This window comes from Mesorhizobium sp. WSM4806, assembly GCF_055811635.1.
This window is the reverse complement of record NZ_JBVVQZ010000032.1, coordinates 1-50,547: the sequence shown is the minus strand read 5'-3', so window position 1 is coordinate 50,547 and position 50,547 is coordinate 1. Positions and strand designations below refer to the sequence as shown.

At 63.1% G+C, this 50,547-nt stretch carries 49 protein-coding genes; 27 read left to right on the top strand and 22 right to left on the bottom strand.

All coding sequences use genetic code 11. The annotated features are described in order from the left end of the window. Positions 1-291 precede the first annotated feature (291 nt). From AC0L2M_RS32775 to AC0L2M_RS32750, 6 genes are all read right to left on the bottom strand, one after another. On the bottom strand, positions 292-2,178 hold the full coding sequence (locus AC0L2M_RS32775; protein WP_023797820.1) for an adenylate/guanylate cyclase domain-containing protein: 1,887 nt from the start codon (positions 2,176-2,178) through the stop codon (positions 292-294). A gap of 452 nt (positions 2,179-2,630) precedes the next feature. Continuing rightward, positions 2,631-3,383, bottom strand: a complete 753-nt coding sequence (locus AC0L2M_RS32770) for an MOSC domain-containing protein (RefSeq protein ID WP_198032780.1) — start codon at positions 3,381-3,383, stop codon at positions 2,631-2,633. A gap of 7 nt (positions 3,384-3,390) precedes the next feature. Then, positions 3,391-5,022, bottom strand: a complete 1,632-nt coding sequence (locus tag AC0L2M_RS32765; protein ID WP_373420397.1) for an ABC transporter ATP-binding protein — start codon at positions 5,020-5,022, stop codon at positions 3,391-3,393. 41 nt (positions 5,023-5,063) lie between these two features. Then, the gene (locus tag AC0L2M_RS32760) at positions 5,064-5,891 is read right to left on the bottom strand and encodes an ABC transporter permease (protein ID WP_128166589.1); all 828 of its coding nucleotides are present in this window, start codon (positions 5,889-5,891) and stop codon (positions 5,064-5,066) included. Further along, positions 5,888-6,829: an ABC transporter permease gene (locus AC0L2M_RS32755; RefSeq protein ID WP_023797824.1), complete on the bottom strand. Its 942-nt coding sequence runs from the start codon at positions 6,827-6,829 to the stop codon at positions 5,888-5,890. The genes AC0L2M_RS32760 and AC0L2M_RS32755 overlap by 4 nt, the downstream gene beginning before the upstream one ends. Continuing rightward, positions 6,811-8,013, bottom strand: a complete 1,203-nt coding sequence (locus AC0L2M_RS32750; protein ID WP_473537011.1) for a C45 family autoproteolytic acyltransferase/hydolase — start codon at positions 8,011-8,013, stop codon at positions 6,811-6,813. The genes AC0L2M_RS32755 and AC0L2M_RS32750 overlap by 19 nt, the downstream gene beginning before the upstream one ends. A gap of 137 nt (positions 8,014-8,150) precedes the next feature. Here AC0L2M_RS32750 and AC0L2M_RS32745 point away from each other — a divergent pair, with 137 nt between their 5' ends. Then, positions 8,151-9,083, top strand: a complete 933-nt coding sequence (locus tag AC0L2M_RS32745; RefSeq protein ID WP_023797826.1) for a GntR family transcriptional regulator — start codon at positions 8,151-8,153, stop codon at positions 9,081-9,083. Positions 9,084-9,263: 180 nt separating this feature from the next. Here AC0L2M_RS32745 and AC0L2M_RS32740 read toward each other — a convergent pair whose 3' ends face one another. Next, entirely contained in the window at positions 9,264-9,443 is a 180-nt protein-coding gene (locus AC0L2M_RS32740) for a hypothetical protein (RefSeq protein WP_473537010.1), read from the bottom strand. Positions 9,444-9,740: 297 nt separating this feature from the next. On the opposite strand from AC0L2M_RS32740, the gene AC0L2M_RS32735 reads away from it, so the two are divergent. Beyond that, complete coding sequence (locus tag AC0L2M_RS32735; RefSeq protein ID WP_084646611.1) at positions 9,741-10,175, top strand: hypothetical protein; 435 nt, start codon at positions 9,741-9,743, stop codon at positions 10,173-10,175. Positions 10,176-10,373: 198 nt separating this feature from the next. On the opposite strand, the gene AC0L2M_RS32730 is transcribed toward AC0L2M_RS32735, so the two are convergent. Both AC0L2M_RS32730 and AC0L2M_RS32725 read right to left on the bottom strand, forming a co-directional pair. Then, complete coding sequence (locus AC0L2M_RS32730) at positions 10,374-10,538, bottom strand: hypothetical protein (protein ID WP_023797828.1); 165 nt, start codon at positions 10,536-10,538, stop codon at positions 10,374-10,376. A gap of 42 nt (positions 10,539-10,580) precedes the next feature. Beyond that, complete coding sequence (locus tag AC0L2M_RS32725) at positions 10,581-10,865, bottom strand: acylphosphatase (RefSeq protein WP_023797829.1); 285 nt, start codon at positions 10,863-10,865, stop codon at positions 10,581-10,583. A 164-nt stretch (positions 10,866-11,029) separates the two neighbouring features. Between AC0L2M_RS32725 and AC0L2M_RS32720 the strand changes: the two genes are divergently transcribed. Both AC0L2M_RS32720 and AC0L2M_RS32715 read left to right on the top strand, forming a co-directional pair. Beyond that, positions 11,030-11,842 (top strand): nucleotidyltransferase family protein, encoded by an 813-nt coding sequence (locus AC0L2M_RS32720; RefSeq protein WP_023797830.1) that lies wholly within the window; start codon positions 11,030-11,032, stop codon positions 11,840-11,842. Beyond that, a complete protein-coding gene (locus tag AC0L2M_RS32715) occupies positions 11,835-12,587 on the top strand; it encodes a metallophosphoesterase family protein (protein WP_023797831.1) in 753 nt (250 codons plus the stop codon). Before AC0L2M_RS32720 ends, AC0L2M_RS32715 begins: the two co-directional genes overlap by 8 nt. Before the next feature lie 16 nt (positions 12,588-12,603). Here the strand turns inward: AC0L2M_RS32715 and AC0L2M_RS32710 are convergent, their stop codons facing one another. Together AC0L2M_RS32710 and AC0L2M_RS32705 are read right to left on the bottom strand one after the other, a co-directional pair. Next, entirely contained in the window at positions 12,604-13,794 is a 1,191-nt protein-coding gene (locus tag AC0L2M_RS32710) for an NADH-quinone oxidoreductase subunit D (RefSeq protein WP_128166599.1), read from the bottom strand. Positions 13,795-13,895: 101 nt separating this feature from the next. Beyond that, the gene (locus tag AC0L2M_RS32705) at positions 13,896-14,297 is read right to left on the bottom strand and encodes a hypothetical protein (protein WP_287181422.1); all 402 of its coding nucleotides are present in this window, start codon (positions 14,295-14,297) and stop codon (positions 13,896-13,898) included. Positions 14,298-14,554: 257 nt separating this feature from the next. On the opposite strand from AC0L2M_RS32705, the gene AC0L2M_RS32700 reads away from it, so the two are divergent. Continuing rightward, the gene (locus tag AC0L2M_RS32700) at positions 14,555-14,992 is read left to right on the top strand and encodes a CBS domain-containing protein (RefSeq protein WP_023797834.1); all 438 of its coding nucleotides are present in this window, start codon (positions 14,555-14,557) and stop codon (positions 14,990-14,992) included. Positions 14,993-15,174: 182 nt separating this feature from the next. Here the strand turns inward: AC0L2M_RS32700 and AC0L2M_RS32695 are convergent, their stop codons facing one another. The 4 genes from AC0L2M_RS32695 to AC0L2M_RS32680 form a co-directional block, all read right to left on the bottom strand. Further along, the gene (locus AC0L2M_RS32695) at positions 15,175-15,534 is read right to left on the bottom strand and encodes a YybH family protein (protein ID WP_128173110.1); all 360 of its coding nucleotides are present in this window, start codon (positions 15,532-15,534) and stop codon (positions 15,175-15,177) included. Positions 15,535-15,646: 112 nt separating this feature from the next. After that, positions 15,647-15,871 (bottom strand): hypothetical protein, encoded by a 225-nt coding sequence (locus tag AC0L2M_RS32690; RefSeq protein WP_023797836.1) that lies wholly within the window; start codon positions 15,869-15,871, stop codon positions 15,647-15,649. Positions 15,872-15,943: 72 nt separating this feature from the next. Next, complete coding sequence (locus AC0L2M_RS32685; RefSeq protein WP_128166602.1) at positions 15,944-17,107, bottom strand: NAD(P)/FAD-dependent oxidoreductase; 1,164 nt, start codon at positions 17,105-17,107, stop codon at positions 15,944-15,946. 2 nt (positions 17,108-17,109) lie between these two features. Beyond that, positions 17,110-17,235, bottom strand: coding sequence for a hypothetical protein (locus AC0L2M_RS32680; RefSeq protein WP_287171130.1), 126 nt, complete (start codon positions 17,233-17,235; stop codon positions 17,110-17,112). 144 nt (positions 17,236-17,379) lie between these two features. Here AC0L2M_RS32680 and AC0L2M_RS32675 point away from each other — a divergent pair, with 144 nt between their 5' ends. Beyond that, positions 17,380-18,747 carry an aspartate aminotransferase family protein gene (locus tag AC0L2M_RS32675; protein ID WP_128173109.1) on the top strand — a complete coding sequence of 456 codons (1,368 nt, stop codon included), beginning with the start codon at positions 17,380-17,382 and terminating at the stop codon, positions 18,745-18,747. 639 nt (positions 18,748-19,386) lie between these two features. Here the strand turns inward: AC0L2M_RS32675 and AC0L2M_RS32670 are convergent. The 4 genes from AC0L2M_RS32670 to AC0L2M_RS32655 form a co-directional block, all read right to left on the bottom strand. After that, positions 19,387-20,481, bottom strand: a complete 1,095-nt coding sequence (locus tag AC0L2M_RS32670; RefSeq protein WP_473537009.1) for an alcohol dehydrogenase family protein — start codon at positions 20,479-20,481, stop codon at positions 19,387-19,389. A 168-nt stretch (positions 20,482-20,649) separates the two neighbouring features. Further along, a complete protein-coding gene (locus tag AC0L2M_RS32665; protein ID WP_473537008.1) occupies positions 20,650-22,029 on the bottom strand; it encodes an aminotransferase in 1,380 nt (459 codons plus the stop codon). Between the two features lie 177 nt (positions 22,030-22,206). Next, positions 22,207-23,700: an NAD-dependent succinate-semialdehyde dehydrogenase gene (locus tag AC0L2M_RS32660; RefSeq protein WP_473537007.1), complete on the bottom strand. Its 1,494-nt coding sequence runs from the start codon at positions 23,698-23,700 to the stop codon at positions 22,207-22,209. A 331-nt stretch (positions 23,701-24,031) separates the two neighbouring features. Continuing rightward, positions 24,032-24,514, bottom strand: a complete 483-nt coding sequence (locus AC0L2M_RS32655) for an Lrp/AsnC family transcriptional regulator (protein WP_473537012.1) — start codon at positions 24,512-24,514, stop codon at positions 24,032-24,034. Positions 24,515-24,604: 90 nt separating this feature from the next. Here AC0L2M_RS32655 and ehuR point away from each other — a divergent pair, with 90 nt between their 5' ends. The 10 genes from ehuR (at position 24,605) to doeB (ending at position 34,385) form a co-directional block, all read left to right on the top strand. Next, the gene (ehuR, locus tag AC0L2M_RS32650; RefSeq protein ID WP_023797845.1) at positions 24,605-25,990 is read left to right on the top strand and encodes a MocR-like ectoine utilization transcription factor EhuR; all 1,386 of its coding nucleotides are present in this window, start codon (positions 24,605-24,607) and stop codon (positions 25,988-25,990) included. Positions 25,991-26,112: 122 nt separating this feature from the next. Next, positions 26,113-26,898, top strand: coding sequence for an ectoine/hydroxyectoine ABC transporter ATP-binding protein EhuA (ehuA, locus tag AC0L2M_RS32645; protein WP_023797847.1), 786 nt, complete (start codon positions 26,113-26,115; stop codon positions 26,896-26,898). A 94-nt stretch (positions 26,899-26,992) separates the two neighbouring features. Further along, entirely contained in the window at positions 26,993-27,844 is an 852-nt protein-coding gene (gene ehuB, locus AC0L2M_RS32640) for an ectoine/hydroxyectoine ABC transporter substrate-binding protein EhuB (protein WP_473537006.1), read from the top strand. A gap of 169 nt (positions 27,845-28,013) precedes the next feature. Next, positions 28,014-28,673 carry an ectoine/hydroxyectoine ABC transporter permease subunit EhuC gene (gene ehuC / locus AC0L2M_RS32635; RefSeq protein ID WP_023797849.1) on the top strand — a complete coding sequence of 220 codons (660 nt, stop codon included), beginning with the start codon at positions 28,014-28,016 and terminating at the stop codon, positions 28,671-28,673. 16 nt (positions 28,674-28,689) lie between these two features. Then, positions 28,690-29,349, top strand: coding sequence for an ectoine/hydroxyectoine ABC transporter permease subunit EhuD (gene ehuD / locus AC0L2M_RS32630; protein WP_091600368.1), 660 nt, complete (start codon positions 28,690-28,692; stop codon positions 29,347-29,349). 34 nt (positions 29,350-29,383) lie between these two features. After that, positions 29,384-30,163: an ectoine utilization protein EutA gene (gene eutA, locus AC0L2M_RS32625; protein ID WP_473537005.1), complete on the top strand. Its 780-nt coding sequence runs from the start codon at positions 29,384-29,386 to the stop codon at positions 30,161-30,163. Positions 30,164-30,167: 4 nt separating this feature from the next. Further along, the gene (gene eutB / locus AC0L2M_RS32620; RefSeq protein ID WP_473537004.1) at positions 30,168-31,160 is read left to right on the top strand and encodes a hydroxyectoine utilization dehydratase EutB; all 993 of its coding nucleotides are present in this window, start codon (positions 30,168-30,170) and stop codon (positions 31,158-31,160) included. Next, on the top strand, positions 31,157-32,149 hold the full coding sequence (gene eutC / locus AC0L2M_RS32615) for an ectoine utilization protein EutC (protein WP_473537003.1): 993 nt from the start codon (positions 31,157-31,159) through the stop codon (positions 32,147-32,149). Before eutB ends, eutC begins: the two co-directional genes overlap by 4 nt. Positions 32,150-32,187: 38 nt before the next feature. Next, entirely contained in the window at positions 32,188-33,378 is a 1,191-nt protein-coding gene (doeA, locus tag AC0L2M_RS32610; protein WP_128173101.1) for an ectoine hydrolase DoeA, read from the top strand. A 5-nt stretch (positions 33,379-33,383) separates the two neighbouring features. Further along, the gene (doeB, locus tag AC0L2M_RS32605) at positions 33,384-34,385 is read left to right on the top strand and encodes a N(2)-acetyl-L-2,4-diaminobutanoate deacetylase DoeB (RefSeq protein WP_473537002.1); all 1,002 of its coding nucleotides are present in this window, start codon (positions 33,384-33,386) and stop codon (positions 34,383-34,385) included. Between the two features lie 31 nt (positions 34,386-34,416). On the opposite strand, the gene AC0L2M_RS32600 is transcribed toward doeB, so the two are convergent. Next, positions 34,417-35,085, bottom strand: a complete 669-nt coding sequence (locus tag AC0L2M_RS32600) for a phytochelatin synthase family protein (RefSeq protein ID WP_287342162.1) — start codon at positions 35,083-35,085, stop codon at positions 34,417-34,419. Positions 35,086-35,975: 890 nt separating this feature from the next. Here AC0L2M_RS32600 and AC0L2M_RS32595 point away from each other — a divergent pair. From AC0L2M_RS32595 to AC0L2M_RS32585, 3 genes are read left to right on the top strand one after another with little or no spacing between them, the layout of a single operon-like run. Beyond that, complete coding sequence (locus AC0L2M_RS32595) at positions 35,976-37,043, top strand: type III polyketide synthase (RefSeq protein WP_473537001.1); 1,068 nt, start codon at positions 35,976-35,978, stop codon at positions 37,041-37,043. Continuing rightward, complete coding sequence (locus AC0L2M_RS32590; RefSeq protein WP_473537000.1) at positions 37,040-37,753, top strand: methyltransferase domain-containing protein; 714 nt, start codon at positions 37,040-37,042, stop codon at positions 37,751-37,753. The genes AC0L2M_RS32595 and AC0L2M_RS32590 overlap by 4 nt, the downstream gene beginning before the upstream one ends. After that, positions 37,750-38,967, top strand: coding sequence for an NAD(P)/FAD-dependent oxidoreductase (locus AC0L2M_RS32585; RefSeq protein WP_473536999.1), 1,218 nt, complete (start codon positions 37,750-37,752; stop codon positions 38,965-38,967). Before AC0L2M_RS32590 ends, AC0L2M_RS32585 begins: the two co-directional genes overlap by 4 nt. A 46-nt stretch (positions 38,968-39,013) precedes the next feature. On the opposite strand, the gene AC0L2M_RS32580 is transcribed toward AC0L2M_RS32585, so the two are convergent. After that, positions 39,014-39,307 (bottom strand): hypothetical protein, encoded by a 294-nt coding sequence (locus AC0L2M_RS32580; RefSeq protein WP_023797860.1) that lies wholly within the window; start codon positions 39,305-39,307, stop codon positions 39,014-39,016. Positions 39,308-39,650: 343 nt separating this feature from the next. Further along, entirely contained in the window at positions 39,651-39,914 is a 264-nt protein-coding gene (locus AC0L2M_RS32575; RefSeq protein WP_023797862.1) for a hypothetical protein, read from the bottom strand. A gap of 268 nt (positions 39,915-40,182) precedes the next feature. Between AC0L2M_RS32575 and AC0L2M_RS32570 the strand changes: the two genes are divergently transcribed. From AC0L2M_RS32570 to AC0L2M_RS32535, 8 genes are all read left to right on the top strand, one after another. Further along, the gene (locus AC0L2M_RS32570) at positions 40,183-41,622 is read left to right on the top strand and encodes an FAD-binding oxidoreductase (protein WP_473536998.1); all 1,440 of its coding nucleotides are present in this window, start codon (positions 40,183-40,185) and stop codon (positions 41,620-41,622) included. A 435-nt stretch (positions 41,623-42,057) separates the two neighbouring features. Beyond that, positions 42,058-43,578, top strand: coding sequence for a DUF2778 domain-containing protein (locus AC0L2M_RS32565; protein ID WP_473536997.1), 1,521 nt, complete (start codon positions 42,058-42,060; stop codon positions 43,576-43,578). Positions 43,579-43,759: 181 nt separating this feature from the next. Next, on the top strand, positions 43,760-44,545 hold the full coding sequence (locus AC0L2M_RS32560; protein ID WP_128166634.1) for a ThuA domain-containing protein: 786 nt from the start codon (positions 43,760-43,762) through the stop codon (positions 44,543-44,545). A gap of 78 nt (positions 44,546-44,623) precedes the next feature. Next, positions 44,624-45,682: a Gfo/Idh/MocA family protein gene (locus tag AC0L2M_RS32555; RefSeq protein ID WP_473536995.1), complete on the top strand. Its 1,059-nt coding sequence runs from the start codon at positions 44,624-44,626 to the stop codon at positions 45,680-45,682. A 22-nt stretch (positions 45,683-45,704) separates the two neighbouring features. Further along, the gene (locus AC0L2M_RS32550) at positions 45,705-46,106 is read left to right on the top strand and encodes a GFA family protein (RefSeq protein ID WP_473536993.1); all 402 of its coding nucleotides are present in this window, start codon (positions 45,705-45,707) and stop codon (positions 46,104-46,106) included. 129 nt (positions 46,107-46,235) lie between these two features. Next, positions 46,236-47,063, top strand: coding sequence for an N-formylglutamate amidohydrolase (locus tag AC0L2M_RS32545; RefSeq protein ID WP_128246361.1), 828 nt, complete (start codon positions 46,236-46,238; stop codon positions 47,061-47,063). Continuing rightward, on the top strand, positions 47,060-48,928 hold the full coding sequence (locus AC0L2M_RS32540) for a flavohemoglobin expression-modulating QEGLA motif protein (RefSeq protein ID WP_473536992.1): 1,869 nt from the start codon (positions 47,060-47,062) through the stop codon (positions 48,926-48,928). The genes AC0L2M_RS32545 and AC0L2M_RS32540 overlap by 4 nt, the downstream gene beginning before the upstream one ends. Positions 48,929-48,942: 14 nt before the next feature. Next, positions 48,943-49,989 carry a glutathione synthetase gene (locus tag AC0L2M_RS32535; RefSeq protein ID WP_128246140.1) on the top strand — a complete coding sequence of 349 codons (1,047 nt, stop codon included), beginning with the start codon at positions 48,943-48,945 and terminating at the stop codon, positions 49,987-49,989. Positions 49,990-50,547 lie beyond the last annotated feature (558 nt).

Genomic DNA, 50,547 nt, shown 5'->3' with positions numbered 1-50,547 from the left:
GTAAAGGGCTATTCGGTATGGCCCGCGGCAAACCCCCATGTATGGGGTGTCTGGAAAAGCGAATAGGCCGGCGGTTCATCTGTCGCCGAAAGATCGGAGGCGTGTTGCTCTCCGATCGTTCGATTGAAGGTACCTTCGCAATTAGAACGAGCAACCAGCGCCAGAAGCGGCCAATCAGACACACTTCGGACATGACGGCAATGGGCCGGTTGCGGTGTTGAGCAGATACATCTGAAATTTACGCCACTGCGACACGAGCTATTTCGGTCGTCAGGGAAGCTCGCTGAAGGGCTACTTCAGGCACTCGGGAAGACGTTTTGGAACAGTCATCTTAGCCAGTTGCTCGTCGGATGCACACAGCGGGAAACCGGTCAGGACCAAGGTTTCCAAGTAGCGCTCGCGCTCGGTGGGGCTTATCCCCGGCGCGTTGACCATACCTTCGACGGTCATGTCCGGGTAGTGCTTGAGCGCCTCCTTGACTGAGGCTTGCGCTTCTTCCATCCGGCCCGCGCCTGCGAGCGAACCGCTGCGCACCATCCATCTCCACTGGTTGTAGTTGTCAGGTGTCAGGCCTTCCATCATTTTCAGCGCATCGTCGTATCGCCCCACCATAAAGTAAGCGTTAGAGAAGAGGCCGGTGGCCCACATCGGGTAGTTAGGATCGAGCCGGATCACCCGATCGACCAATTCGGCACCTCGTTCTGGTTCACCGAAGGACGCGGCCCAGCCGGCATAGAAGGTCAGGATTTCAGCCGAACCGGGCGCGAGGCTCAGGGCTATTTGCAGCTCAGCTTTCGCGCGCGAAAGCTCGCCCCGCTCGCCTAAGCTCATGCCCAGCGCGGCGTGAGCTTCAGCGTCGCTCGGATCAAGTCGCACGGCGCGTTCGGCTGCATCGGCAGCCGCCTTTGCTTCTGTCTCGGGATTGACGCCGAAGTTCGCCAATAGCGAGTGAGAGTGGTAAAGTTCGACCCAGGCGCGGGCCAAGCCGGGATCCAGCTCGACGGCGCGGTTGAGCAGCACGATGGCCTGCTGAATATCGTCTTTGGTGATCCGCGCAAGCTTCTCGGTGCCAAGCAGATAAAGCTCGTATGCGCTAAGGTTCTCTGGCGGCTTGCGCTTGGCCGCAGCTCGGCCAGCTTTCTGGATCAGCCCCTCGCCGCCGCCTAGCCGGTTGGTGACTTGCTCAGATATCTCAGTCTGGACTGCGAACACATCTTCGGTGGGCCGGTCCCAGCGCTCCGACCACAGATGATTGCCGGATTGGGCATCGATCAGTTGCGCGGTGATCCGGACGCGGCCGCCCTGGTGCTGGATCGAGCCTTCGAGCACGTAGCCGACATGGAGCGCTTTAGCGACTTCGCGCACATCCACCGGCTTGCCCTTGTAGACCTGCGTCGAATTGCGAGCCACCACCTCCAATTCCGGGAAGCGTGCAAGGTCAGTGATGATGTCCTCTGTGAGGCCGTCGGCCAGCCGTCCAGTAGCCTCGTCGCCGCCATAATTTTCAAACGGCAGCACCGCTACCGATGGCCTGGCACTCACCGGCGCCGCCGGCCAGAATTGCCAAGCCGCTGCGGCGGCAAGCAGAAGGGCCACGGCCACCGCCATCCCCTCTAGCGCCCACCGCGGAGGAGACCGTATTGAGCGATGGCGGATGCCCTGTTTTTCAAGCGTTATGCGGAAAACCTGCACGGGTTCGGTGACGTTCTTGACCTTCTTCTCGCCCAAAGGTTCGAAACCGAAGGCAAGCTTTTTCTCGACCTCCTTGGCCACCTTACCGGAGACACAGATGCCGCCGGATTCCGCCAATTGTTGGAGCCGGGCGGCAATATTGACCCCGTCGCCGTAACGGTCGTCACCGTCGATTATCACCTCGCCAAGATTTATTCCGATCCTGACCAAGATCTGCTCGGCCTCGGGAAGCGACGCATTGCGCTCGGTTAGGCCACGCTGCAGCGAGACTGCACATTCCACCGCATCGACCACGCTGGCAAACTCGGCCAGCAAGCCGTCGCCCATGAGCTTGAAAATGCGACCGTGGTGCCGCGCAATCTCTGGTTCGAAAAGCTCTGCGCGACCAGCTTTCAGCCGTGCAAAAGTCCCCGCTTCATCACGCTCCATTTGAGCGGAATAGCCGACCACATCAGCAGCCAGAATGGCAGCAAGCTTGCGGTCCATGTCTAAGACCCTGCCTTCAGCTGAATAGTAGACGGCTTCCGACTAAGCGTAAAGGCGCTCGAAATTGCGCAGGGAGGGGGCAGTTCGCTAGGCTGACGCTGGTCTCTGGTCCGAGCTCATCATGGCAATGCTCCGATGATGGTTAGGCTGATCTTCAAGGCGGTGATTTTGCCAAGGTCCACAATTGGGCACAACCGCGGCTGTCACTGTGGTCGCTGGGACGTCGGCTTCAGGAAGCGGTCAAACCGATCGCAGCGTCCGAGATCGGCGCGAGGCCGACATCTTTTATGGCATCACGACCGTCTGCTTCGGGTCACCACTTCCCCTTCGGACTCTCCTGCGGAAGGGGAGAAAAGTGGTCGTGAGCTGTATTCGCCCCCGGCGCCAAGCGTTGGATGTTCACCTCTAGCGTCACGACGTGCCGCCGCCCGGCGTCGAAAGCTGGACAAAGGTCAGGCTTCGTTCAAGGTGACCTGGTCGCCCAGCCTGATCTTGCCCGGTTCGATGATTTGGCAGAGCGCGCCGAAGCCGCCTTCGCCATGGCGCGCTATGGTTTGCAGCACTGCCGGCTCGAAGGCGAGATCGCCTTGTGCCAGCGCTGTGAAGGTGCAGCGCGCGCACGGTTCCGAGATCACGATCCGCGCCTTGCCGATCGCCAGCACTTTCCCGATGATCTGCTGCTCGACGAAACCTCCCCGCGAAACGTCGGTTTCGATCACGATGTTGGGCCGGAACCGCCTGGAATCCACTTGCGAAGGATCCTCAAGCAGGCCGGCAAGTCTGTTCATCGAGGCTGACGTGACGATGTGGAGGTCGGCGCGCTGATAGCGTGGCGCGATATGATCCTGGGCTTCCGAGCCGAAGCGGACATGTGGGTGCAGCGCCGCCGGGAAATCGAGGAAGGCCGAAACCAGCTCGCCTGCGAGGCTGGAGCCGGCATCGATCCAGGAGCCGTCCAAGCCGATTTCCGGCCGGTCACCCTTCAGCCTTGCAACAAGGTTGGGCAGCGGTCGCCAGTATTTTAGCTTCTCCGGCGCGGCAACAGCGCCGTCGCGCCGGTCGATGATGCCCCAGATCCGATCGCCCGGAATCCCGCCCTCCGCAAGCTCGGTCCCGTCCAGCCGTTCGCCGCCCATCGAACTGATGGGGTATCGCCAGATCTCCGTGATACGGCCAAACGCTGTCATGGTGCGGCGACGAGCCATGCCGTCCTCATCGAGCCACTGCCTTGCGTGCGCCCGCGCCATCGGCGAAATGGCGATCGATCAGCATCGCCGCATCGAGAAGGGCGCGTGTGTAGGCGTGGCGCGGTCGATCGAAGACGTCGTCGCGGTCGCCGATCTCGACAATCCTTCCGTCCTGCATGACGGCGACCCGATCGGCAACCTGCTCCACCGCACCCAGATCATGCGAGACGAACAGGCAGGCGAACCCGTAGCGTTCCTGCAACGACCGGATCAGAAGCAGGATCTGTTTCTGCACCGTCATGTCGAGCGCCGAGACCGGCTCGTCGGCGACGACGAAGGCCGGTCGCCTGACGATCGCCCGGGCGATCGCGACGCGCTGGCGCTGGCCACCCGAAAGCTGATGCGGGAAACGCTTGAGAAGGTCGCGCGTCAGCCCCACTTCCTCGATGACCTCATCCATGCGCGCGGTCCGCCGCTTGCGGTCCAATTCGGTGTCGAGCTTCAGCGGCTCGGTGATGATCTCGGCAATCGACTGGCGAGGGTCGAGCGACGAATAGGGGTCCTGGAAGACGATCTGCATGTCACGACGCTGCGCACGCGCGTCAGCGGATCGATCGTTTGCAATCGCCGTGCCAAGAAACGAGATCGTTCCACTGGCCGGCCTGACGAGACCGACAATGGCGCGCCCGAGGGTCGTCTTGCCGGAGCCCGACGCGCCGACCAGCGCCAGGGTTTCGCCGCGCCGGATGGTCAGGTCGACGCCGTCGACGGCGCGCTTCGGCTGCGCGCGCCCAAACAGCCTGGGACGGCCCGGATAGTCGATGACGACATTGCTGATCTCGACCAGGGGCGGGCCGTCGACGGCTTTTCTCGATCCACCGGCGCTGCGCTTGGGAAGCGCATCCACCAACCGCTTCGTGTAATCGTGCTGCGGTGCGTGAAGCACTTGGGTGCTGCTTCCCTGTTCGACCGCCTTGCCTTCGCACATCACCGTCACGTTGTTCACATAGTGCGACACCATGCCGAGGTCGTGGCTGATCAGCAGGACGGCGGTTCCGTTCTCCCGCGTCAGCTCGACCATCAGGTCAAGCACGTCGCGCTGCACCAGCGTGTCGAGCGCGGTGGTCGGCTCGTCGGCGATCAGCAGGCGCGGCTTGAGCAGCATGACCGATGCGAGCATGATGCGTTGGCGCATGCCGCCGGAGAATTCGTGCGGATAGGCCGCAAGGCATTTGCCGGGATCCTTGATCTGGATTCTCTCCAGCATTGCCAGCGAGCGGTCCTTTATCTCGGCGCGCGACATGGCGCTATGCAGGCGCAGACCCTCCGCCATCTGCTCGCCGATGGTGACGGCGGGATTGAGCGAGACCATCGGCTCCTGGAAAACCATGCCGATCCGCGCACCTCGTATCTGGCGCAGCGCCTTTGGAGCGAGGCCGGTGAGCTCTTGTCCTTCGAAGTGGATGCTGCTGTCCGGCGTCGTGACCAGCGGGGCAGGGAGCAAGCTCACGATCGAGCGGGCCGCCATCGTCTTGCCCGAACCGGATTCGCCGACCAGCGCCAGCATGTCACTGGGGGCGAGGTCGAAATTCAGCCCGTCGACGATCCGCTTTCCCGATGGCCCGACCGAGATCGACAGGTTGCGCACTGAAAGCATCGTGTTGTTGTCCGCGGTCGGCACGAGCATGTTTCCAGGACCTACATTTTCGGGTCGAGCCAGTCTCGCACCGCGTCGCCCAGCATGTTGATGCCGAGCAGCGTGATCGAGATGCAGAGACCCGGCAGGATGATCAGATGCGGCGCCTGGCCGATATAGGGCCGAGCCGTCGACAGCATGTTGCCCCAGCTCGGCGCTGGAGGCGGGACGCCCAGTCCAAGAAAGCTCAGCGCGCTTTCCGACAGGATGATCCAGCCGAACATGGTGGTGGCGAGCACGATGATCGGGGCGACGCAGTTGGGCAGCACGTGCCGCGCCATGGTGATGATCTCGCTGTTGCCCATCACCCGCGAGGCCTCGACATATTCCCGCTCGCGAATGGACATCACCGAGGCCCGCACCACGCGCACCACGATCGGCATGTAGGCAAGGCCGAGCGCAACGATGATACCCTCGCGGCTGGCGCCGATCACCGCCATCAGGCCGAGCGCCAGAAGCAGGCCGGGGAAGGCGAGGAAGGCGTCGTTGACCATCATGACGACGCGATCGACCCAGCCGCGCAGGAAACCGGCGAGAACGCCGAACACGATGCCGAGGATCAAGGCGAAGGCGACTGTCGCAAAAGCGATCCAGGCGCTGGTCCGCGCGCCGCTGGCGAGGCGGCTGAGCACGTCGCGCCCGAACTCGTCGGCACCGAGCAGGTGCTGGGGCGACGGCCCGCTGAGGCGCGACGGCAGATCAAGCTTGAGCGGATCGTAGGGGGCGATCCATGGACCGAACACAGCCAGAAGGATCAATGCCCCGGTGACGGCGATCCCGAAGGTCGCATTGAATTTCAGGCCGGGCCGGCCGAGCGCACGGGCGATCATGCGGCGACCCTCGGATCGAGCAGCGGATAGACGAGGTCGACGAGAAGGTTGACCACGACATAGATGAAGGCGATGAACAGCATCGTTCCCTGAATCACCGGATAGTCGCGGGCATAGATGGCGTCGACCAGCAGCCGGCCGAGGCCGGGAATGGTGAAGACGGTCTCGATGACGACGATGCTGGAAAGCAGGCTGCCGAGCACCAGGCCGATCAGGGTCAAGGTGGGCGCGAAGGCGTTCTTGAAAGCATGGCGCCACATCACAGCGCTTTCGGAAAGTCCCTTTGCCCGCGCATGGGTGATGTATTCCAGCCGCGCCACCTCGATCGTGCTGGCCCTGGCCATGCGCGCGATCGGGCCGGACTCGACGAGCACCAGGGTGACCACGGGCAGGATCACATAGAGAGCGGCTTGCGCGAAGTCGCGGCTGAAGGGCACGTAGCCGACGATCGGCAGCCAGCCGAGATAGAGGCCGAAGATCAGCATCAGCATCAACCCCAGCCAGAAACTGGGGATCGAGAGCAGGATGGTCGAGGTGGCGACGACGGTGATGTCGCCAAGACTGTCCTGTCTCCAGGCGGCCAGCATGCCGGCCGGCACGGCGATGACGGAGGCGACAAGCACGGCCAGGAGGACGATGATCGAGGAGACGGCAAAACGGTCGAGGATCAGCGGCAGCACCTCTTGCCCGCTGCCGATCGAGCGCCCGAAATCGCCTGTAAGGACGTTGCCGGCCCAGATCAGATATTGCACCACCACGGGCTGGTCGAGCCCCATCTGATGCCGCATGGCTTCGACCTGTCCGGGCTGTGCGAGGTCTCCCAGCATCAGCGTCGCAGGATCACCCGGGATGAAGCGCATCATCACGAAGACCGCAACCGACACCAGGATCAGGGTCGGTATGGCGCTGGCGATGCGGGTCAGGACAAAGCGGACCATCGTTTCTCCTGTGCTGATATCGAAGGTCGCCCCCGTGCCAGCATCGCCTTCTCGGCGCGCTCGCGGACCTCGTCGTCGAGAGTGAGTTCGTAGCGGGTGAATTCGCGGTTCTCGGCCGGCAACGGTGCGATCTCCATGACGCCGGCGGCTGGTTCGAAGACGATCATCGCCACCGTCGCCGAGAGATTGCCGCCTTTCTTCCTGATCCGCGGACGACAGACGCTGAACGGCGAAGCGAAATCGTCGAAGAGGGCTTCCTTCAAATCGTCGATCGTGACGTCCCCATGCCGCGCCGACAGGCGACGGCGCACGCGCTGGTCGCGATAGAGACTGTCCGGCACGTCGCGAAGCCCGGTTTCGCGCAGCTTCGACAACGCCACCGGGCTCTGCCAGTGATTGGCGTGGACGATCATGTCGTCGTCCGGATAGATGGCGAAGGCCTCGTCCGGCGCGCATTCGAAATCGACCGCGAAGCCCTCGGCGGTGCTCAGGATCATGTTGTTGGAGCCGGATTTCGGTGTCGTCGCCACCACCTTGATGGCGTCCGCGAAATGCTGCGCTTCAAGCGCCCGGCGCCGGATGAAGGGCAGCGGAATTCCGATCTCGCGATAGTCGCGGTCCGATTCGAGATAGTTCGCGGTGATGCCGATGCCGGCCGCGTTGAAGCCGCTGCGCGCCAGTCCGCCGGCTTCGGTGAAGGTGAGGAGGTCCGGCCCGTCCGTTCGCCGGATGCGCAGCACCACCGAGGTCTCGGCGCATTCGGCCTTCCAGTCCCAGTTCTGGCCATGGATGAGCCTGCCGTTGCGGGTCGCCTCCGGCAAGATCACAGCGCCCGTGCAGCCGTCGGGCTCGTCGTCGGAAATGCCTTTCTCGCGCCGGGCGAGCTGCAGGATTTCGGTACGCGCGTTGACCAGGACGATCGAGGACAGGTCGAGATTGGCGCCTGACGCGATCCCTTCCATTTCCTCGACGAGATCGGGCGCCCGTTGCCGCAAGCGAGGCAGGAAGATTTCGGAAAACCGCGCGACATCGTCCCGCCCGAAGCCGAACCGGTCGAGCTGCCCGGCGTAGAGCGCCACCGAAGCGCCGATGCGACCGCGCGCCTGTTCGCCATAGGCCATGCCGCGCGCTTTCGGCGCTCCTTCGATCTCGACAAGCGGAAAAGGTGCGACTGTTGTGATCAAGGGAAGCCTCAACTCGTTGAGTTCGGATACTAATGCATTTTGATTGAATGAAAAGCAGGAAAATTCGATAGATTGCCAGTTCGAACTGCGTGGCGCATATCTATAATGCGAAGATGCGAACGCCTGAGGAAGTGCCTATGAATGAAACGATCATCGACCGGCCGGCACGCGGCGAGACGGCCAGTCCGCTGCAGATCGATCTGGCGCGGCGGATCCTGGAGCGGATCAGGGATTCGGGCTGGACGGTTGGAACCCGCGTCTCGGTGCCCGACCTTGCCCGCACCTTCGGCGTCTCGCGTTCTCCGATCAGCGCGGCGTTGGAGCTGCTGGTCGCCCAGGGCATCTTGAGCCCGTTCGAGACGAGGGGGCTGCAATTGGCGCGCGAGGTCGCCGACCTCGACCCTGAGGATATCCTGCCCAGTTCACCGCTCGAGGAGCTTTACCGCAGGATGATGCGTGAGCGCGCGCTCGGCCAGCTGCCGCAAGAGGTGTCCGAGGCGGAACTGATGCCGCGCTATCAGGTGTCGCGCGGCGTCGTGCGCAAGCTTTTGCTCCGCTTTGCCGCCGAAGGGCTGGTGCAGCGCCTGCCGGGGCATGGCTGGCGTTTCGCCGACACACTGGTCGGCGAGGACGCCTACCGGGAAAGCTATGAATTCCGGACGGCCGTCGAATGCGCGGCGCTGCGGTCACCCATGTTCAATGCGGATCCTCAGCAACTGGCGCCGGTCCGCCGCGCTCACCAGCGCATCCTGGCGATCGTGTCGACGGGCAAGACGCTGATCGGCGGCGACGAATGGTTCCGGATCAACGCATCCTTTCACGAAGGGCTTGCGGCCTGTTCCGGCAACCGGTTCCTGGCGGATGCGGTGCGCCAGCAGAACAATCTGCGCCGGTTGCAGGAGTCGGCGGGTTTCGAGGAACTGCCGGCGGAACGCATCGAGCAGTCCTGCCGGGAACATCTGGCCATCCTCGATGCCGTCGAGGCGGGCGAGATCGAATGGGCCGAGGCGCTGCTGCGCCAGCATCTAAGGCAGGCATCCGAGTTCGCTTCGCCGCAGCGCTCGATCTGATGCCTGCTATGTCCGCGACGATGAGCATTTCCGTCGTCATTTTCCGCGCCTGATCACCACTGACAGCACCGAGACGACGGCGACGCAGCCCGCATGCTGGCCGCTCAGTGAGCCAACGCGCCGACGCCATCTCGGATCCATGCGGGATCTGGGCGATCTGGAACGAGCGTCTCCGCTCCGTCAACTCCCGGGAGCTTTGGGACTGATTTTCAGCGGCGCATCATTCTCATCCGGATTGGGGACAGGAGCTTCGTCGGGAAGTCTGTCCGGGTCCGGCTCACGCACCGGCTTCGGTTCAGGAAACGGCGGCGGTGTGGGCGCGGGAGTGGGCGTTGGTTCGGGAGTGGGAAGAATGGCCATGGTGTGATTTCCTTCCGCTCGCACTCTGCCTTGGCGGGTCACCGACGTCGGCTGGGATTTTTGAAGCCACCCGTTTCGATCGGTTTTCGCTCGGGCTGACGCACGCAGAACGACCACGCATGCCTATGGTTCCGACGCGAGCCTCCGATGATCCCGCAGGCATCGGCATTCGTGGCCGGACGGGGCCGTCAGAAAAGTGATCGATTGGTCCGCGCATGAGGGCCTTGCCGGCGTCGTGGAGCGCCATAATTTCCATTTCAGGGTGGGACGAACTCACCTGCTGAATAGGAGGCGGCCGTGAAGCACCAAACACTTGACCAACTGCATACCGTTGCCGACGTTCACGCTGAAGCAACAGACCTCGTAGCGACTCGAAGCCAGCGTCTCGAACGTTGGGCGAAACTGCTGGAGAAAAACCCCGATCGACGTCTCGAAGCGTTGACCGGCACCGAATACAAGTCCCCTGAGATACGCGAGAAAATGCGTTACAACGACTCGCCTCTCACGGTTGCCTTCGAGGACCCGATCTTTCGCGCGCAAGGCTTGAGAGATGACACCTACGGTGAAGCCAAGCGCTTCTTCGAACTGACCGACTGGCAGCTGCACGAAATCGTCTGCCATTGCCATGTCGGCGCCTCGATACGAGCGCGATGGGCTGCCTCTCGCGTCCGTTCGGCAATGTCCGAAAGGTTTGGTTTCTTCGCCTGGCTGCGAGGAATATTCATGCACTGACGCTTCGGGCACTGACGCTACGGGCATTGACGCTGCCGGCATTTATGTTGGGGGCCGGCATGTTCGGGTGATGGGGCGGCGAAGTGATTTCCACGCCTCGCATCAGCGGTCGTTGATGAGCGGATAGGCCGTTTCGACGGCGATCCGCCATCGGCGAAGCTCGAACCATAGGCTCGATACCACAGGGATGCGCGGATTTCAGTCGGCGGGCGCCGTGTAGCGACGATGGACTGCTTCCGCAATGGCGGCGCGGCTTTCCATGAGGATCGAGCTATCGTCATCCTCGATGACAGCCGCTGCCTCCGCAAGCGCCTTTTCCTTGACCTGTTGCGGAACCGCTGGCTGTCGATTGCTCCCGCGCAAGGCAACGTCGCGGAGGCTTGGCCTTCAAGCCGGTACACACTCCTAGCCGATGATCCTGAATCCGTTCGGCTCCTGGCCGGCATCGACGTCCTGGGATGTCACGCTGGAGACCGACGCTCCGGTCGGCCCTTTCCACAACCGGTCCAACATGGTCGAAACCGCGCCTTCGGCTCCGACGATCAGTGCCGTTACGGATCCATCCTCCTCATTGCGAACCCACCCGGACAGACCGAGCCTCTCGGCCTCGGTCCGTGTCCACACGCGAAACGAGACGCCTTGCACCCTTCCCCTCAGTCTGACGCGTACCGCCTTGCGCCCGTCCTCCATGGTCGCCTCCGTGCAGTTGGTTTGTTCACACCTTCAACTCACCAGCGGCGAGAAAGGCTCCGCCATCACATTTTACGCTTTATGACGGCAACGGAACCATGCGGCGGCGGCTTTGTTTAAAAGACGGACAGCTGCAGGTTGCTGGGCCTCGGAGCGACGATTTCATGACCAACGATTCTCCAACGGGAGGCGCCATCCCGGCATCCGTTCCGACGATCGATCCGAAAGCGGCGCCGACGCTTCAACACGCCGAGGCCGAGGTCTTTTATACAGAGGCGATCCGCGAACTCGCCGCAACGGACATCCCCTTTCTTGTCGCCGGCACCTACGCGGTGAGCGCCTATACGGGCGTCACGCGCCAGACCAAAGACCTCGACATTTTCTGCAAGGCCGGCGACTACGCGCGCATTCTGGCGCATTTCAAGCAAGCCGGCTATGCGGTCGAGATCGTGGACGACCGGTGGCTTGGAAAGGTCTTCAAGAGCACGCATTTTTTTGACGTCATATTCGCATCGGCGAACGGCACCATGCCGGTCGGCGATCAGTGGCTGGAGCATGCGCGGCAAATCGAGCTGCTGGGCAGTCAGGTGCGGATCGTCGGTCCGACCGAGCTTATCTGGTCCAAATGCTTCATCCAGGACAGAAGCCGCCACGACGGCGCCGACATCGCTCATACCATCCTCAAGGCGCAGGATCAGATCGATTGGCGCCGGCTGCTTTCCTACCTCGAAGTCCACTGGGAGGTGCTGCTGATGCAGCTTCTCAATTTCCGCTGGATCTATCCGAGCGAGCGCGATCACGTTCCCGCCTGGCTGCTCGACGAATTGCTTGACCGGCTCGCCAAGCAGCGGGAGTTGCCTACGCCCCGAATGAAAATCTGCCGCGGGCGCCTGCTTTCGCCGACCGACTACGAGATCGACGTCAAGGAGTGGGGTTTTGCCGGCGTCGGCGGAACAGGAGAATTTCGTGATGGCTGAGAGGAACGAGGCTGCTACGGCAAGGGTTGGGAACGGCGGCACCGTGAGGATTGCGGCTATCGGCGACCTGCATGTGCGGGAAGACGCCCAGGCCTCCTGCCGTGATCTCTTCGGCGAAGTTTCGCGCGAAGCGGACGTCCTCGTGCTCACTGGCGACCTCACCAATCTCGGCAAGCCGCGTGAGGCCGAAATCCTTGCGGAGGATTTGCGCGCCTGCGCAATCCCGGTCGTCGCCGTGCTCGGCAACCATGACTATGAATCCGGCGCGGTCGAGGACGTCGCCCACATCCTTCGGCAGGCGGGCGTCCATCTTCTTGACGGCCAGACCACGGAAATCAAGGACGTCGGCTTTGTCGGCGTGAAGGGGTTCATTGGCGGTTTTGGATCACGCATGCTCGGCTCCTTCGGCGAGCCGGCGATCAAGGCGATGGTCGCCGAAAGCGTCAGCGAATCGATGCGGCTCGAAAACGCAATGCGGCAGGTTCGCACCAATCGTACGCTTGTCGTCCTGCACTACGCTCCGGTGGTCGAGACGGTCGCTGGCGAGCCATTGGAGATTTTTCCGTTCCTGGGCTCGTCGCGGCTGGCGGAGACGATCGATCGGTTCAAGGTCAGCGCCGTGGTGCATGGCCACGCGCATCGCGGCATCTATGAAGGTCGCACGCCCGGCGGTGCCCCGGTCTACAACGTCGCCATGCACGTGGCGAAGCCGACCGGCCGTCCCTACGCCCTGCTCGAAATCTGAAACACCCCGCGCCTCGTCAGCGATCGATCTCGCCGAACACGATATCGAGCGAGCCGATGATCGCGGCGACATCGGCGAGCATGTGCCCGCGCGACAGAAAATCCATCGCCTGCAGATGGGCAAAGGACGGCGCGCGGATCTTGCACCGATAGGGAGTATTGCCGCCGTTCGAAACCAGATAGACGCCGAACTCGCCCTTCGGCGCCTCCACCGCGGCGTAGACTTCTCCGGCGGGCACGCGAATACCCTCCGTGTAGAGTTTGAAATGGTGGATGGTCGCTTCCATCGAGCGTTTCATCGTCGCCCGCGGCGGCGGCGTGATCTTTTGGTTCGGAATTGCCACCGGCCCTTGGCCTTCGGGCGATCGCAATTTCTCCAGGCATTGCCTCATGATCCGCACCGACTGGCGCATTTCCTCCATGCGGACGAGATAGCGGTCGTAACAGTCGCCGTTCTTGCCGATGGGAATGTCGAAATCCATCTCGGGGTAGCATTCATATGGCTGTGCCTTGCGCAAGTCCCACGCCGCGCCCGACCCGCGCACCATGGGGCCGGAGAAGCCCCAGGCCCAGGCGTCGTCGAGGCCGATCACGCCGACATCGACGTTGCGCTGCTTGAAGATACGGTTTTCGGTGAGCAACTCGTCGAGGTTGCCGCAAACCTTGAGGAACGGATCGCAGAAAGCCCAGATGTCGTCCAGGAGCTTCGGAGGCAGGTCCTGGTGCACGCCACCGACCCTGAAATAATTCGCATGCATGCGGGCGCCGGAGGCGCGCTCGTAAAACACCATCAGCTTCTCGCGCTCGGCAAAACCCCAGAGCGGGGGCGTCAGCGCGCCGATATCCATGGCCTGTGTCGTGACGTTGAGGAGATGCGACAAGAGCCGGCCGATTTCGCAAAACAGAACACGGATGAGCTGTCCTCGCTTCGGGACCGAGATTTCCAACAACTTCTCGGCGGCGAGGCAGAACGCATGCTCCTGGTTCATCGGCGCGACATAGTCGAGCCGGTCGAAATAGGGCAGAGCCTGCAGATAGTTCTTGTACTCGATCAGTTTTTCGGTGCCGCGGTGGAGCAGGCCGATATGGGGATCGGCGCGATCGACGACCTCGCCGTCCAGTTCGAGCACCAGGCGCAGCACGCCGTGAGCAGAGGGATGCTGCGGTCCGAAGTTGATGGTGAAGTTGCGAACTGCGGCTTCGACCATGACGCTGCTCCGCTGTACCGGGTTTCAGGGCCGAAGCCCAGTGCTCCGGCCCGCCACGCCCGGACCACCGATCAGGTGCCCGCCAATCACGTGCCCGCCAATCACGTGGTTGTCTGGATGATCAGAGTCAGCATGCCGTCGCCGTCGATGTTGGCGGCAACAACCTGCGACGAATCCAGCCCGTTCGCCGCCAGCACCGATGCTGCCTGTGGCGAGGCATCGATCGAGCTCTGCAGAGTAAGCAGATCTTCAACGCTGGTCTGGGTGATCACGGCCTCGGCTTGCGTCTTGAGTTCCGGCGGCAAATCCTCGAGGGCGACAATGGCAATGCCAGTAAAATTCTGGTCGGTGAAACCTTGATCCGGCAGGGCTTGGTCAGGCAGGGCCTGGTCAGGCGTTTGGTTGGGCAAGCTTGGATCGGGCAGGGCTTCCGGAGCCGGGGGTGCGATTTGGGGAAGCTGCGGGTCGGTGGATTGCGCGTGGATCGGCTGCGCCAGGGCCAATCCCGAAAGGGCGGCAATTGTCGTCAATATGCGCATGATCGTTCCTTCCGTTTTCCGTTTTGCTCGAGGAGGATCACCTGGTGACCACACAACCATTGTCCCGGATTATGGTTCCCGTCCGTCACGGATATGGCCATGGTGGAGCCTATCCTGGCGCGAGCGGTCGAAAGATAGAACGATTCCGACAGGCGTTCATTCTCCCCTGATCACACCTTCATCACAGGATCGGCGGGGCGCTGCAGCTCAAGGAGAAAGCCATGAGAATCAGCGAGTGCATGACACGGAAAGTTCAGGTCGCCAGTCCGGACCAGTCCTTGCGGGATGCCGCACGAGCCATGGCCGATCTTGACGCCGGTGTTCTGCCCGTGGGTGAGAATGAGCGGCTGGTCGGCATGATCACGGACCGCGACATTGCCGTCCGTGGCATCGCGGAGGGCAGAGGTCCCGACACCAAGATCAGGGATGTGATGAGCGCGGAGGTACAGTGCTGCTTTGACGACCAGGAAGTCGGCGATGTCCTTCAGAATATGCGCGATCTCAAACTGCGGCGAATGCCGGTGATCAGCCGCGACCGGCGGTTGGTTGGCATTGTCTCGCTCGGCGACCTCGCCACGAACGGCGAGCCCGCCTGGGCCGGCGAAGCGCTGGGCGGCATTTCGCAGCCGGGCGGCGACCATTCTCAGACGGCGCACTGATGCATCATAAACAGATTTGAAGTTCCTGCTCGATCGACGGCATCGGCGTTCAGGAACTTCGAATCCACAACCGTACTGGAGTCACTCCTTTGCGCTACAGGGCCGCACGCCCGGACGCGCGAGCACTTGGTTTGCGCATGATTCCCAGCGAAAATCGATTTCCGGGATCATCCGGGCCGACGCTACGCTACGGAGAATCGATCGATGACCCACAGCCATGTCCCGTCGCCCTGGCGGCGGGCGACCTCGGCGGTTACGGTGCCATCGGGAAGATGGGTTGACGTCAGTGCCAAATCTCCGCTGACAACAGCCGGAGCCTGATTTCCGGCGGCATATTTTCGGCCCGTTGCGGTGATGTCGGCGAAGAGTGCCCGGATCGCTTCGCGGCCACGCGTCAGTCGCCCGTCACCGCTGTCGACGACGGCATGCGGCTCAAAAAGCGCGGCCATGCCGTCGATGTCTCCCACCCACTGCCGGGAGATCAGCAGACGCTCCAGATCCTGGGGATCACGCGCCGGCTCGCGGCTTGCTTCATCGGTCATGGCGAAACTCCTCCGACGCTCGGTAGCAAAGCGTTCGATCCTGCGCCAAGTTTCGTTGGAAGACGAGCCGCAAGCTCCGCCATGCTGATCGCAAGGTGGAGCAGCCTGGCGATCATCCTCCCCAGCCGAGATCGCGATCCGCAACGCGCCATTCGGCGGTGCGGGCGCGGCGCCGGTGGCTGCGGCTGTCGTTGAGGAAGTCGGCGATCCTTGCCGCCGACTTCGCCGAGGCGAAAGTCAGCAGCCGATCGTGATGGACGACGGGCTCGCCGGTCTCATTGTCCCAGATCTCGAACCGGCAGCTTGGGTTCGGTATGGCTTCGAAACGGATCTTCATATCGATGGTCCCGGTGATCGTCGGACCGAGGTTCCGCGATCCCGGCTTATGGATGGCTTACGGGCGTTTGGATTATGCCTTTGGCAGCGGGCGCGCTCGCGCGGGTCGCCCTCGGCTAGCCGCCTTCGGCGCGAGGCGCTGGGCGACATGGTCGGCGATCGCCAGGCTTGAGGTCAGGCCGGGGCTCTCGATGCCGAACAGATTGACCAGGCCCTCCACGCCATGCACCGCCGCGTCCTGGATGACGAAGTCGGCATTGGCTTCGCCGGGACCGGAGAGCTTCGGCCGGATGCCGCTATAGGCCGGCCGCAGGCTGCCATCGGCCAGGTCCGGCCAGTATTTGCGGATCTCGTCGTAGAAGCGCTCGCCACGTATTGGATCGACGCGATAGTCGAGTTGATCGGTCCATTCGACGTCAGGCCCGAAGCGGGCGACGCCGTCGAGGTCGAGCGTCAGATGGACGCCGAGCCCGCCGGGTTCGGGCACGGGATAGACCAGCCGCGAGAACGGCGCCCGGCCGGCGACCGAAAAGTAATTGCCCTTGGCGTAGCGAAGTTCTGGCACGAATTGCCGGTCGAGCCCGTCAAGCGAGCCGGCAAGTGCCGTGGCGCCGAGCCCGGCGGCGTTGACGAAGCGCGCGGTGGCGATTTTAAAGCGCTCGCCGCTGGTGCTGTCGATCGTGTCGAGCACGATGCGCCCACCTTCAATGGCGCCCGAGGCGATGCGGGTGTTGAGGCTGAGCGCCGCCCCGTGCTCCTCGGCGTCGCCCAGCAGCGCAAGCATCAGCGCGTGGCTGTCGATGATGCCGGTGGCGGGAGACAAAAGCGCGGCCGTGCCGCGCAGCTTGGGCTCCAGCCTGCGCGCCTCTGCTGCGGTCAAGGGCGTCAAATCGCCCGCGCCGCAAGCAGCGGCATTGGCCAGGATCGAAGCGAGCATCGGCTCCTGTTCGGCATCCGTGGCGACGATGAGCTTGCCGCAGCGCGCATGCGGCACCGCCCGCTCCTGGCAATAACGGTAGAGCCTTTCGCGGCCTGCCACGCAGAGCCGGGCCTTCAGCGATCCGGCCGGATAGTAGATGCCGGCATGGATGACCTCGGAATTGCGCGAACTGGTCCCGGTGCCGATGGCGTTCTCGGCCTCGAGGATCAGGGTGTCCATGCCACGCCGCGCCATCTCTCGCGCGATCGCGAGGCCAATAACGCCGGCGCCGGCAACGATGCAGTCGACATGGTCCACGATCAGGCCACCTCAGCCTTGTTGTTGTGCCTGCTGGTGAGCCGTTCGGGAATCAGGTCTTGGCCATGCGCACAGCCGCCTTGGCGCAGGTTCCGGCGTTCAGCAGCCCCGAAGCTGAAATTCTGCATGTCTTTCGTCCATCCGCCGGCCCTTCCGAAAGGTCTTGACACCCTTACAAGAAACGGATGCAGCAAACAGCATTAATCCAGAGGCCGATGCGCACGCCGAACGGCGGCAGGACGCACGTCCCGGCATGCAGGACAGGAGCCATCATGGACGCTCGACCGAATTCTCCCGAAGCCCGCGACATCAGCTACCACATGCACGGCTACACCAATGCCCGCAAGCACGAGGAAGCAGGGCCACTGGTCATCGAGAAGGGCGACGGCATCTATGTCGAGGATCTCGCCGGCAACCGCTATATCGAGGCGATGGCCGGGCTTTGGAGCGTCGCGGTCGGCTTCTCCGAGAAGCGGCTGGTCGACGCTGCGGTGCGCCAGATGTCCAAGTTGCCTTACTATCACGACTTCGGTTCCAAATCGCATTCGCCGCTGATCGATCTCGCCGAGAAGCTGGTGCAGATGGCGCCGGTGCCGATGAGCAAGGCGTATTTCACCAATTCCGGCTCCGAGGCCAACGATACGGCCATGAAGATGATCTGGTACCGGTCGAATGCGCTCGGCCAGCCGGCGCGCAAGAAGATCATCAGCCGCATTCGCGGCTATCACGGCGTCACCATTGCTTCGGCGAGCCTGACTGGGCTGCCCAACAACCACAATTCCTTCGACCTGCCGATCGCCAATGTGCTGCACACCTCGACGCCGCACCACTGGCGCGAGGCGCTGCCGAATGAGAGCGAAGGAGAGTTTTCGAGCCGGCTTGCTGACGATCTGGAAAAGCTGATCCTGGCCGAAGGACCGGAAACCGTCGCTGCCTTCTTCGGCGAGCCGATCATGGGCGCCGGCGGCGTCATCGTGCCGCCGGCAGGCTACTGGGAGAAGATCCAGGCGGTGCTGTCGAAATACAACATCCTGCTCGTCGCCGACGAGGTGATCTGCGGCTTTGGCCGAACCGGCGAAATGTTCGGCTCGCAGACCTTCGGCATCAGGCCCGACATCATGGTGCTGTCGAAGCAGATCTCTTCGTCCTACCTGCCGATCTCGGCCTTGCTGATCAATGAGAAGGTTTTCGAGCCGATTGCCGACGAAAGCAATCGCATCGGCACCTTCGGCCACGGCTTCACCGGCGGCGGCCATCCCGTTGCGGCGGCGGTCGCGCTGGAGAACCTGAAGCTGATCGAGGAGCGCGATCTCGTCGGCAATGCGCGCACGGTCGGCGCGCATATGCAGAAGCGGCTGCGCAAGCTCGCTTCGCACCCGCTTGTCGGCGAGGTGCGCGGCGTCGGCCTGATCGCGGCGGTCGAACTGGTCGGCGACAAGGCGAACAAGACGCCGTGGGAGACGGCCGGCGCACTGGGCGGGCTCGTCAACGGTTTCATGCAGCAGAACGGCGTCATCTCGCGCAACATGGGCGATGCACTGGCCTTCTGCCCGCCGCTGATTATCACCGAGCCCCAGGTCGATGAGGTGATCGACGCGTTTGAAAGATCGCTTGAAGCCGCGGTCAAGCAGGTCCTGTAGTGGCGCCCGTCGCTCGAGATCATGCCGTTATAAGAGAACCGAATTTTTCTTATAACTGGAGCCGCTAACTGGAGCCGCCTGACATGAAGACGGTCGACCGCAAGCGGCGTTATAAGAAAATTGCGAAAAACTTATAACGCCGCAGGAGAGGTTCAGGAATCCTTGTTGCCGTCGTGCGGCCAAATCAGAATGGTTTTGCGCGCAGACCCTGGGACCCATTCCGTTACCTCGGAGCGCTGCTGCGGTGCAGAACGCTTTGATCGTGGAGGGACAGCGCCCCCCTCTGTCCTGCCGGGACATCTCCCCCACAAGGAGGGAGATTGGCCTTGATCACTGATTTCGCCAACCATCAACCTTGCAAAAGGGACGCTGTCCGCGAAGCTGCCAATCTCCCCCCAAGTGGGGGAGATGCCAAACTTTGGCAAAGAGGGCAGGACAGAGGGGGGCGCGAAGGATCGCTACAGAGCGCTTTTATTCTGAGCCGCAGCATTATGGACGGAAACTAGCTGGAATGCGAAGGCTTATGCCAATCGCCAGCGTTGGAGATCGGCTGCAGTCTGGTCGGGCAGCGACCACCCACGGCCTTTTCAGGCTCAGTCAAAGAACCAAATTCTCTATGCAGAGACTACGTGCTTCATCTTATCGGCGATCCGCAACGGCATCCGGAACGACCACCAGCTTGCCGACAAAATCCTTGGCAATGAAATCCGCCTGGGCACGGTGGAAATCGGACAGCTTGTAGACACCGCCGACCAGCGGCCGGATCTTCTTCTCCTCGATGTAGCGGACGATACGACGGAAATCGTGTCGCGTACCCTGGCTGGAGCCGTGCAGCTGCAATTGCTTGAGGTACATGGTGCGCAGATCGAGTTGCACGACCGGGCCGGCAATCGCGCCGGCGGTGGTGTAGCGACCCTCGGGCCGAAGGATGCGCAACAGGTCGTTGAAGATCGCACCGCCGACGAGGTCGGCAACCACGTCGATCGGCTGGCCGCCGGTTGCGTCGTTGACGGCGGCGGGCAGATCGGCGACGCCACGGGTGATCACCGCCTCGGCGCCGATGGCGAGCACCGCCTGTTCCTTGCCCTTGCCGACGACGGCATAGGGGATGGCGCCGCGCGCCCGCGCCAACTGCACGATACCGGAGCCGACGCCGCCCGAGGCGCCGGTGACCAGCACGCGCTCGCCGGCCTTCAATGCGACGCGTTCGAGCATCTGTTCGCCGGTAAGGTAAGCGCAGCAGAAGGTGGCGAGCTCGACGTCGGTCAGGTCGGTGGCGACGACATGGGCATTCTCGGCCGGCACGGTCTGGAACTCGGCATAGCCGCCGTCGCGGCCATGGCCCATATAGTCGATGTCGGCGAGTGAATCATCGTCGCGGTTGTAGATGGAGAAATCGACCATCACCCGCTCGCCGATGCGGGCCGAAGAAACACCCTCGCCGACGGCAACGATGTTGCCGACGGTGTCGGTGCCCTGGATTCGCGGGAAGGTCAGCGTATTGCCCTGACGCCGCCAGGTCGACACGGCGGCAGCATCTTCTTCCGTGCCGTAGGCGCCCTGGCGCACCCAGACATCGGTGTTGTTCATGCCGCACGCCGTGACCTTGACCAGAACCTCGCCGGGGGCGGGAGAGGGCACTTTCACATCGGTGCGATAGACAAGCTTTTCCGGCCCGCCGTGACCGGTCAGAAGCACGGCGGCCATGGTGGCGGGGAGCGCTTTGGAGGTCATTGATGTTGCTTCCAGATATTCCAGGTTGGCGCTGCCCCTCACCCTTACCCTCTCCCCGTGAACAACGGGGAGAGGGGGGTCGCCAGCGCTGGAGCTTGTCCCTTCTCCCCGTCGTTCACGGGGAGAAGGTGCCGGCAGGCGGATGAGCGGCGGCACCAAGGTCGATAATTAGATGCTGGCAAACACGCCATTCACCGCATCGGCCGTCTTCGACACGACGATGTCGGCCTCTTCGCGGGTGAGGCATAGCGGCGGCGCAAAGCCGAGAATGTCGCCTTGCGGCATGGCGCGGCCGATGACGCCAAGCTCGGCAAGCGCGGTCGCGACCTGAGGCCCGATTTTTTGCGCGGCATCGAAGAACACGCGGTCGTCCCGGTCGGCGACGAATTCGATTGCCGCCAGCATGCCGTCGCCGCGCACCTCGCCGACATTCTTGTGGCCGCCGACGGCTTTCGCCAGTTCGGCGCGGAAATAGGCGCCGGTCTCACCGGCGTTGGTCACCAGGTCCATCTCGTCGATCAGTTCCAGGTTGGCGACACCGGCGGCAACGCAGATCGGATGCGCCGAATAGGTCCAGCCATGGCCCAAGCTGCCGAGTTTGTCGGAGCCCTGGACCAGCACCTGCCAGACCTTATCCGAGACGATGACGCCCGACAGCGGCGCATAGGCCGAGGTCAGGCCCTTGGCGATGGTGATCAGGTCGGGTTTGATGCCGTAATGGTCGGAGCCGAACATGGTGCCCAGCCGGCCGAAGCCGGTGACCACTTCGTCGGCGACCAGCAGCACATCATATTTGTTCAGAACCGCCTGGATCTTTTCCCAGTACAGAGCGGGCGGCGGCACGATGCCGCCGGTGCCGAGGATCGGCTCGCCGATGAAGGCGGCGACCGTGTCCGGGCCCTCGGCTAGGATCATCTCTTCGAGCTTGTCGGCACAGTGTTGGGAAAACTGTTCCTCGCTCATCGAGCGGTCGGCGCGGCGGAAATAGTAGGGCGCTTCGGTGTGCAGGATCGGCGCGCGCGGCAGGTCGAAGGCGTTGTGGAACAGGTCGAGCCCGGTCAGCGATCCGGTCATGACTCCGGAGCCGTGATAGCCGCGCCAGCGTGAGATGATCTTCTTCTTCTCGGGACGGCCGAGCACGTTGTTGCAGTACCAGATCAGCTTGATGTTGGTTTCGTTGGCGTCGGAACCGGAGAGGCCGAAATAGACCCTCGACATGCCTTGCGGGGCGCGGTCGATGATCATCTTGGAAAGGGTGATCGACGCCTCGGTGCCGTGGCCGACATAGGCGTGGTAATAGGCAAGGTTCCTGGCCTGGACGGCGATGGCGTCTGATATCTTCTGGCGGCCATAGCCGACATTGACGCAATAGAGCCCGGCGAAGGCATCGATGCTCTTGCGGCCGTTATTGTCCCAGATGGTGACGCCTTCGCCGCCGGCGATGACGCGGGTCGGCGATTCACCCCGTGCATGCGTGCCCATATGGGTCGAGGGGTGGAAGAAGTGGTCGCGGTCCCAGGCGGCGAGTTCGTTGGACTGGTCGAGCATTTTTTTAATTCCTTGGTGAAAGATGGTCCCGACGCGGCCTAAGGTGTGTCGAGATTCAGGCTAGGCCGAGTCGAAGTGGCTTCTGAGAACCGGAGCGGAGCGTACTTTTCATACGGAGCACCGGAAGCGCAGGACGCCGCCATTTGCAGACCGGCATCACCTGAATGTCGATACACCTTACGCCACGTCCAGGCAGAGATATTTAAGATCGGTAAAGGCTTCGAGCCCGTGGCGCGAGCCCTCGCGACCGATGCCGGACTGTTTGACGCCGCCGAACGGGATCGGCGCGCCGGTGATCTTGACGCGGTTGATGGCGACCATACCGTAGTCGAGCGCGCGGCCCATGCGCAATTGGCGGCCGCCGTTCTCGGTGACGACATAGGCGACGAGCCCGAATTCGGTGGCGTTGGCGCGGGCGATGACCTCGTCTTCGCTGTCGAAGGTCGTCACCGCGGCGACCGGACCAAAAGTTTCCTCGCGCATGATCAGCGCATCGTCGGTGACATCGGCGAGCAGGGTCGGCCGGTAGAACAGCGGCCCGGCCGGATGTCTGCCGCCGCCGGTGAGGCAGCGCGCGCCATGGGCGAGCGCATCGGCGACTTGCTCCTCGACCTTCTTGACACCGCGCTCATGCATCAACGGCCCGATGTCGGTGTCTCCGGCCAGGCCATTGCCGATCCGCAGCGCCTCGATGCGCCTGGCGAAAGCGGCGCAGAAACGATCGTAGATCGGACGCTGGACATAGATGCGGTTGGCGGCGAGGCAATCCTGGCCGGAAGTGGCGAATTTGGCGTCGACGGCGATGGTCACCGCCTTGTCGAAATCGGCGTCGGCAAACACGATCAGCGGCGCATGGCCGCCAAGCTCCATGACCAGCCGCTTCATCGTCGGCGCACTTTGCGCGGCGATCAGCCTGCCGATCTCGGTCGAGCCGGTGAAGCTCATGGCGCGGACGCGCGGATCTTCACACATCAGCCCAACGATGGTCGAAGCCTTGCCGGTGAGTACGTTAAAGACGCCAGCCGGCAGGCCGGCGCGTTCGCCGAGTTCGGCCAGCGCCAGTGCCGACAACGGCGTTTCCGACGAAGGATGCGCGACGATGGTGCAGCCGGCGGCAAGCGCGGCCGCAGCCTTGCGGGTCAGCATGGCCGCCGGAAAATTCCACGGCGTGACGACGCCGACGACGCCGAGCGGTTCGCGCCGCACCATCATCTCGGCGTTTGGCAAATGGCTGGTGACGCTTTCGGCGTTGAGGCGCTTTGCCTCCTCGGCGTACCATTCGACGAAGGAGGCGGCGTAGTCGATCTCGCCAAGCGATTCCTTGAGAGGCTTGCCCTGTTCGAGCGTCATCAACAGCGCCAGATCGTCCTTGGCGGCGATGATCAGATCGAACCATTTGCGCAGGATTCTTGCGCGTTCCTGTGGGAGAGCCGCGCGCCAGGCGGGAAAGGCGCGCGACGCCGCGTCGATCGCCTTGCTCGTCTGCCTGGCATCGAGCGCGGCAACCCAGGCAACGGTGGCGCCTGTAGCAGGGTCGGCCACCCCAAAACTCTCGGCGGCTTCACTCGCCGTCCAGTGGCCGTCGACATAGGCGAGTTGGCGCAGCAGCCGGCGGTCGGCGAGCCGGTCAAGCGCTTCGTGGCGTTGTGGGCGGGCAAAATGCGCGGACATGTTCGAGGTCTCCCGGTTTCGGAGTGATGCGGAGAGACTATGCGCGCGGCGCAGACAGAGAGGCTGTTTCGGAGCGCACGCGTAGAGAGATTGTCTCTATTGGGCTGCTCGGGCAGACAATCTGTTCAGCTTATAGGCTGGGCTATCTCATCGAGGAAGTGCCCCCTCACCCGGATTGCCAAAAGAATTGCAAAGGGCAATTCGGGGCAATCCGACCTCTCCCCCGAGGGGAGAGGAGATCGCAGCGCCGGCACCTTTCTCTTCTCCCCGCCGGGGAGAAGGTGGCCGCGAAGCGGCCGGATGAGGGGGCTCTTTGCGATTTGCTCAGACCTCACGACGGCGTCGGCAACAGATCCGCCACCGGCAAGGCGACCTCCTCCTTCACCGTCTTGGTGACGATGTAGGTGAAGTAGCGGTCGATGCCGATCTCGCGTTCGAGCAGGGCGTCGACGAGCCGCTGGTAGGCGTCGATGTCGCGCGCCATCACTTTCAGCAGATAGTCGACGCCGCCGCCCACCGACCAGCAGGCGACGATTTCGGGGACGTCGCGGATGACGCGCTCGAAACGGTCGAAATCGGCCTGGCGGTGGCTGGCCAGCGTCACCTCCATCAGGACGATGGCGACCGGCGCGACGGCGCGCATTGCAACCTTGGCGTGATAGCCGGCGACGATGCCGGCCTTTTCCAGCTTGCGCAACCGCATCCAGCACGGCGTCGGCGACAGGCCGACCTTGTCGGCGAGCGCCAGCTTGGTGATGCGCCCGTCGCGCTGAACCGCGTCGAGGATTTTGAGGTCGATCTGATCCAGTTTCAATGCGGCCATGAGCGTCCACTTTTTTCCGCGACACCATGACGGCGCATTATTTCGATTGTCAATTGCACTGATTTCGATCTCTAATATGTCATGACATTGTGGCGCCCAGATCCCGCGCTCATCCGGCGGCCGGCCTATCAATCGCTCGCCGACCAGTTCGCGCGCGCCATTCATGACGGGCGGCTGGCCAACGGCGCGCGGCTGCCGACGCATCGCCGGCTGGCCGACGATTTGAAGCTTTCGGTGCAGACAGTCAGCCGCGCCTATGAAGAACTGATCCGCCGGGGCCTGGTCTCGGGCGAGATCGGCCGCGGCAGCTTCGTGCAGACGCAGCGCCGCGAGCCGGAGCCGCCCTATCTGCCGGAGCGCCTTGGCGAGGTCATCGACCTGTCGATCCTGAAGCCGGTCTGCGAGCCGATGCATCTGGAGCGGCTGAAGCAGGCGCTGGGCTGGCTCGCCGAGAACCTGCCGTCGACCTCGGCGCTGTCGTTCCGGCCGAACATGGTGTTTCCGCGCCACCGTGCAGTGGCGGTCGAATGGCTGCGGCTGTGCGGTCTCGACGTGTCGGCGCAGAATGTCAGCCTGACCAACGGTGCCACGGCCGGCATGACGGTGGCGCTGATGAGCGTGGCGCCGCCGGGTTCGACCGTCGCCACCGAGGCGATCGGCCATCACACGCTGATCCCGCTGGCGCGCTATCTCGGCTTCAACCTCGAGGGTCTGCCGATCGACGACAACGGCCTGATCCCGGAGGCGCTCGACGAGGCGTGCCGGCTTTCCGACATCCGCGCCGTGTTCGTGCAGCCCTCGGTGATCAATCCGACTGCAACATTGATGAATGCCGCGCGGCGCGAGCAGATCGCTGCGGTGGCGCGCAGGCACGACATCGCCATCATCGAGAACGACGTGCTCGGGCCGCTCGTCGAGGGCCGTCCGCCGCCGGTCGCCGCCTTCGCGCCCGAGCGCACGCTCTACGTCACCTCCTTCACCAAGATCGTACTGCCAGGCCTGCGCATCGGTTATCTCGCGGCGCCCGACCGCTATGTCGCTGCCGTCGCCAACCGGCATCTCGTCTCCAACTGGATGGCGACGCCGATGGTGGCGGAGATCGCGACAAAATGGGTGACCGACGGCACGGCGATGGAACTCGTCCGCTGGCAACGGTCGGCGCTGCGGCGGCGGCAGGAGATTGCCGCCCAGGTGCTTGCCGGGGTCGACTACCGCGTCCATCGTGACGGGCTGCATCTGTGGCTGGAACTGCCCGGCGACCGCGCCGAGGAGGGCTTCGTCTCACAGGCCCGCCTGCAGGGCGTGGCGATCGCACCAGGCACATCGTTTCGCATTTCGGCGGCGCCCTGGCAGCCGGCAGTGCGCATCTCGCTGGGCTCGACCACCGAGGGTGAACTGCGCGCCGGCCTCAGTGTTGTCACCAAGCTTCTGCTCGGCGACCCGGAGCATCTGCTGCTGGCGATCTAGGCAGACATTGCCGCGAAACTCTGCGGAGCCAGAAACATTGTCATGAGTTTATTTTCCTGATTGACATGATTTGGCGCGTTCAGCATCGTTAAGGCACAGCTTCTCCAGCACGGGGGAATTCTTTGTCCGCGCCCATAATCAAGATCGACGCCATTTCGAAAAGCTTCGGCACCTTCAAGGTGCTGGACGGACTGTCGATGCAGGTCATGCCGCGCGAGAAGCTGGCGCTGATCGGCCCATCCGGCTCCGGCAAGACGACGATCCTGCGCATCCTGATGACGCTGGAGAGGATCGACAGCGGCCACATCCAGATCGACGGCGAGCAGCTTTACCACATGGAGCGCAACGGCCAGTTGCTGCCCGCCGACGAACGGCATCTGGCAAGAATGCGCCAGAAGATCGGCATGGTCTTCCAGCTGTTCAACCTGTTTCCGCACAAGAGCGTCATCGACAACGTCACGCTGGCGCCGATCCTGACCAAGGGCATGCCGCGCGCCGCCGCCGAAAAGCGGGCGATGGAACTGCTTGACATGGTCGGCATGGCCGACAAGGCGAAAGCGATGCCGGCGCAGCTTTCCGGCGGCCAGAAGCAGCGCGTTGCCATCGCTCGCGCCTTGGCGCTGCAGCCCAGGATCATGCTGTTCGACGAGGTGACATCGGCGCTCGATCCGGAACTGGTCGAGGAGGTGCTGAACGTGTTGTGGCGGCTGTGCTCGGAGACCGACATGACCATGCTGCTGGTCACCCACGAAATGGGTTTTGCCCATGATTTCGCCGACCGGGTTCTGTTCTTCGACCGCGGCAAGATCGTCGAGGAAGGCAAGCCGGACGAGATTTTCCGCAACCCCAAGCAGGAGCGTACGCAAGCTTTCCTGAAGAAGATCATCGCGGCCGGACATCGCGTCTGACTGCCATGTCTGAGGCGGCAGCGCCGTCCTCCCAGGGCGGCGAAGCCGTCCCGTAGAACGACCAAACCAAAAGAGAAACAAGGAGTTGGGAACAATGAAGAAACTTGGCATTTTGGCCGGCGTCGCCGGTGTTGCACTGACCGCAATCCTGGCCGCTTCGACCGCGGGATCGGCCGACGACAGCAAGCTCGAAGAGCTCAAGGCACAGGGCTTCGCCCGTGTCGCCATCGCCAACGAGCCGCCCTATACGGCGGTTGCTGCCGACGGCAAGGTCTCGGGTGCGGCGCCCGATGTGGCCCGTGAAATCTTCAAGCGTCTTGGTGTCAACGACATCGTCGCCTCGATCTCGGAATATGGCGCGATGATCCCCGGCCTGCAGGCCGGCCGTTTCGACGTCGTCACCGCCGGCCTGTTCATGAAACCGGAGCGCTGCGCGGCGGTCGCTTATTCGGAGCCGGTGCTGTGCGACGCCGAGGCAATGCTGGTCAAGAAGGGCAACCCGAAGGGCCTCAAGAGCTATGAGGATGTCGCCAAGGATGCCACCGCAACGATCGGGGCGCCGGGCGGCGGCACCGAGGAGAAGCTGGCGCTCACTGCCGGCGTGCCGCGTGACCGCGTCATCGTCGTGCCGGATGGCCAGAGCGGCCTGAAGATGCTGCAGGACGGCCGCATCGACGCCTATTCCCTGCCGGTGCTGTCGATCAACGATCTGGTCAAGAAGGCCAACGATCCGAACCTCGAAGTCGTCGCGCCGGTGGTCGGCGCGCCGGTCTATTGCGACGGCGCGGCGTTCAAGAAGGGCGATGAGGCGCTGCGCGACGCCTATGACGTCGAATTGGCCAAGCTGAAGGAGTCCGGCGAATTCGCCAAGATCATTGAGCCCTACGGTTTTTCGGCCGCGGCGGCGATGTCGACGAGCCGCGACAAGCTCTGCTCGGCGAAGTAAAAAGTTGCCCCTCACCCTTACCCTCCCCTGTGAAGAACGGGGAGAGGGGGCGCCAACGTTGGAGCTTCACCCTTCTCCCCGTCCCTATACGGGGAGAAGGTGCCGGCAGGCGGGTGAGGGGCAGCGCCGACCTTCTGTAATAATCGCCAAGCGGAGAAATGCTTAGTTAATGACCCAATGGTCCGGCTATTTCGGCCTGATATTGCAGGGAGCGCTTGTTACCATCGAGCTGACGCTGATGGGGTCGGTGCTTGCCCTGATCATGGCCTTTCTCGCTGGGCTGGGGCGGCTGTCGCGTTTTTTCGCAATTCGGGCGCTGGCCACCGCCTACATCGAATTCTTCCGCGGCACCTCGATCTTCGTGCAGCTGTTCTGGGCCTATTTCGTGCTGCCGTTCATCGGCATTTCGCTGACGCCGCTGCAGGCCGGCGTGCTGGCGCTTGGCCTCAATGTCGGCGCCTACGGCGCGGAGGTGGTGCGCGGCGCCATCCAGTCGATCGGCCGCGAACAGTACGAGGCCTGCACCGCGGTCAATCTCGGCCGCTGGCAAGCCATGCGCCATGTCATCCTGCCGCAGGCGCTGCTGGTGATGCTGCCGACCTTCGGCAATAACGCCATCGAATTGCTCAAGGCCACCGCCGTGGTTTCGCTGATCTCGCTCACCGACCTGACCTTCCAGGCCCAGGTCGTGCGCTCGCAGACCGGCAACACGCTGGTGCCGTTCACCACCATTCTCGTCATCTATTTCGGCCTTGCGCTGATCATTTCGTGGGGGGTGCGTTCGCTGGAACGCCGCATGGCACGCGGCCTCGACGGGGTGCGCGTCTGATGGATCGGGCCTCATAATGGAGTGGGATTGGAATTTCGTCTGGGAGATCATGCCGACCCTGATCGAGGGCGTGAAGATCACCATCCTGGCGACACTGCTCGGCTCGGTCCTGGCCGCGATCGTGGGGTTGGCCATCGCGCTGGCGCGGCGCTCGCCGAACAAGGGCTTGTCGCGCAGCGTCGGCTTCCTCGCCGAGTTCATTCGCGGCACGCCGCTCTTGGTGCAGCTCTACTTCATCTTCTACGTGCTGCCGGATATCGGTATCCTGCTGCCGCCTCTGGTGGCGGGCGTCATCGGCCTCGGGCTGCATTACGGCACCTACACGGCCGAGGTCTATCGCGCCGGCATCGACAATGTGCCGCGCGGCCAGTGGGAAGCCGCCAAGGCCTGCAATCTCAACGCCAGGCAGACCTGGACCCACATCATCATGCCGCAGGCTATCCCGCCGATGATCCCGGCGCTTGCCAACTACTTCATCGCCATGTTCAAGGAGACGCCGCTGCTGTCGGCGATCACCGTGCTGGAACTGATGAACCAGGCCAAGAGCGTCGCCAACACCTATTACCGCTATGTCGAGCCGATGACCTTGGTCGGCGCCTTCTTCCTCGTCATCAGCCTGTTCTCGGTCGTGCTGCTGCGCTGGCTGGAACGCCGCTACGGGCGCATTGAAAAATGACAGTTCCTTCGACCAAACCGTTGGCAAGGAGCGCATGGTGACCGCTCCAGTCGACATCCGCTTGCACTCGACACGGCCGGCGCTCGACGCGCGTCCGCTGGAAAAGCGCGTCGGCCTGATCATCCTTGCCACCGACCATACGACCGAACCGGATTTTCGCCGCATGGTGGCAGGCGACCGGATCGGCGTCTATGTCGCGCGCATCCCCTATGCCAATCCGACGACGCCGGACAATTTGCGCAAGATGCAGCCGTCGCTGACGGCGGGCGCCGCGCTCATCCTGCCTGATGAGCCGCTCGACGCGGTCTGCTATTCCTGCACCTCGGCCTCAGTCGTCATCGGCGATGCCGAAATCGAGGCGGCGGTGCAGGCGGCCAAGCCGGGCGTACCCGTGGTTACGCCGCCGATGGCAGGGGTGCGCGGCTTGAAAGCGCTGGGCGCCAGGACGATCAGTATTCTCACTCCTTATACCGTCGAGACCAGCCGGCCGATGGCCGCCTATTTCGCGGCGCACCGGTTCGAGATCGCCAGCTTCACCTGTCTCGGCTTCGACGACGACCGCGAGATGGCGCGGATTGCACCGGCCACGCTGGTCGATCTGGCAGCCAAGACGACCGACGCGCAAGCGGACGCACTGTTCGTCTCCTGCACGGCGCTGCGGGCAGCACTTGCCGTCGTCGGCATGGAGGAGGCGATCGGCCGCCCGGTCGTCACCAGCAATCAGGCAACGGCCTGGAACTGCCTGCGGCTTTGCGGTGACGACGAGCGGCGCGCCGAATTCGGCCGTCTGATGACGCTGCCTTTGGGACAATGAGGCCATGACACCTGCGCCCATCACCCTCGCCGATATCCAGTCAGCCCGCGATCGCATCGCCGGCAAGGTCGAGCGCACGCCGACCGTGCTTTCCCCGAGTCTTTCCGGGCACTTGGGCGCGCCTGTTTATCTCAAGCTCGAACATCGGCAGGCCACCGGCAGCTTCAAGCTGCGCGGCGCCTCGAACGCCATCGCTTCGCTGAACGCCGAGGAGAAGGCGCGCGGCGTGGTCGCCGCCTCGACCGGCAATCACGGCCGGGCGCTGGCTCATGCGGCAAAGCTCGAAGGCATGCGCGCGACGATCTGCATGTCGCGACTGGTGCCGCAGAACAAGCTCGACGAAATCCGCCGGCTCGGTGCCGAGATCCGCATCGTCGGCAACAGCCAGGACGATGCGCAGCAGCAGGTCGACCGGCTGGTCGCGGAAGACGGTCTGATCATGCTGCCGCCCTTCGACCATCCTGATATCATCGCCGGGCAAGGCACGCTCGGGCTGGAAATCATCGAGCAGGTTGCGGACGCCGCCCTGGTGCTGGTGCCGCTGTCCGGCGGCGGGCTGGCGGCGGGTGTCGCCGCTGCTGTGAAGGCCGTCAGCCCCGGCACGAAAGTCATCGGCGTTTCGATGACGCGGGGTGCGGCGATGAAGGCAAGCCTCGATGCCGGACATCCGGTTCTGGTCGAGGAACTGCCGACGCTGGCGGATTCGCTCGGCGGCGGCATCGGGCTTGACAACCGGCTGACCTTCTCGATGTGCCGCGACCTGCTCGACGATGTTATCCTGCTCAGCGAGGACGAGATCGCCGCCGGCATCCGCCACGCCTATGAACAGGAGCGCGAGATCGTCGAAGGTGCCGGCGCGGTTTGCATCGCCGCCGTGCTTGCCGGCAAGGCCAGGGCGAGTAGCCCCACTGTGCTCGTTCTGTCGGGCCGCAACATCGACATGACACTGCACAGGAAAGTCGTTTGTGGCGAAGCAATTGAGGAGAGCGCCGCATGAGCCGGATGACGATACTGACCGAAGCCGAATTGCGCGCGATGGTGAAGCTCGATCTCGATGCCGTCGCCTGCGTCGAAAATGCGTTCCGAGCGCTTTCCACCTTGCCGGTGGCGATGCCGCCGATCCTGCGGCTCGACATTCCCGAGCATCGCGGCGAGGTCGACGTCAAGACCGCCTATGTGCCAGGGATCGACGGTTTTGCCATCAAGATCAGTCCCGGCTTCTTCGACAATCCGAAGCTCGGCCTGCCCAGCGTCAACGGCATGATGGTGCTGCTGTCGTCAAAAACAGGGCTGGTCGAGGCTCTGCTGCTCGACAACGGTTATCTTACCGATGTCCGCACGGCGGCGGCCGGAGCGGTCGCGGCGAAACATCTTTCGCGAACCGACTCCTCTGTCGCCGCGATCTTCGGCGCCGGCGTCCAGGCGGGGCTGCAGCTCGAGGCGCTTATGCTGGTGCGGCCGATCGCCGAGGCCCGCATCTGGGCCAGGGACGCCGTCAAGGCCGAAGCCGCGGCGGATGCATTGCGCGAAAGACTGGGCATCGTCGTGCGCGCCGAGCCCGACGCGGCCACGGCGACGGCCGGCGCCGACATCATCGTCACCACGACGCCGTCGACCGAACCGCTGATCAAGGCCGGCTTCGTCTCGGCCGGCCAGCACATCACCGCTATGGGCTCGGACGCCGAGCACAAGAACGAGATCGCGCCGGCGATCCTGCGCATGGCCGATCTCTACGTCGCCGACAGCTCGAAGCAGACGCGGCTGCTGGGCGAATTGCATCATGCCATCGCGACGGGGGTGATGGCAGCCGATGCCGAGATCACAGAGCTCGGCCAGATCATCGCCGGCGATAGACATGGCCGCCGTTCGGCCAGCGACATCACCATCGCCGACCTCACCGGCACCGGCGTGCAGGACACCGCGATCGCCACGCTCGCCCGCGACCGTGCCCGGGCGGCCAAGACGGGTACGATTTTCGAAAGCTGATGCCGGCCGCAAGGCCCAACAAACGAGGACCAAGAACAATGCAGCCCAATCTAAAATTCTCGCGCGGCGAATATGCGGATCGCCTCGCCAAGACCCGGAAGGCCATGGAAGCCGAGGGCGTCGATCTGCTTGTTGTCAGCGATCCGTCCAACATGGCCTGGCTGACCGGCTATGACGGCTGGTCGTTCTACGTGCACCAGGCCGTCATCGTGCCGCCGTCGGGCGAACCGGTGTGGTACGGGCGCGGCCAGGACGCCAACGGCGCCAAGCGCACCGCCTATCTCGCGCACGACAACATCGTCGGCTATGCCGACCATTATGTGCAGTCGACCGAACGCCACCCGATGGATTTTCTCTCGCAGGTGCTGGCCGATCGTGGCTGGGGCAAGCTCAGCATCGGTGTCGAGATGGACAATTACTGGTTCTCGGCCGCTGCCTTCGCTTCGCTGCAGAAACATCTGCCCAATGCCCGCTTCGTCGACGCCACGGCACTCGTCAACTGGCAGCGAGCGGTGAAGAGCCCGACCGAAATCGACTATATGCGCAAGGCCGCCCGCATCGTCGAAGCGATGCACCAGCGCATTGTCGACAAGATCGAAGTCGGCATGCGCAAATGCGACCTGGTCGCCGAGATCTATGATGCCGGCACGCGCGGCGTCGACGGGCCAGAGGGAAGAATTGGCGGCGACTATCCGGCGATTGTGCCACTGCTGCCGTCGGGCGCCGATGCGTCGGCGCCGCATCTGACCTGGGACGACCGGCCGATGAAGTCGGGCGAGGGCACCTTCTTCGAGATCGCCGGCTGCTACAACCGCTACCATTGTCCGCTTTCGCGGACTGTGTTCCTCGGTAGACCGACGCAGGAATTCCTCGATGCCGAGAAGGCGACGCTGGAGGGAATGGAAGCGGGGTTGGCCGCGGCAAAGCCCGGCAATACATGCGAGGACATCGCCAACGCCTTCTTCGCGGTGCTGAAGAGATACGGCATCGTCAAGGACAACCGCACCGGTTATCCGATCGGGCTTTCCTATCCGCCGGATTGGGGCGAGCGCACTATGAGCCTGCGCCCCGGCGACCGCACTGACCTGAAGCCCGGCATGACCTTCCATTTCATGACCGGCCTGTGGCTGGAGACGATGGGGTTGGAGATCACCGAATCCATCCTGATCACCGAGACCGGCGTCGAGTGCCTGGCCAATGTGCCGCGCAAACTGGTGGTCAAGAATTGAGCCCGATGTCCAGCCTTCGCCCATCGCCAATCACGCCGAGCGTAGACTTCGACCGCGACGGCGTGCAGCACGGCTTCTTGCGCCTGCCCTACAGCCGCGACGACTCAGCCTGGGGATCGGTGATGATCCCGATCTGCGTGATCCGCAACGGCAGCGGGCCAAGCGCATTGCTCACCGGCGGCAACCATGGCGACGAGTATGAGGGGCCGCTGGCGCTCTACGATCTCGCCCGCACGCTCGATCCCAAGCAAGTCAGCGGCACGGTCATCATCGTGCCGGCAATGAACTATCCGGCGTTCCGCGCCGGCACCCGCACCTCGCCGATCGACAAGGGCAATTTGAACCGCAGCTTTCCCGGCCGGCCTGACGGGACGGTGACCGAGAAGATCGCGGACTATTTTCAACGTGAGTTGCTTCCCCGCGCAGACATCGCGCTCGACTTCCACTCCGGCGGCAAGACGCTCGACTTCGTGCCGTTCTGCGCCGCCCATATCCGGCCCGACAAAGTGCTGGAGGCGAAGGGCTTCGCCGTGGTCGAGGCGTTCTCGGCACCCTGGTCGATGAAGATGCTGGAAATCGACGCGGTCGGCATGTTCGACACTGCCGCCGAGGAGATGGGGAAGCTGTTCATCACCACCGAACTTGGCGGCGGCGGCACTTCGCGCGCCGAAACAGTGCGGATCGCCCGTCGCGGCGTGCTCAATGTGCTGCGCCATGCCGGCATTGTCGTCGGTGCGGTCGAGACGCAGCCGACCCGCTGGCTCGACATGCCGTCGGGCGATTGTTTCTCGTTCGCCGAGGACGACGGGATGATCGAAACGATGATCGATCTCGGCGAGCCTGTCGAGAAGGGCCAGGTCCTGGCGCGCATCCACTCCATCGGCCGCACCGGTGCCGCACCTCAGGAGATCAGGGCAAGGATGTCGGGTCTTTTGGCTGCCCGCCATTTCCCTGGATTGGTCAAGGCGGGCGACTGCACCGCAGTGGTCGCTGTGCTGGTCGATTGAAGGCAAGGCAATCGAAAAGCTTGCGACTTCGCTACTCGATCAGCAGCAAGCCGCGCTTTTTGTCGCCATCGCTATCGATTGTGTCCATGGCTGAGAACAGGCGCTCACGCTCGACCAGCCAAGGCTTATAATCCTCGTTTACATCGAGGACGAAGACCATGTCCTCGGCCTCCAGATATCCTCCGACCGGGGAGAAATGGCCAACGCCGGCGCCGAAAATCTTCTCACGGGTAAAGTTGACGATGTAACGGCGGCCGGGATCGTTGGCGCGCTTCATGTGCTCGCGAAATGCATCGGCGCTCAGATCCCGAAGCACGGAGACCTTCCGCTTGGTGTTCGTTCGAGCGACCTCGGCAAGCTCGTCCAGCGTGAGCCCGATGATGCAGAAGCCCGTCCAGCACTTTCCGGTTCCAGCGAGGACTTCGGCTTCGGTTGTCTCCTCCTCGCCGATGGAGCGGAATGTGTTTGCGACACTTGCCGGGCCGCACCTTGATCCGTTTGATTGCCACGTGACGTCGGCATCGAACGTGGCAGCCACGGGCAGCTTCCAGGCGCTGTCGATCAATTCAGCGGTGCGGGTAACCGACGACTGGATCGCATCTTGCGAAACTCTGGACTGGCCGGCAATCAAAAGTGCGGCGCCGCCCAGCAGGCCGAGGACGGCGATCACAATCACACCGAAAGCGAGACTGCGCTTCATTGCTGAATCTCGTATCAGGCAGCAACAGGAGAATGAAGAAAAGGCACAGCAACGTCAATCGGCGCCCGCACCCGGCCAGTCGCGATCTGGTCCGGCAGCAACTGAAGCCGGCCGCTTGCCAAGCGGGCTGCCACCGCTCATCGCCGTGAGCGCTGCGTCTGGGAGAGTATGGATCAGGCAAGGAACTTCGCCGGTGAAAGAGCGGGGTCGTTTCGCTAGCGCCAATAGCTGCTGCGCCTGCAAACCTCAGGCTTCCAGAGACGACCCAAATTACGACTTGCTCGGCGTAGGCGTCGCTAAAGGCGAACCTAACGAAGGCCAAGGAAGCTGAGTATCGCAATTACGATAACGACGGCCCCGACCAGCCAGATGATATTGTTCATGACAGCTCTCCTTTATCTTTGCCGCGAGCCTGTGGCGGCTCGCGATAATTATGGCGAACGCCCTCACGGCGTTCTCGTTCCAAACTGAGCCTAAGCCGCCAATTACTCTTTGGACCGGAGGCCCGCGCCTCTGGAGGAGCGCGGGCCGACCGGGATCCCGGTCCAGCAGCCAACATCCGGGAGATATTCGCTGTCACCCTACAATCGTTAGTATGCGCTAATGTTCCATCGCTCAGAAAAATACCGCGCCTACCGAGGGCCGGAAGCAATGGCGCCGCGGCCCGAAGCGAGGGCACTTCGGTGGACGCCTCGGTGATGGAGCCTATGTTCCTACATGCCGGCGAACCGCAGCATCGCCTGGCAACAGCACAGGTGGGATGAAATCAGTTCTCAGAAACGTTCATCAACAACACTCAATGCCTGCTGCCCGACACCTGGTGCCGATGACCAAACAACCTCCGGCGGTGGTTTTAGAAAATACCGTGCGCGACGCCGTGGAGACCGAATATGCCGGCCAAAGCGTATATTAACCGGATCGCGACAGCAGTGCCGGAGCACGAGGTTCATCAATTCTATCTGCGTTTCGCCGCCTCCATGCTTGCGGCCGATCGTCGAAGAATTTTCGAACGCATGGTTGACGTTGCCGGCATCGAGCACCGCTATTCATGCTTTGCACCTGCCGGCGACCCCGAAGGTCCATCAGCAGATCTGGCCGGGAGGTTCATCCGGGGTGCCTTTCCTGGAACAGCCGAGAGAATGGCGATGTTCTGTCATGCCGCACCTGTTCTCGCGCAAAAAGCCGTCGACGGATTGGAGCTTGGTGGCGGCGCTTCCCGCATCACCCATCTCATCGTCACCACCTGCACCGGTTTTTCAGCGCCGGGCATCGACCTGGAGCTGGTTGCGCGATGTGGCCTGCCGGACACGGTCGAACGCACGATGATCGGTTTCATGGGCTGCTACGCGGCGATCAACGGCCTCAGGCTTGCCCGCCACATCGTCCGCTCCGATCCGCAGGCCAGGGTCCTGCTGGTCAATATCGAACTCTGCACGATGCATCTGCGGGAAACCAGCGAACTGGAAAAGCTGCTGTCGTTCTGCCTCTGGGGCGATGGCTGTGCGGCTGCGCTCGTCACCGCCGAGCCGCACGGCATCGAGCTCGAAAGCTTCTACGGCATCGTGGCGGACGAGCGGCGGGATCTGATGAGCTGGAGCATTAGTGACCACGGTTTCGAAATGGTTCTTTCCGGCCAGGTCCCGGCAGCAATCCATAACGCGTTGCGGAGCAATCACGACGCCATCCTCGGTGGTCGGCCGACCGAGGCGATCGACCTCTGGGCCGTGCACCCGGGGGGACGTTCGGTGCTCGACGCCGTCGAACGGGCCCTGGAACTCGCGCCCACCGCGCTGGAGCCATCGCGCGAGGTGTTGCGCCGATATGGAAACATGTCGTCGGCGACCGTCATGTTCGTGATGAAAGAGATGTTGAAGGCGCCACCAGGCATGCTCGGCTGCGGCATGTCGTTCGGACCCGGGCTGGCGGCCGAAACCATGCTTTTCCGAACGGCGTCATGAGCAGCCTGGAGCACCGCCAGCTTGCGCCGGAAATCCTCGACGGGCTTGCGGCCGACGATCCACGAGCGCTTGCGGCGCGCCGCGACCTCCGCCGCATCAACGCGCTGATGTTTCAGGCCAGGATCATGGCGTCGCTGCTGCAGAAATTTGTGCCAGGGCCGCCGCGCCGGATTCTGGAGATCGGCGCCGGCGATGGCTCCTTCATGCTGGCGGTGGCGCGGCGCATGGCCGGGCATTGGCCTGGGGTCGAACTGGTAATGCTCGACCGCGTCGACCTCATCACCGCGCAATTGTGTGGCGATTTCGACAGGCTGGGATGGATGGTCGAAGGCGTCACCGCCGATGTCTTCGACTGGGCGAGAAAGAATGCGGGCACGCGGTTCGACGCGATCACCGTCAATCTGTTTCTGCATCATTTCGACGATGCCGGGCTCGTGCGTCTGTTTTCGCTGATGGCGCCGAAGGCCCCGTTGCTGTTGGCGACAGAGCCGTTGCGGACCAAACTGGCATTGGCCGCGACCCGCCTTCTCCCGGCGATCGGCGCCAATGACGTCACACGAAACGACGCGGCTCAAAGCGTGCGTGCCGGCTTTCGCGGCAGCGAGCTTTCCGGTCTCTGGCTCGCGGCAAACGGCAAACCGGTCGAAGAACGGCGCGCCGGCCTCTTTTCCCACATTTTCGTCGGCGCCAGCGCCGGTCATGACCTATGACGCGATTGTCGACCCATGACGCGATCGTCATAGGCGCCGGCCCGGCGGGCACGTCCGTCGCGCTGACGCTGGCCCGCCGCGGATGGGCCGTGGCTATTGTGGAAAATAGCGTGTTCCCGCGCCGCAAGGTCTGCGGCGAATATATATCGGCAAGCAATCTTGCGCTTCTGGACCAGCTGGAGATCGGCGATGCCTGGCGTGCCAACGCCGGCCCCGAAATCCGCCGCGTCGGCTTCTTTTCCGGCGATGCGAGTGTCGAGGCGCCAATGCCTCCCGCGAAAGATGGGTCCTGCGAGAAAAAAGATGGTTTCGGCCGGGCGCTTGGCCGAGACATTCTCGACTGTCTGCTTTTGCAGGCGGCGCAATCGGCGGGCGTCGAAATCTTTCAGCCTTGCCGCGCCGTCGCCATCGACCCGGATGGCGAGGCGCAATTGGTGCGAATTCAAGCCGGAAACGAAACGACGATGCTGCGCGCGCCGGTGATTGTCGCCGCACACGGCTCCTGGGAGGCAGGACCGCTGCCCAGCCAGCTCGGAAAGACCAACCGCCCTTCGGACCTGTTCGGCTTCAAGGCGCATTTCACCGGGTCGTCCCTGGCGCCTGATTTGATGCCTCTGCTGGTGTTTCCTGGCGGTTATGGCGGCATGGTTTCGGCCGATCATGGCCGGCTGTCGATCTCGTGCTGCATTCGGCGCGATATGCTCGCACGGTTGCGCAAACACCCCAGACACCAGAGCCATTTGTCGGCCGCCGAGGCGGTCTCCCGTCATCTGATGGAATCATGCCGGGGAGTAAGGGATGCGCTAGAGTCTGCTGACGCCGACGGGCCTTGGCTTGCCGCAGGTCCGATCCGGCCGGGAATTCGCTCCTGCTACGAACGCGACATCTTTCGCGTCGGCAATGCGGCCGGAGAGTCTCACCCTGTCATCGCCGAGGGCATCTCGATGGCGCTTCAGTCCGGCTGGCTGCTGGCCTGCGAACTCTCATGCGCGCCAAGCGGCAGTGCAGGGCGCGAGATAACCGGCAGACGCTACGAGGCGGCCTGGAAAAGTCTGTTTTCAACACGGCTCTACGCCGCCGCTGCAGTTGCCGCGATTGCCGTTAATCCAAGCAGCGCCTCCTTGATGGCGGCAATTATTCGGAATTTACCGCAGGCGCTGACGTGGGGTGCGCAACTGAGCGGAAAGACAAAGCCGGTTCCCGGCTTTGTCTGACAGGTGGCGCGGCGCGCCACCGCGGCCTCAGGGGGCCTTGGCTCCGTTACTCGGGGCAATCCTCTCTATCCGAAGTTGCAGTGCCACTGGCAGTGTTCTTATCGGCCTCCACTACGTCCTTGCACCGATCACTCATGCCGTCGGCGCCGTCGGTGGTTGAACCGGTTACGTTTGGATCGGCAGGAGTCGCATTATCGGTGCCGGGAGCCATGGTGCCAGTGCCTGTCCCGGTGGCCGCTCCCGGATCGTTGGTGCCGGATCCAGTGCCGTTTGATTGCGCCATCGCCGAAGTGGCAAGGGCAATGCTGAGTGCGGTTGCGGAAAGAATTTTTTTCATCATGGTCGGTCTCCATTAGAGCTGCATCGCTGGTTGCGATGATTATCCAACGAGCGTTTTTTGGAGTTGTTCCGTCAGACAGAAATCGTGATCGAAGGTCGGGCCGAAGGCGATCCAAGCAGCAATGCTGGCGAACCGCGCCATGTTTTTCGGTTTCGATGGAACAACAACCACCGGTAACGGTTGGAAGCGCAGTCGTTCTACTCTAGCGACTGTGACAGCCGATCGCACGGCATTCGGACAAAGGCCCGGCGCTTCCTCCCCGCCGGGCCTTTCTGTCGCTGGAGGAACTTTCACGGAATTTGGCCGAAACCGTGCGGCTGCCACGGTATTGAACTGCTGCCGTTCACGGCTCGTCGATATCCTGCCTCGAGGGGTTGCGCGAGAGGGCGCGTTCCTCTTCGTCGTCCGGCAGCGCCTCGTCGCTGTCCTGGTACGGATTGTCGTCGTCTTCCTCGGGCAGTTCAGCCTCTTTGTCGAGATCGTAACGGATGTCGCCGTTTCCCGGCACGCTATCTGGTAGAATTTTACTGCCTTTGATCGCGTCCCAATCCTGCTGTTCGATGGTCGGGCCTTCGGATGGATCGTCGGGTTTTCTGCGCGGTGCCATCAGAGTTCTCCTCTGCACTGGTTGCTGTACGCCTAACTCCGCGGACCGCTGCGTAGTTCCTCCGATCGAACCGACGAGATCGTCTAGAGCGATCCAGCACTCATTTCGGCTTAGCCTGCCGGCGGCTTTTAGCTCAATGAGAGCTGACCGTTATGCGGGTTGCGCAATGCCGGCCAGAGCGATCATGAACTTGCGCGACTTCTAATATAAAGGCAGACTTGGAAACGGGTGGAGGGAAAACGGCTCAAAAACAATCGGGAGGAAAGCCATGGATAGCATGAGCCTCACCACGCTTGATCGCGGCAAGACGACGGTCGATGCCGCGGCCCTGGAGGCGCTTTCGGCACAATTGCGCGGCACCGTGCTGAGGGAAGGCGACGCCGCCTATGACGAGACACGCAGCATCTGGAACGCCATGATCGACCGGCGGCCCGGGCTGATCGTGCGCTGCGCCGGTGCCGCCGACGTTATCGCCGCCGTCAATTTTGCCAGGGAAAACAGGCTGCTCGTCGCGGTTCGCGGCGGCGGCCACAACATCGCCGGCAGCGCCGTCTGCGACGGCGGGCTGATGATCGATCTGTCGCAGATGAAGTCGGTGCGGGTCGATCCGGCGACGCGGCGGGCATGGGTGGAACCTGGCGCGACGCTCGCCGATGTCGACGCGGAGACACAGGCCTTCAGACTGGCGGTGCCGACCGGCATCAACTCGACCACCGGCATTTCGGGCCTGACGCTGGGCGGCGGCTTCGGCTGGATCACGCGGAAGTTCGGCCTGACTATCGACAATCTTCTCTGCGCTGACGTGGTTACCGCCGAGGGCAAACTGCTGCGCGCCAGCCAGACCGAGAATCCGGATCTGTTCTGGGCGCTGCGCGGTGGCGGCGGCAATTTCGGCATCGTCACGGCTTTCGAGTTCAAGCTCCACCAAGTCGGTCCGCAGGTGCTGTCGGGGCTTGTCGTTCATCCCTTCGCCGATGCCGAAAACGTGTTGCGGGAATACCGAGCGGCGCTCGAAGCAGCGCCCAATGAGCTGACCTGCTGGGCGGTCATGCGGCAGGCGCCGCCGCTGCCGTTCCTGCCGGCCGAATGGCATGGCAAGGAGGTGCTGGTCCTGGCCATGTGCTATTGCGGCGACCTTCAGGAGGGTGAGAAGGCGACACAGAGGCTTCGCGCCATCGGCACACCGATTGCAGACGTGGTCGGTCCCAACCCGTTCACCGGCTGGCAGCAGGCATTCGATCCGTTGCTGACGCCTGGCGCCCGCAACTATTGGAAGAGCCATGACTTCACCGAGCTTTCCGACAGCGCGGTGGAGGTCGTCACGGCGGCGATACCCAGGCTCCCCGGCCCCGAATGCGAGATATTCATTGGCCATGTTGGCGGTGCCGCGGGCCGGGTGACAGCGGATGCAACGGCGTTTCCGCAACGCAGCGCGCACTACGTCATGAATGTCCACGCCCGCTGGCGCGAACCGGAAATGGACCAGGCCTGCATCGACTGGGCGCGGGGTCTCTATGAAGCAGCCAAGCCCTATGCCGCGGGCACGGCCTATGTGAACTTCATGCCCGGGGACGAGGTCGACAGGGTCGAAGCAGCCTATGGCGGCAACTATCGGCGGCTGCTGGAAATCAAGCAGCGATATGATCCGCTGAACCTGTTCCGCATGAACCAGAATTTGCGGCCGATGGAAGCGCAGCGTGCCGCATAGTCTGCGCAGGTATGACAAGGCCCGCGCCTCCAACGGAGGACGCGGGCCTCGTTTCGGATCATGCGCTGGCAGGTGCCAGCCTTTAGCTGACGCCGCCCAGGCAAGGTCTAATCCTTTCGCTTTGTTGACTCGGCCTGCAAAAACGGGCAGCAAAGCCTGGCATGGAGGGCATTTCCGCTATTTTCATAGTTTTGGAGGGAGCCTTTTTTGACATAGACCTTCGCCTAATCGGCGATCGGTAGAGGGATTGGTTAACCAAGTTTGTCCATCTTTTGATTCAATCGGCAACAGACGTGAAGCGTGCCGGGGGGCACCAGGCGACTGTGATTGTGACGGCTGCGAGCCCGCATGCCGCAAGGCCGATTGAGGTTTGGTTGTATGGCGTTGATGCGTTTGAATAACCGGGGTGACAATCCTGATAGTGGATTGCCCTCGATGAGGCCCGGACTGCGCTGGGTCGCGATTCCCGTTGTTGGCGCTGCGATCGCGCTGTGGTCGGCTGCGACCGTGGCCGGCCTCCATTCGGTGGGAACTTCGCTCACCGCCGCCTCCAACAGTCTTCCGCAAAACCTGCTCGCGCCGCGCTCCATGGCGCTCGCCGATCCCCGACACACACTTGTCAATCCACGGGCCAGTTCGTGGGCGCCGTCACTGGTAAGCCGGCAGCGTCAGGCGTCGCTGCTCGGCCGATGCAATGCCGGCTGCGCGCAGGCCGCCGCGAGCTTCGAGCATGAAGGCAAGGTAGCGCGTCTCAAGCCGTTAGCGCGGCCGGATGCTGTGCAGCTTGTCGCCGAAATCTCACCGCAATCGCGCTTCGACAGGGTGGTGGCGAATGCGGCGCTATCGCCGCAAAAGATTGCTGCTGCCTTTGCCCGCGCCTCCGGCGGGGCCGCGCCGTTTGCGGTCGTCAGTCTGCCGACGGGCCAGCGCTTTGCGGAGCCGGTGCGCCTGGCCGATCAGCATGGTCCCGCGTCGGTGCGCTTCGGGCCCGAGATTGCGGAAATCGACCGATCCTCCCGGCTGGCGCTGGCGCTGGCGCTTGCGAATGCATTGCCGGAAGCGATGATCGACGTGCTGCCGCAGGCGACGACGGCCGATTCTGCTGCCACCCAAGAGGGCGAGGTGCAGATGGCGTCGCTGCCGCCGCAGGACGCAATGCCCGGCAGCGTTCCCTTGCCGACTTGGCGTCCGCAGGCGGAAATCGATCAGTCAGACGAGGCGCCCGAGGTCAAGGCACCCGAGGTTAGGGCACCCAAGGCCAATGCGCCCAAGGTCCAGGCATCGAAGGCCGCCAAAGCCCAGTCTCAGCCATCCAAAGCCAACAGGGTGGAGACCGCCGCCGCGTCGCAGGTCGAGATGCCCCGGGCGCCAGCCTTGTCGCCGAGGAGTTCGTCACCGGCGGCGAAACCAGGCATGCAAGAGGACATGCAGGGCAGCCCGGGCATGCAGGGCAGCCGGGGCATGCAAAGCAGCCAGGGCAAGCCGGCCAAGCGGTCGAAGGCCGCAGACATGCTGGCCTATGCCAAACCCGACAGCCCGGCGGGCGGCGGCGGGGTCTTCGGCAACCTGTTCACCAAGCCCGGCAGCGGCGTCGCCGTCTACGACATTTCGGCGAAAACCGTCTATATGCCGGACGGCTCGCGGCTCGAGGCGCATTCGGGACTGGGCTCGATGGCCGACCAGGCGCGCTACGCCAACCGGAAGAATGCCGGCCCGACGCCGCCCCACACCTACGATCTGAGGCTGCGTGAATCGCGCTTCCATGGGGTGGAGGCGCTGCGTCTCACTCCTATCGACGGCAAGAACAAATATGGCCGCGACGGCTTTCTTGCGCATACCTACCTGCTGCGCGGCCGCCGCGGGGAATCGAGCGGCTGCGTCGTCTTCAAGGACTACGCCAGCTTCCTCGCCGCGTTCAAGAAGGGCAAGATCAAACGCCTCGTCGTGCGCGGCTAAGCAAGCCGCTGATGTGGCGCTCCTTCGCGCCCCCTCTGTCCTGCCGGACAGAGAGGGGCGCTGTCCCGCCGACTTCCAGCCAATTGTCAGTAGCCAGCCTCGAAACCGTTTTCATTCCCGGCCGAGGATACTATGACTGACCTGACCGGAGCGGCGGCTTCAACCGATCAAGAGGAATGTCATGACGATACGCGCTGTCGTTTGGGGCGAGAATATCCATGAGCGGACCAATGAGGTGGTGGCGGGGATCTACCCCGAGGGCATGCACGCAACGATCGCCGACGCGCTGAAGCTCGACCCCGAAATTTCCGTATCGTGGGCGACGCTTGAGCAACCGGAGCATGGCCTGCCGGCCGACCGTCTGGCGCAAACCGATGTCCTCGTGTGGTGGGGACACAAGGACCATGGCGCCGTCGCCGACGAAGTCGTCGAGCGCGTGGCGCGCCGCGTCTGGCAAGGCATGGGGCTGATCGTGCTCCATTCCGGCCATTTCTCGAAGATCTTCAAGCAGCTGATGGGCACGCCCTGCACGCTGAAATGGCGCGAGGCCGGCGAGCGCGAGCGGCTCTGGGTGACGAGCCCCAACCACCCGATCGCTGCCGGGATCGGCGAGTATTTCGAGCTTGAGAACGAGGAGATGTATGGCGAGCAGTTCGCCGTGCCGGAACCGCTGGAAACGGTTTTCATCTCCTGGTTCCAGGGCGGCGAAGTGTTCCGGTCGGGGCTGACCTGGCGCCGCGGCGCCGGCAACATCTTCTATTTCAGGCCCGGCCACGAGACCTATCCGACCTATCACGACGCGAATGTCCAAAAGGTGCTGCGCAATGCGGTGAAATGGGCGCACAACCCGCAGGGCGCGCATCCAGCCATCCTCGATGCGCCGAACGTGCCGGTGGAAAAGGCGCTCGAGCCGATCGTCGAGCGCGGCGGAAAGCTCCATGCCGCGGGCGAAGCCGGTTTTCGCTAGACCGCTATCGCAAAACTTCGGTTCGGAAAAATCCACGCTCGAACAAGAAGATAAGGCCTCATCCTAAGGATAAGAATCATGCGTCTCCTGATACTCGGCACCGGCTGGATGGCGGAAGAGCATGCCAGGCAGTTCAGCAGGATCGAAGGCGTCGAGCTGGTCGGCGCCGTCGATCTCGACCGCGGGCGTGTCGACAAGTTTTCGGACAGCTATGGTATTCCCAACCGGTTCACGTCGCTGGAGGACGCGCTCGCATGGGACAAGTTCGACGCGGTGGCGAACGTGACGCCAGACCGCATCCACCATCCGACCACCATGATGCTGATCGCGGCGGGCAAGCCGGTGCTGTGCGAAAAACCGCTGGCCGAAAATTACCAGCGGGCCAGCGAAATGGCCGATGCCGCCGAGCAAGCCGGCATCATCAACATGGTCAACCTGACCTATCGCAACGTCGCCCCGCTGCAGCGGGCACGTGCGATGGTGCTTGCCGGCGAGATCGGCCAGGTCAGGCATGTCGAAGCGTCCTATCTGCAGAGCTGGCTGGTCTCCAAGTTCTGGGGCGACTGGCGGACTGACCCGAAATGGCTGTGGCGGCTGTCACGCGGCCACGGCTCCAATGGCGTGCTGGGCGATGTCGGCATCCATATCCTCGATTTCGCCAGCTATGGCGCGGCGCTCGACATCGACCATGTGTTCTGCCGCCTCAGGTCCTTCGACAAGGCGCCCGGCAACCGGATCGGCGAGTACGAGCTCGACGCCAATGACAGTTTCACCATGGCGCTGGATTTCAGCAACGGCGCTTTTGGCGTCGTCCATGCCAGCCGCTGGGCAACCGGCCACCTCAACGAATTGCGGCTGCGCATCTATGGCGACAAGGGTGGGATCGAGGTCGTGCACAATCTGACCAACTCGGAACTGAAAGCGTGCATGGGCGAGGACATCGAGAACGCAAAATGGCAGGTTCTCGATGCCGGAACGGTGCCGACCAACTACCAGCGCTTCGTCGATGCTGTGCGCAACCGCGTCCAGGCCGAGCCGTCGTTCCGCCACGCGGCCGAATTGCAGAAGGTTCTCGACCTTGCCGTCGTCTCCGACGAGAAGAGGGCTGAGCTCAGGACCCATGCCGAAACCCATTGATGTTCGCTGAAAGGGGCCAGCCATGGTCACGCGCCGCGCCCAATGTTCCTGCGGTCAGCTGTCAGCCACCTGTTCGGGCGAGCCTGTACGCGTCTCTGTCTGCCATTGCCTGGCCTGCAAGCGGCGCACCGGCAGCGCGTTCAGCTTCAATGCGCGGTTTGCGGAGAATGATGTGTCTATCCAGGGACGAGCGGCGGAGTTCACGCGCGTTGGCGACGAAGGCGGCCGTGTCATCTACAGTTTCTGCCCGGATTGCGGCACCACTGTCCGTTACCGGATCGATGTCCAGCCCGGTCTGATCGCCATTCCGGTGGGGGCTTTCGCCGACCCATTGTTCCCGCCGCCTTTCCTGTCCTTCTATCACGACAGCCGGCGCTGCGAGTGGGTCGAGGTCCGCACTGAGCCTCTGGCGACGTTCGGCTGAAGCCGTCGGCCACCTTCGGCTGACGTTTTTGGACGGTTCAGCCTGCTGATCCAGGGCGAGCCAACGATCGCTTGTTCGATGAACTGGAACCGTCCACACTCTCCACGCATTCGATGGACTGTGAACACGATGACTTCCAACAGTGATCCGGGCAACAATGATCCGGGTGGATCACCGGCAGGCTGGACGATCAAGCTCGGAGAGTCGCCTATAGTCGGTACAGCTATCCACAGCGGCACCGACGTTGGCAGGGCTTGTCGATCGCTCATGTGTCTCTCCGATCCCGACCGGCGTCGAGAAGAGGACCCGTTCACCGAGCGTTTCATCGCCGATTTTCCTACCCAGATCATCGTTCATCGGTCACGCTTCCAAGTGGACCTGAACCGTGCGCGAGACGCTGCGGTCTACCGGTCGCCGGACCAGTCCTGGGGCCTGAAAGTCTGGCGAGAGCAGCCGGACGAGGACATCGTTACGGAGTCTCTCTCCTTTCACGACGCCTTCTACAGTGAACTGAACCGTGTCCTTGCCGGTATCGAGAAGCGCCATGGCAGGTTCGTTCTCATCGACGTCCATAGTTATAATCACCGGCGCGACGGACGGGAGACTATGCCTACGTCCCGTGACGTCGCGCCCGACATCAACATCGGTACGTCTTCCATGGACCGCGAGCGCTGGGCACCGGTCGTCGACGCTTTCATCGAGACGCTTCGCGGCCAGCGTCTCAACGGAGAGCCGATCGATGTGCGCGAGAATGTGTCCTTCCAGGGCAAGGGCGAACAAACCCGTTTCGTCCATGCCAATTTTCCGGAAACCGGGTGTGCCATCGCCGTCGAGTTCAAGAAGATTTTCATGGACGAATGGAGTGGCGAACCCGACTGGGGAACAATCGAGCGGCTGCGCGCCATGCTGGCGTCTACGGTGCCCGTCCTGGAGTCGGCGCTGCGGGCCATGCGATGAAGCCCAAGCTCGTTGAGCCCGCGCCTCCATTGGCGCAAATCGAATCGGACCTGGACGCGCTTTTGCGGGACGGCAAGCCAATCCGCCACGATTTCGGCAATGGCAACCGTTTGCACATGGATCGGCCGCTGCCCTTTCTGTGTGTCCATGTTGGGTCGCATCAGGATGCGGCATTCCATGCCGTCTCCGCCAACGCGTCCTATCTGATCGCGGCCGACATCGGCCTCGCCCGCGAGGCCGCGCGGCTGGTGGTGCGAAGGCTGCGCGATCACTGCGGCGCCTTCCTCATGCTGGACATCGGCGAGTTGGCCGAAGACCGGTTCCTGACCGAGGATGTTCCGTTCCTGCCGCCCTTCGAGATTGCGCTGGCCTGCGGCGACACGGCGGCGGAGAAGGCGGCACTGAAGCGCTTCGCCACCGCTGCGTCCGCACGCGAAGCAAAATACCGCACGCCCCGCGTCGACGAACTCAACCCCACGACACGCGCCGAAGCACGGCTTCTGGATGATCTCGGTGATGCGGCGTGCTTGACGGTACGCTTCGCACCGATTTACCGGGTGCCTGGCACCAAGCGCGTCTACCCCGAACTCCACGACCTTGTCGTCGCCAACATGGTCGATTCCGCGCTTCAGGCCGTCAGCGCCTTCCTGAAGGCATCAAGGCTGGAACAGCCGGCAACCCATCGTTCGCTGGGGCGGCGCGCCTATATCGACGCAGTGGTGCGCGCTGATCGGGCGATCGACAACGTCGCGTCGACATTCGATTTTCTGCTTGCCGTCACACCGATCAATGCCGAACCAGCCTGGCTGGAATTCCAGGCAGGCGCCTTCGAGCGTGTGCCCGTACTGCTCTACAGGCCGCTCGAGTTCGAGGTCGCCGGCCAGAAACGGAAGCTCTATTCGGTCTCGCTCGATCATCTGGAAGATCCGCTGCTGACCACGCTGCTCTCGCAAAAGCAGCAGGAACTCGATCTCCAGCTGTCGATGCTCGCGGCGCGCGAAACGCCCCGCTTCGTCGAACTTGGACGAGCACTCTATGGTAGCGTCGAGCCGAGCCTGGCGGCGCGAGCACGCGCCATTCTCGAAAAGGCGCCTAGGGTTGCGTCGGCCACCCGGCAGAAGGGCCTGGGCGCCGACGCTGTCGCCGCGGCCGCGCGAGACATGATCGCCGGCTACCGGGCAGCCTACCCCGAATTCGATGCTTCCGTGGAGATCCGCGGCGACCTGCCGGCCGGCCTCCTGGTCTCGCGAAACCGACTGCTGGTTTCGCGCGATACCAACCTTCCACCGGAGCGTCTGACTGCGCTGCTCAGTCACGAGATCGGTGTCCATCTGCTGACCTATTTCAACGGTGACGCGCAGGGGCTCGCCATCTTCCGCAACGGGCTCGCCGGCTATGAGGGCATGCAGGAGGGACTGGCCGTGCTGGCGGAATATCTGGTCGGCGGCATGACCGCAGCGCGGTTGAGGCTGATCGCGGCCAGGGTTATCGCCTGTCAGACGATGCTCGACGGAGCAACATTCGAGGAGACCTTCCGCATCCTCCACAGGGATTTCGGTCTCGACGATCGCGGCGCCTTCAACGTCGTTCTGCGTGTCTATCGAGGCGGGGGCCTTGCAAAGGACGCCATCTATCTGCGGGGCATGGTGCAGATCCTCGATCATCTGAAGGACGGCGGCAGCCTCACGCCGTTTTGGATCGGCAAGATCTCCGCCGCGGATTTCGGAGCGATCCAGGAACTCAACGCGCGCGGCTTGCTGCGGGCGCCGCGCCTCGAGCCCGCGTTCCTCTCTTCCGACGCGGCGCGTCCGCGTCTCAAGAGAGCGATGGCGGGAATCGGTCCGATCGATATGGTTGAAACTTGAGCGGAGTCTCCTCGATGCGCATCGCGTTCTTTGTCAATTCCATTGAGAGCGAGACGCCCGCCTACACGACGACAGCGTTGGCGCTGGCCGCCATCCAGCGCGGTCATTCCGTTGTTTATGTTGAACCAGGCGACTTCATACTGCGTCCGGATGACGGTCTGGCTGTCAGCGTGGCGGTTCTGCCGGATGCTTCCTACAAGACGTCCGACAGACTGCATGCTGCCCTGAAGGATGCAGCGAAGCAGAAAAAGACTTTGGCGATAAGCGATATCGACATTGTGTTTCTGCGCAACGATCCATCGCTGGACGCCACCGATCGGCCATGGGCCGCCAACGCAGGCGTTATGTTCGGGCGGATCGCGGCGGCTCGCGGCGCGATTGTCGTCAACGATCCGGATGGCCTGGGACAAGCACAGAGCAAGCTCTACCTTCAGTCTTTTCCCGAGGCGGTCAGGCCGGCTACCCTGATATCGCGCAGCATTACCGAGATCCGCGCATTTATCGACAAACACTCGAAGGGCTGCATCGTCAAGCCACTCCAAGGATCGGGTGGCAAGAACGTCTTCCATATTGCAACGCCCACCGATTCCAACCTCAACCAGATTTTCGAAGCGGCCAGCGGTGACGGCTATCTCATCGCGCAGGTCTACATTCCGGAGGCCAAGGCTGGTGACGTGCGTCTTTTCTTGATGAACGGTCTGCCGCTGGTGCGCGACGGCAATTACGCAGCCTTTCGCCGCGTTCCAGCCAAGGGCGACGTCCGGTCCAATATCCATGCCGCTGGAACAGCCCGCAAAGTCAAGGTAACGGGCACGATGTTGGGCATTGCCGAGATGGTGCGCCCCAAATTGATCAATGATGGCATGTTTCTGGTTGGGCTCGACATCGTCGGAGAAAAACTTCTGGAGATCAACGTCTTCACGCCAGGCGGGCTGACACGGCTCGCCGTCATGTACAAGACGGATTTTGCCACAAGCGTCATCATTGCGCTGGAGGAGAAGCGGACGCTGCGTCAAGCCTATGGAAAGACCATGACAAATTCGCGGCTGGCGACGCTCTGAGGGATGCAGGCAGGCCGGCTAGCAGGCCAACTAGGACGGCAAGTGGGTTGAGGTTCGCACTGAGACTCTGGCGACATTCGGCTGAAGACGCCGGCCGGCTCTTTCCAGACTAGGGCAGAATCCAATCACTCTGAACGACTGAGTTCAATCCTTGTCTGCCTTCGTTCGGAGAACTTCTACGGGAAGTTCTGACCCGAAGCGGCCCTTCCTGGACCGAATTTCCTTCCCGGAAGCCGACGTTCACCAGAACCACCAGTCTTGACCCCAAACCGGTCCTTGCTGGGCCGATTTGGCGGCTCGTAAGCGGACGTTGCCCGGAACCAGCGACTTTGCACCGTTCCTGCCGTTCCAATTGAAATCAGCTACGGCGCTAGGTGACCTGGCTCCAGTCATTCCCAAAGCCGGCGGCTTTCTTCAAGCCGCCGATCAGCGGCCTGGATGTGGCATGTTACTCAGCCCGCTTGAGCGCGGTGAACGTCCATAGGGGGCGATGCTGACGTCGCGACTTTGCCAAGCTGGAAGACCTCCGTCGCCTCGCCGCGGCCGCGCAGCCGGTGC

Coding starts and splice junctions, on each gene's coding strand:
- AC0L2M_RS32775 (WP_023797820.1), bottom strand. CDS start 2,178: ATGGACCGCAAGCTTGCTGCCATTCTGGCTGCTGATGTGGTCGGCTAT.
- AC0L2M_RS32770 (WP_198032780.1), bottom strand. CDS start 3,383: ATGGCTCGTCGCCGCACCATGACAGCGTTTGGCCGTATCACGGAGATC.
- AC0L2M_RS32765 (WP_373420397.1), bottom strand. CDS start 5,022: ATGCTTTCAGTGCGCAACCTGTCGATCTCGGTCGGGCCATCGGGAAAG.
- AC0L2M_RS32760 (WP_128166589.1), bottom strand. CDS start 5,891: ATGATCGCCCGTGCGCTCGGCCGGCCCGGCCTGAAATTCAATGCGACC.
- AC0L2M_RS32755 (WP_023797824.1), bottom strand. CDS start 6,829: ATGGTCCGCTTTGTCCTGACCCGCATCGCCAGCGCCATACCGACCCTG.
- AC0L2M_RS32745 (WP_023797826.1), top strand. CDS start 8,151: ATGAATGAAACGATCATCGACCGGCCGGCACGCGGCGAGACGGCCAGT.
- AC0L2M_RS32740 (WP_473537010.1), bottom strand. CDS start 9,443: ATGGCCATTCTTCCCACTCCCGAACCAACGCCCACTCCCGCGCCCACA.
- AC0L2M_RS32725 (WP_023797829.1), bottom strand. CDS start 10,865: ATGGAGGACGGGCGCAAGGCGGTACGCGTCAGACTGAGGGGAAGGGTG.
- AC0L2M_RS32720 (WP_023797830.1), top strand. CDS start 11,030: ATGACCAACGATTCTCCAACGGGAGGCGCCATCCCGGCATCCGTTCCG.
- AC0L2M_RS32715 (WP_023797831.1), top strand. CDS start 11,835: ATGGCTGAGAGGAACGAGGCTGCTACGGCAAGGGTTGGGAACGGCGGC.
- AC0L2M_RS32710 (WP_128166599.1), bottom strand. CDS start 13,794: ATGGTCGAAGCCGCAGTTCGCAACTTCACCATCAACTTCGGACCGCAG.
- AC0L2M_RS32700 (WP_023797834.1), top strand. CDS start 14,555: ATGAGAATCAGCGAGTGCATGACACGGAAAGTTCAGGTCGCCAGTCCG.
- AC0L2M_RS32695 (WP_128173110.1), bottom strand. CDS start 15,534: ATGACCGATGAAGCAAGCCGCGAGCCGGCGCGTGATCCCCAGGATCTG.
- AC0L2M_RS32690 (WP_023797836.1), bottom strand. CDS start 15,871: ATGAAGATCCGTTTCGAAGCCATACCGAACCCAAGCTGCCGGTTCGAG.
- AC0L2M_RS32680 (WP_287171130.1), bottom strand. CDS start 17,235: ATGCAGAATTTCAGCTTCGGGGCTGCTGAACGCCGGAACCTGCGCCAA.
- AC0L2M_RS32675 (WP_128173109.1), top strand. CDS start 17,380: ATGGACGCTCGACCGAATTCTCCCGAAGCCCGCGACATCAGCTACCAC.
- AC0L2M_RS32670 (WP_473537009.1), bottom strand. CDS start 20,481: ATGACCTCCAAAGCGCTCCCCGCCACCATGGCCGCCGTGCTTCTGACC.
- AC0L2M_RS32665 (WP_473537008.1), bottom strand. CDS start 22,029: ATGCTCGACCAGTCCAACGAACTCGCCGCCTGGGACCGCGACCACTTC.
- AC0L2M_RS32660 (WP_473537007.1), bottom strand. CDS start 23,700: ATGTCCGCGCATTTTGCCCGCCCACAACGCCACGAAGCGCTTGACCGG.
- ehuR (WP_023797845.1), top strand. CDS start 24,605: ATGACATTGTGGCGCCCAGATCCCGCGCTCATCCGGCGGCCGGCCTAT.
- ehuB (WP_473537006.1), top strand. CDS start 26,993: ATGAAGAAACTTGGCATTTTGGCCGGCGTCGCCGGTGTTGCACTGACC.
- ehuC (WP_023797849.1), top strand. CDS start 28,014: ATGACCCAATGGTCCGGCTATTTCGGCCTGATATTGCAGGGAGCGCTT.
- ehuD (WP_091600368.1), top strand. CDS start 28,690: ATGGAGTGGGATTGGAATTTCGTCTGGGAGATCATGCCGACCCTGATC.
- eutA (WP_473537005.1), top strand. CDS start 29,384: ATGGTGACCGCTCCAGTCGACATCCGCTTGCACTCGACACGGCCGGCG.
- eutB (WP_473537004.1), top strand. CDS start 30,168: ATGACACCTGCGCCCATCACCCTCGCCGATATCCAGTCAGCCCGCGAT.
- eutC (WP_473537003.1), top strand. CDS start 31,157: ATGAGCCGGATGACGATACTGACCGAAGCCGAATTGCGCGCGATGGTG.
- doeA (WP_128173101.1), top strand. CDS start 32,188: ATGCAGCCCAATCTAAAATTCTCGCGCGGCGAATATGCGGATCGCCTC.
- doeB (WP_473537002.1), top strand. CDS start 33,384: ATGTCCAGCCTTCGCCCATCGCCAATCACGCCGAGCGTAGACTTCGAC.
- AC0L2M_RS32600 (WP_287342162.1), bottom strand. CDS start 35,085: ATGAAGCGCAGTCTCGCTTTCGGTGTGATTGTGATCGCCGTCCTCGGC.
- AC0L2M_RS32595 (WP_473537001.1), top strand. CDS start 35,976: ATGCCGGCCAAAGCGTATATTAACCGGATCGCGACAGCAGTGCCGGAG.
- AC0L2M_RS32590 (WP_473537000.1), top strand. CDS start 37,040: ATGAGCAGCCTGGAGCACCGCCAGCTTGCGCCGGAAATCCTCGACGGG.
- AC0L2M_RS32585 (WP_473536999.1), top strand. CDS start 37,750: ATGACGCGATTGTCGACCCATGACGCGATCGTCATAGGCGCCGGCCCG.
- AC0L2M_RS32580 (WP_023797860.1), bottom strand. CDS start 39,307: ATGATGAAAAAAATTCTTTCCGCAACCGCACTCAGCATTGCCCTTGCC.
- AC0L2M_RS32575 (WP_023797862.1), bottom strand. CDS start 39,914: ATGGCACCGCGCAGAAAACCCGACGATCCATCCGAAGGCCCGACCATC.
- AC0L2M_RS32570 (WP_473536998.1), top strand. CDS start 40,183: ATGGATAGCATGAGCCTCACCACGCTTGATCGCGGCAAGACGACGGTC.
- AC0L2M_RS32565 (WP_473536997.1), top strand. CDS start 42,058: ATGAGGCCCGGACTGCGCTGGGTCGCGATTCCCGTTGTTGGCGCTGCG.
- AC0L2M_RS32560 (WP_128166634.1), top strand. CDS start 43,760: ATGACGATACGCGCTGTCGTTTGGGGCGAGAATATCCATGAGCGGACC.
- AC0L2M_RS32555 (WP_473536995.1), top strand. CDS start 44,624: ATGCGTCTCCTGATACTCGGCACCGGCTGGATGGCGGAAGAGCATGCC.
- AC0L2M_RS32550 (WP_473536993.1), top strand. CDS start 45,705: ATGGTCACGCGCCGCGCCCAATGTTCCTGCGGTCAGCTGTCAGCCACC.
- AC0L2M_RS32545 (WP_128246361.1), top strand. CDS start 46,236: ATGACTTCCAACAGTGATCCGGGCAACAATGATCCGGGTGGATCACCG.
- AC0L2M_RS32540 (WP_473536992.1), top strand. CDS start 47,060: ATGAAGCCCAAGCTCGTTGAGCCCGCGCCTCCATTGGCGCAAATCGAA.
- AC0L2M_RS32535 (WP_128246140.1), top strand. CDS start 48,943: ATGCGCATCGCGTTCTTTGTCAATTCCATTGAGAGCGAGACGCCCGCC.